At 61.7% G+C, this 48,932-nt stretch carries 41 protein-coding genes, 2 tRNA genes, 4 rRNA genes and 1 riboswitch (1 of these 48 running past the window's edge); of the genes, 8 read left to right on the forward strand and 39 right to left on the reverse strand.

All coding sequences use genetic code 11. The annotated features are described in order from the left end of the window. The 3 genes in view from AC097A_RS05680 to AC097A_RS05690 are tightly spaced (at most 18 nt apart) and all read right to left on the reverse strand, a layout consistent with a single transcriptional unit that may run on beyond the window. Window positions 1–1,132, reverse strand: the 5' portion of a protein-coding gene (locus AC097A_RS05680) for an acetyl/propionyl/methylcrotonyl-CoA carboxylase subunit alpha (protein ID WP_479620079.1). Its footprint begins 893 nt before the window's first position; 1,132 of the gene's 2,025 nt are visible here — the first part of the coding sequence; its start codon is at window positions 1,130–1,132; its stop codon lies beyond the left edge, outside the window. An 18-nt stretch (window positions 1,133–1,150) separates the two neighbouring features. Continuing rightward, window positions 1,151–1,930 (reverse strand): enoyl-CoA hydratase/isomerase family protein, encoded by a 780-nt coding sequence (locus AC097A_RS05685; RefSeq protein WP_479620080.1) that lies wholly within the window; start codon window positions 1,928–1,930, stop codon window positions 1,151–1,153. A 10-nt stretch (window positions 1,931–1,940) separates the two neighbouring features. Then, complete coding sequence (locus AC097A_RS05690; protein WP_479620081.1) at window positions 1,941–3,548, reverse strand: carboxyl transferase domain-containing protein; 1,608 nt, start codon at window positions 3,546–3,548, stop codon at window positions 1,941–1,943. A gap of 122 nt (window positions 3,549–3,670) precedes the next feature. Here AC097A_RS05690 and AC097A_RS05695 point away from each other — a divergent pair, with 122 nt between their 5' ends. The 3 genes from AC097A_RS05695 to AC097A_RS05705 are packed head-to-tail and all read left to right on the forward strand — an operon-like array spanning window position 3,671 to window position 7,057. Next, window positions 3,671–4,702, forward strand: coding sequence for an AraC family transcriptional regulator (locus tag AC097A_RS05695; RefSeq protein WP_479620082.1), 1,032 nt, complete (start codon window positions 3,671–3,673; stop codon window positions 4,700–4,702). A gap of 52 nt (window positions 4,703–4,754) precedes the next feature. Next, entirely contained in the window at window positions 4,755–6,377 is a 1,623-nt protein-coding gene (locus AC097A_RS05700) for an AMP-binding protein (RefSeq protein ID WP_479620083.1), read from the forward strand. Window positions 6,378–6,388: 11 nt separating this feature from the next. Continuing rightward, on the forward strand, window positions 6,389–7,057 hold the full coding sequence (locus AC097A_RS05705; RefSeq protein WP_479620084.1) for a glutathione S-transferase family protein: 669 nt from the start codon (window positions 6,389–6,391) through the stop codon (window positions 7,055–7,057). Here AC097A_RS05705 and AC097A_RS05710 read toward each other — a convergent pair. From AC097A_RS05710 to AC097A_RS05740, 7 genes are all read right to left on the reverse strand, one after another. Further along, the gene (locus tag AC097A_RS05710) at window positions 7,054–7,728 is read right to left on the reverse strand and encodes an HAD family hydrolase (protein ID WP_479620085.1); all 675 of its coding nucleotides are present in this window, start codon (window positions 7,726–7,728) and stop codon (window positions 7,054–7,056) included. The two genes, AC097A_RS05705 and AC097A_RS05710, sit on opposite strands and share 4 nt — an antisense overlap. Then, window positions 7,725–8,141: a YchJ family protein gene (locus AC097A_RS05715; protein ID WP_479620203.1), complete on the reverse strand. Its 417-nt coding sequence runs from the start codon at window positions 8,139–8,141 to the stop codon at window positions 7,725–7,727. Before AC097A_RS05715 ends, AC097A_RS05710 begins: the two co-directional genes overlap by 4 nt. Next, window positions 8,141–8,563: a rhodanese-like domain-containing protein gene (locus AC097A_RS05720; protein WP_479620086.1), complete on the reverse strand. Its 423-nt coding sequence runs from the start codon at window positions 8,561–8,563 to the stop codon at window positions 8,141–8,143. Before AC097A_RS05720 ends, AC097A_RS05715 begins: the two co-directional genes overlap by 1 nt. A 16-nt stretch (window positions 8,564–8,579) precedes the next feature. Further along, window positions 8,580–9,497, reverse strand: coding sequence for an MBL fold metallo-hydrolase (locus AC097A_RS05725; RefSeq protein ID WP_479620087.1), 918 nt, complete (start codon window positions 9,495–9,497; stop codon window positions 8,580–8,582). 7 nt (window positions 9,498–9,504) lie between these two features. After that, window positions 9,505–10,635, reverse strand: a complete 1,131-nt coding sequence (locus AC097A_RS05730; RefSeq protein ID WP_479620088.1) for an acyl-CoA dehydrogenase family protein — start codon at window positions 10,633–10,635, stop codon at window positions 9,505–9,507. A 38-nt stretch (window positions 10,636–10,673) separates the two neighbouring features. Continuing rightward, window positions 10,674–11,363, reverse strand: a complete 690-nt coding sequence (locus AC097A_RS05735; RefSeq protein WP_479620089.1) for an SDR family oxidoreductase — start codon at window positions 11,361–11,363, stop codon at window positions 10,674–10,676. Between the two features lie 85 nt (window positions 11,364–11,448). After that, window positions 11,449–12,630, reverse strand: coding sequence for an acetyl-CoA C-acyltransferase (locus AC097A_RS05740; RefSeq protein ID WP_479620090.1), 1,182 nt, complete (start codon window positions 12,628–12,630; stop codon window positions 11,449–11,451). Between the two features lie 130 nt (window positions 12,631–12,760). On the opposite strand from AC097A_RS05740, the gene AC097A_RS05745 reads away from it, so the two are divergent. After that, the gene (locus tag AC097A_RS05745) at window positions 12,761–14,242 is read left to right on the forward strand and encodes a Do family serine endopeptidase (protein WP_479620091.1); all 1,482 of its coding nucleotides are present in this window, start codon (window positions 12,761–12,763) and stop codon (window positions 14,240–14,242) included. Window positions 14,243–14,264: 22 nt separating this feature from the next. Here the strand turns inward: AC097A_RS05745 and AC097A_RS05750 are convergent, their stop codons facing one another. The 13 genes from AC097A_RS05750 to AC097A_RS05810 all read right to left on the reverse strand — a co-directional run bounded on the left by AC097A_RS05750 (window position 14,265) and on the right by AC097A_RS05810 (window position 28,043). After that, window positions 14,265–14,816 (reverse strand): hypothetical protein, encoded by a 552-nt coding sequence (locus AC097A_RS05750; protein ID WP_479620092.1) that lies wholly within the window; start codon window positions 14,814–14,816, stop codon window positions 14,265–14,267. Beyond that, complete coding sequence (locus AC097A_RS05755) at window positions 14,813–15,265, reverse strand: zinc-ribbon domain containing protein (RefSeq protein WP_479620093.1); 453 nt, start codon at window positions 15,263–15,265, stop codon at window positions 14,813–14,815. The genes AC097A_RS05750 and AC097A_RS05755 overlap by 4 nt, the downstream gene beginning before the upstream one ends. A 34-nt stretch (window positions 15,266–15,299) precedes the next feature. After that, the gene (thiD, locus tag AC097A_RS05760; RefSeq protein ID WP_479620094.1) at window positions 15,300–16,763 is read right to left on the reverse strand and encodes a bifunctional hydroxymethylpyrimidine kinase/phosphomethylpyrimidine kinase; all 1,464 of its coding nucleotides are present in this window, start codon (window positions 16,761–16,763) and stop codon (window positions 15,300–15,302) included. A 67-nt stretch (window positions 16,764–16,830) separates the two neighbouring features. Continuing rightward, on the reverse strand, window positions 16,831–17,727 hold the full coding sequence (locus tag AC097A_RS05765) for a thiazole synthase (protein WP_479620095.1): 897 nt from the start codon (window positions 17,725–17,727) through the stop codon (window positions 16,831–16,833). A gap of 4 nt (window positions 17,728–17,731) precedes the next feature. Continuing rightward, complete coding sequence (gene thiS / locus AC097A_RS05770) at window positions 17,732–17,959, reverse strand: sulfur carrier protein ThiS (protein ID WP_479620096.1); 228 nt, start codon at window positions 17,957–17,959, stop codon at window positions 17,732–17,734. Next, window positions 17,956–19,014, reverse strand: coding sequence for an FAD-dependent oxidoreductase (locus AC097A_RS05775; protein WP_479620097.1), 1,059 nt, complete (start codon window positions 19,012–19,014; stop codon window positions 17,956–17,958). The genes thiS and AC097A_RS05775 overlap by 4 nt, the downstream gene beginning before the upstream one ends. Window positions 19,015–19,016: 2 nt before the next feature. Continuing rightward, on the reverse strand, window positions 19,017–20,906 hold the full coding sequence (gene thiC / locus AC097A_RS05780) for a phosphomethylpyrimidine synthase ThiC (protein WP_479620098.1): 1,890 nt from the start codon (window positions 20,904–20,906) through the stop codon (window positions 19,017–19,019). 86 nt (window positions 20,907–20,992) lie between these two features. Then, window positions 20,993–21,093: riboswitch (TPP riboswitch) on the reverse strand. 39 nt (window positions 21,094–21,132) lie between these two features. After that, a complete protein-coding gene (locus AC097A_RS05785; protein WP_479620099.1) occupies window positions 21,133–21,786 on the reverse strand; it encodes a tetratricopeptide repeat protein in 654 nt (217 codons plus the stop codon). A gap of 13 nt (window positions 21,787–21,799) precedes the next feature. Then, window positions 21,800–23,632 (reverse strand): bifunctional isocitrate dehydrogenase kinase/phosphatase, encoded by a 1,833-nt coding sequence (gene aceK, locus AC097A_RS05790; protein ID WP_479620100.1) that lies wholly within the window; start codon window positions 23,630–23,632, stop codon window positions 21,800–21,802. A 66-nt stretch (window positions 23,633–23,698) separates the two neighbouring features. Further along, on the reverse strand, window positions 23,699–24,364 hold the full coding sequence (gene can / locus AC097A_RS05795) for a carbonate dehydratase (RefSeq protein WP_479620101.1): 666 nt from the start codon (window positions 24,362–24,364) through the stop codon (window positions 23,699–23,701). An 8-nt stretch (window positions 24,365–24,372) separates the two neighbouring features. After that, window positions 24,373–26,388 (reverse strand): LTA synthase family protein, encoded by a 2,016-nt coding sequence (locus AC097A_RS05800; RefSeq protein ID WP_479620102.1) that lies wholly within the window; start codon window positions 26,386–26,388, stop codon window positions 24,373–24,375. 5 nt (window positions 26,389–26,393) lie between these two features. After that, on the reverse strand, window positions 26,394–27,575 hold the full coding sequence (locus tag AC097A_RS05805) for an isovaleryl-CoA dehydrogenase (RefSeq protein ID WP_479620103.1): 1,182 nt from the start codon (window positions 27,573–27,575) through the stop codon (window positions 26,394–26,396). A gap of 12 nt (window positions 27,576–27,587) precedes the next feature. Then, entirely contained in the window at window positions 27,588–28,043 is a 456-nt protein-coding gene (locus AC097A_RS05810) for a MerR family transcriptional regulator (RefSeq protein ID WP_479620104.1), read from the reverse strand. Window positions 28,044–28,148: 105 nt separating this feature from the next. Between AC097A_RS05810 and AC097A_RS05815 the strand changes: the two genes are divergently transcribed. Together AC097A_RS05815 and AC097A_RS05820 are read left to right on the forward strand one after the other, a co-directional pair. After that, window positions 28,149–29,315, forward strand: a complete 1,167-nt coding sequence (locus AC097A_RS05815; RefSeq protein WP_479620105.1) for an MBL fold metallo-hydrolase — start codon at window positions 28,149–28,151, stop codon at window positions 29,313–29,315. Between the two features lie 41 nt (window positions 29,316–29,356). Next, on the forward strand, window positions 29,357–30,052 hold the full coding sequence (locus AC097A_RS05820) for a glutathione binding-like protein (RefSeq protein WP_479620106.1): 696 nt from the start codon (window positions 29,357–29,359) through the stop codon (window positions 30,050–30,052). A gap of 63 nt (window positions 30,053–30,115) precedes the next feature. On the opposite strand, the gene AC097A_RS05825 is transcribed toward AC097A_RS05820, so the two are convergent. The 10 genes from AC097A_RS05825 to AC097A_RS05870 form a co-directional block, all read right to left on the reverse strand. Then, window positions 30,116–30,697, reverse strand: a complete 582-nt coding sequence (locus AC097A_RS05825) for a PEP-CTERM sorting domain-containing protein (RefSeq protein WP_479620107.1) — start codon at window positions 30,695–30,697, stop codon at window positions 30,116–30,118. Between the two features lie 132 nt (window positions 30,698–30,829). Then, window positions 30,830–31,549, reverse strand: coding sequence for a hypothetical protein (locus AC097A_RS05830; RefSeq protein WP_479620108.1), 720 nt, complete (start codon window positions 31,547–31,549; stop codon window positions 30,830–30,832). Window positions 31,550–31,656: 107 nt separating this feature from the next. Next, on the reverse strand, window positions 31,657–32,571 hold the full coding sequence (locus AC097A_RS05835; protein ID WP_479620109.1) for a M48 family metallopeptidase: 915 nt from the start codon (window positions 32,569–32,571) through the stop codon (window positions 31,657–31,659). Between the two features lie 24 nt (window positions 32,572–32,595). Beyond that, window positions 32,596–33,339 carry a lysophospholipid acyltransferase family protein gene (locus AC097A_RS05840; protein ID WP_479620204.1) on the reverse strand — a complete coding sequence of 248 codons (744 nt, stop codon included), beginning with the start codon at window positions 33,337–33,339 and terminating at the stop codon, window positions 32,596–32,598. Between the two features lie 53 nt (window positions 33,340–33,392). Next, the gene (gene gmhB / locus AC097A_RS05845; RefSeq protein ID WP_479620110.1) at window positions 33,393–33,941 is read right to left on the reverse strand and encodes a D-glycero-beta-D-manno-heptose 1,7-bisphosphate 7-phosphatase; all 549 of its coding nucleotides are present in this window, start codon (window positions 33,939–33,941) and stop codon (window positions 33,393–33,395) included. Between the two features lie 103 nt (window positions 33,942–34,044). Then, window positions 34,045–36,201 (reverse strand): glycine--tRNA ligase subunit beta, encoded by a 2,157-nt coding sequence (gene glyS / locus AC097A_RS05850; protein WP_479620111.1) that lies wholly within the window; start codon window positions 36,199–36,201, stop codon window positions 34,045–34,047. 11 nt (window positions 36,202–36,212) lie between these two features. Continuing rightward, window positions 36,213–37,127 carry a glycine--tRNA ligase subunit alpha gene (gene glyQ / locus AC097A_RS05855; protein ID WP_296470560.1) on the reverse strand — a complete coding sequence of 305 codons (915 nt, stop codon included), beginning with the start codon at window positions 37,125–37,127 and terminating at the stop codon, window positions 36,213–36,215. Window positions 37,128–37,210: 83 nt separating this feature from the next. After that, the gene (gene lnt / locus AC097A_RS05860; protein WP_479620112.1) at window positions 37,211–38,779 is read right to left on the reverse strand and encodes an apolipoprotein N-acyltransferase; all 1,569 of its coding nucleotides are present in this window, start codon (window positions 38,777–38,779) and stop codon (window positions 37,211–37,213) included. Beyond that, entirely contained in the window at window positions 38,776–39,648 is an 873-nt protein-coding gene (locus tag AC097A_RS05865) for an HlyC/CorC family transporter (protein WP_479620113.1), read from the reverse strand. Before AC097A_RS05865 ends, lnt begins: the two co-directional genes overlap by 4 nt. 57 nt (window positions 39,649–39,705) lie before the next feature. Beyond that, window positions 39,706–40,434 carry a GNAT family N-acetyltransferase gene (locus AC097A_RS05870; RefSeq protein WP_315496089.1) on the reverse strand — a complete coding sequence of 243 codons (729 nt, stop codon included), beginning with the start codon at window positions 40,432–40,434 and terminating at the stop codon, window positions 39,706–39,708. Between the two features lie 119 nt (window positions 40,435–40,553). Between AC097A_RS05870 and AC097A_RS05875 the strand changes: the two genes are divergently transcribed. Further along, on the forward strand, window positions 40,554–41,303 hold the full coding sequence (locus AC097A_RS05875) for an FFLEELY motif protein (protein ID WP_479620114.1): 750 nt from the start codon (window positions 40,554–40,556) through the stop codon (window positions 41,301–41,303). A 45-nt stretch (window positions 41,304–41,348) separates the two neighbouring features. Then, window positions 41,349–43,034, forward strand: coding sequence for an AMP-binding protein (locus tag AC097A_RS05880; RefSeq protein WP_479620115.1), 1,686 nt, complete (start codon window positions 41,349–41,351; stop codon window positions 43,032–43,034). Between the two features lie 121 nt (window positions 43,035–43,155). On the opposite strand, the gene rrf (AC097A_RS05885) is transcribed toward AC097A_RS05880, so the two are convergent. From rrf (AC097A_RS05885) to rrf (AC097A_RS05910), 6 genes are all read right to left on the reverse strand, one after another. Continuing rightward, window positions 43,156–43,268: ribosomal RNA gene (gene rrf, locus AC097A_RS05885) — 5S ribosomal RNA — on the reverse strand. A 160-nt stretch (window positions 43,269–43,428) separates the two neighbouring features. Further along, window positions 43,429–46,306: ribosomal RNA gene (locus tag AC097A_RS05890) — 23S ribosomal RNA — on the reverse strand. Window positions 46,307–46,668: 362 nt separating this feature from the next. Further along, window positions 46,669–46,744: transfer RNA gene (locus AC097A_RS05895), tRNA-Ala, on the reverse strand. Window positions 46,745–46,768: 24 nt separating this feature from the next. Next, window positions 46,769–46,845: transfer RNA gene (locus AC097A_RS05900), tRNA-Ile, on the reverse strand. A gap of 96 nt (window positions 46,846–46,941) precedes the next feature. Beyond that, window positions 46,942–48,476 (reverse strand): 16S ribosomal RNA (locus tag AC097A_RS05905). A gap of 350 nt (window positions 48,477–48,826) precedes the next feature. Continuing rightward, window positions 48,827–48,932, reverse strand: a 5S ribosomal RNA gene (gene rrf / locus AC097A_RS05910). Together the 16S, 23S and 5S rRNA genes with 2 tRNA genes alongside form the textbook arrangement of a ribosomal RNA operon.

Genomic DNA, 48,932 nt, shown 5'->3' on the forward strand with positions numbered 1-48,932 from the left:
GTGTGCCATGGCTGGCGCGCTCAAACGTCACATGCGCGGGCAGGCCGTAGACCTGCAGCGTGCCGGTGGCAGGCAGGAAGTTGTTGTCGGGGTTCTCGGCACAGATGCGCGCCTCAATCGCGTGGCCCTGGATCTTGAGCTCGTGCTGTTGCAGCGGCAGCAGCTCGCCCGATGCCACGCGCAGTTGCCACTCCACCAGGTCTTGCCCGGTGATGGCTTCGGTCACCGGGTGCTCCACCTGCAGGCGCGTGTTCATCTCCATGAAGAAGAAGGTCATGCTGCCATCGGGCTTTTGCTCGACGATGAATTCGACAGTACCGGCGCCCACGTAATTCACCGCACGGGCTGCAGCCACCGCCGCCTCGCCCATCTGCTGGCGGAAGGCTTCGGTCATGCCGGGCGCGGGCGCCTCTTCCAGCACTTTCTGGTGGCGGCGCTGCACCGAGCAGTCGCGCTCGAACAGGTACACGTAGTTGCCCAACGTGTCGCCAAACACCTGGATCTCGATATGGCGCGGGCGCTGCACATACTTCTCGATCAGCACCGCATCATCGCCAAAGCTATTGATGGCCTCGCGCTTGCAAGACGCCAGCGCGGCCGCAAAGTCCTCAGCCTTGTCTACCGCGCGCATGCCCTTGCCGCCACCGCCGGCGCTGGCCTTGATCAGCACGGGGTAGCCAATGCGGTCCGCCTCGCGCTGCAGCAGCGCGGGGTCTTGGTCCTTGCCGTGGTAGCCAGGCACCAGCGGCACGCCCGCTTTTTCCATGAGCTGCTTGGACTCGGCCTTCAGCCCCATGGCCAGAATGGCCGATGCGGGCGGGCCGATGAACACCAGCCCCGCCTGGGCGCATGCCTGGGCGAACTCTTCGTTCTCGCTCAGGAAACCGTAACCGGGGTGGATGGCCTGCGCACCGGTGGCCTGCGCCGCGGCAATGATTTTTTCCCAGCGCAGGTAGCTGTCCTTGGGCGCGCTGCCGCCAATGTGCACGGCTTCGTCACAGGCGGCCACGTGTTTGGCAGAGGCATCCGCATCGGAATACACGGCGACGGTTTTGATGGCCATACGCGCTGCGGTGGCCGCAACTCTGCAGGCAATTTCTCCACGATTGGCGATCAGAATTTTGGTGAACATATTGATTTCCTCGGGAACTCAGACCAGCCAGTTCGGCTTGCGTTTTTGCAGGAAGGACTGCACACCCTCCTTGCCTTCGCTGCTGCTGCGGATATCGGCAATGCCTTCCACCGTGTGGGCCATCAGCGCGCCATCAATCTCGCGCGCCGCCACGGTCTGCACCAGCTCCTTGCAGCTGCGCACGGCATTCGGGCTGGCGTTGACCAGGGCCTTGACCAGCTCGGCCACCTTGGCGTCCAGCTGCTCGGCCGGCACCACCTCGTGCACAAAGCCGATGCGGTGCGCCTCCTGCGCGCTGAAGCGCTCCGCCGTCAAAAAGTAGCGGTGCGCGGCACGCGCGCCCATGGCGCGAATCACATAGGGACTGATGGTGGCGGGGATCAAGCCCAGCTTCACCTCGCTCAGGCAAAAGCCTGCCGTGTCCACGGCCACCGCCATGTCGCAAGCCGCTACCAGGCCCATGCCACCGGCCACCACATCGCCCTGGATGCGCGCGATGGTGGGCTTGGGGCAGGCGTACATCACGCGCAGCATCTCGGCCAGCTTGGCGGCATCCGCCAGGTTCTCGGCACGCGTGTAGTCGGCCATGCGGCGCATCCAGTTCAGGTCGGCACCCGCGCAGAAGGCCGGCCCCTCGGCCGCCAGCACCACGGCGCGCGTCTCGGCACTCGCTGCGGCGGTCTGGAAGGCCTGGGTTAGCTCGGTTATTACCTCGTCGTTGAAGGCGTTGCGCACCTCGGGGCGGTTCAGCGTGATGGTGAGCAGCGCGCCGGTGTGGGTCAGGGTCAAAGCAGTCATGGCCAGCCCCTCACATGCGGAAGACACCGAACTTGGTGTCTTCAATAGGAGCGTTCAATGCCGCACTCAGGCCCAGGGCCAGCACGCGGCGCGTGTCGGCAGGGTCAATCACGCCGTCGTCCCACAGGCGGGCGCTGGCGTAGTAGGGGTGGCCTTGTTCGTCGTACTGGCGGCGGATCGGCGCCTTGAAGGCTTCTTCCTCGTCCGCACTCCAGGCGCCGCCCTTGCCCTCGATGCCATCGCGCTTGACGGTGGCCAGCACGCTGGCCGCCTGCTCGCCGCCCATGACGCTGATGCGCGCGTTGGGCCACATCCACAAAAAGCGCGGGCTGTAGGCGCGGCCGCACATGCCGTAGTTGCCGGCGCCAAAGCTGCCGCCGATGATGATGGTGAACTTGGGCACCGCAGCGGTGGCCACGGCCGTCACCATCTTGGCGCCGTTGCGCGCAATGCCTTCGTTCTCGTACTTGCGGCCCACCATGAAGCCGGTGATGTTCTGAAGGAAGACCAGCGGAATCTTGCGCTGGCAGCACAGCTCGATGAAGTGCGCGCCCTTGAGGGCCGATTCGCTGAACAGGATGCCGTTGTTGGCGATGATGCCCACGGCCATGCCTTCGATGTGCGCAAAGCCGGTCACCAGCGTGGCGCCGTAACGCGGCTTGAACTCGTGGAACTCGCTGCCATCCACGATGCGGGCGATGATTTCGCGCACGTCAAACGGCTTGCGCGTGTCGGTGGGGATCACGCCGTACAACTCTTCCGCTACATATTTAGGAGCTGCTAGCGCAAGCGTGGCGAGGGCTGGAGGCTTCTTTTTATTCAAATGTGCGACCGCCTGGCGGGCCAGGGCAATCGCGTGCAGGTCATTCTGCGCCAGGTGGTCGGCCACGCCGGAGAGGCGCGTGTGCACATCGCCACCACCCAGGTCTTCCGCCGTCACCACCTCGCCCGTGGCCGCCTTCACCAGCGGCGGGCCGCCCAGGAAGATGGTGCCCTGGTTCTTCACGATGATGGTCTCGTCGCTCATGGCCGGCACATAGGCGCCACCGGCGGTGCAGCTGCCCATGACCACGGCAATCTGCGCAATGCCCTGGGCGCTCATGTTGGCCTGGTTGAAGAAGATGCGGCCAAAGTGGTCACGGTCGGGAAACACCTCGTCCTGGTTGGGCAAGTTGGCGCCGCCGCTGTCCACCAGGTAGATGCAGGTCAGGTTGTTTTGCGCTGCGATCTCCTGTGCGCGCAAATGCTTTTTGACCGACAACGGGTAGTAGGTGCCGCCCTTCACGGTGGCGTCGTTGCAGACGATCATGCAGTCCACCCCGCTGACACGGCCAATGCCCGCCACGATGCCGGCGCCGGGCGCGGCGTTGTCGTACACATTGAGCGCGGCCAGGGGCGCCAGCTCCAGAAACGGGGTGCCGGGGTCCAGCAGCATGGCCACGCGGTCGCGCGGGAGCAGCTTGCCGCGGGCCACATGTTTGGCACGGGCCGCCTCGCCTCCGCCTTCTGCAATGCGGGCCACCTGGGCCTGCAGGTCGTCCACCAGGGCGCGCATGGCGCTGGCGTTGGCGGCAAAGTCGGCCGAGCGGGGGTTGAGCTGGGATTCCAGAATCGTCATGGGCGCATCCGGTCAGGGGTTGGACAGTCAGCAGGCATTGTGCGTCCACCACCTGCCGGGCGGGACGCCACCGAGGTTGCAAATCCTGCCACAGCTGGCGCATTTTTTGGCACACTGGGGGAATGCCGCACCCCAGCCCCATTGCCGCCACGCCCATGGCCTTTGTCCAAGCTATCGTGGCCGCCTACGCGCGCTATGGGCAGGACCCATCCAGCGCCCTGGCGCAGGCACAGATTGCGCCAGAGCAGGTACTGCAGGACCAGGCCCGCATCACCGCCTGGCAGATGGAGCGCATCTCGGACCTGGCCATGCGCGAGCTGGACGACGAGGCACTGGGCTGGTTCAGCCGCCGCCTGCCCTGGGGCAGCTACGGCATGCTGGCCCGCGCCTCCATCAGCGCGCCCACGCTGGCGCTGGCCGTGACACGCTGGTGCCGCCACCACGGTCTGATCACCGACGACATCACCCTCACGCTGCAAACCAGCGGCAGCACGGCCAGCATCAGCATTGCCGAGCACCGGGAGTTGGGCGAGCGGGGCGCGCTGCGCGAGTTCTGCCTGGTCTCGGTGCTGCGCAACATCCATGGCCTGGCCTGCTGGCTGGTGGACTCTCGCATTCCGCTCTTGCAGGCGCAGTTTCCGTTTGCGGCGCCGGCGCACGCCGAGGCCTACCAGGTACTGTTTTCGGGCCCCACCCGCTTCGGGCAAGCGCAGGCTGCTATTACTTTTGATGCGCAGTACCTGCAGCTGCCGCTGCGGCGCGACGAAAAAGCGTTGCAGCAAATGCTGCAGCACGCCCTGCCCTTGACGGTGCTGCAGTACCGGCGCGACCGCCTGCTGGTGCAGCGCGTACGCCAGCTGCTGGGCGCCCAGCCACAGGACACGCACGGCGCCGAGGCACTGGCTGCGCTGCTGCACGTGTCGCCACGCACCCTGCACCGCCAGCTCAAAGAGGAAGGTGCCACGCTGCAGGCCCTGAAAGACGAGGTGCGCCAAAGCCGCGCCACCGAGCTGCTGCTGCGCACCCAGCGCCCCGTCAAGCAGGTAGCCGAGGCGGCGGGCTTTCAGAACGAGAAGAGTTTTATCCGCGCCTTCAAGGGCTGGACCGGCCGGTCCCCGGCCGAGTTCCGCCGCAGCGCCACGCCGCTGGCGTGATTTGTGGCCTTGTTGGCGCACGCTGCGCCCGCGCCCTTCATAGACTAGGCCCATGATCACCATTGACGACGCCACCACCATAGGCCAAGCCTTTTTTGCGGCCTGCACGCGCTACGCCCCCCACAGCCTGCTGGCCGTGCCTGCCAACCCGGTACGTGCCTACGACCCCGAGGGCCGCGAGATCACGTATGCCGAGGCCGCCGACACGGTGCGTGGCTTGATGGTGCAGTATCGCGCCGCTGGCTACGGCCTGGGCCACCGCGTGGGCCTGTTTCTGGAGAGCCGGCCGGAACACATGCTGCACAAGCTGGCCCTCAACAGCCTGGGTGTGTGCTGCGTGCCCATCAACCCCGACTACCGCCCGCGCGAGCTGGCCTACCTGATCGACCATGCGCGTGTGGACTCGGTCGTGGTGTTAGCCAGCCGCCTGGAGACCGTGCAGGCGGCACTCGCCCTGACCCAGCACCAGCCCCCAGTGCGCACGCTGGAGGCGCTGCCACACGAAGCCTTGCCAGCCCCTGCAACACCCGCGCAGGCCGGAGAACCGGTGGGCGACACGCCAGCCAGCATCCTCTACACCTCGGGCACCACGGGCCAACCCAAGGGCTGCGTGCTGTCCCACACCTACGAGCTGGCCGCCGGCCACTGGTACGCCCACCAAGGCGGGCTGGGCGCAGTGCGTGAAGGGCAAGAGCGCCTCTACAACCCGCTGCCGCTGTTCCATGTGAACGCGTCCATCTTGTCCTTCTATTGCATGCTGCTCAGCGGTGGCTGCCAGGTGCAGACCGACCGCTTCCAGCCCAGCCGCTGGTGGGCCGAGGTGGTGCAAAGCCGCGCCACCATCGTGCACTATCTGGGCGTGGTGGTGCCCATGCTGCTGAACCAGCCCCAGAGCCCACTGGAGCGCGCCCACTGCGTGCGCTTTGGCTATGGCGCCGGCGTGGAGCCGCAACTGCATGCCGTGTTTGAGGCCCGCTACGGTTTCCCGCTGCTGGAGCTATGGGGCATGACCGAGATGGTGCGCCCGCTGTGCGACTGCCAGGCGCCTCGCCAAGTGGGCACCCGCGCCTTTGGCCGCGCCCGCCCCGGGCTGGACGCCTGCGTGATGGACGAGGCGGGCCAGGTGCTGACAGATGGCACGCCCGGCGAGCTCGTCATCCGCCACAGCGCGGCCACCCCACGGCGCCATTTTTTCAGCGGCTACCTGGACAACCCCGAGGCCACGGCGGATGCCTGGCGCGGCGGCTGGTTCCACACCGGTGACGTGGTGGTGCGCGGGGCCGACGGCATGTTCCATTTCATGGACCGGCGCAAGAACATCATCCGCCGCTCCGGCGAAAACATTGCTGCGGCCGAGGTGGAGGCCCTGCTGCTGACGCACCCGCTGGTGGCTAATGCGGCCGTGATGGCGCTGCCGGACGATGTGCGTGAAGAAGAGGTACTGGCCTGCGTGGTGCTCAAGCAAGGCGCAGAGAGCGCTGACACGGCACGCGCGCTGTTCGACTTTTGCCACCAGCAACTGGCCTATTACAAGGCGCCGGGCTGGCTCTGGTTTGCGCCCGAAATTCCCACCACCGGCACGCAGAAGATCCAGAAGCACCGCATCTTCCCCGAAGGCAGCGACCCGCGCACCCTGCCCGGCATGCACGACCTGCGCGCGTTCAAGAAACGTTGAGGAATACCGCGATGATTGTTTTGCACCACTGCGTCAGTGCACGCTCCCTGCGGCCCCTGTGGCTGCTGGAGGAGCTGGGCCTGCCCTACGACCTGCGCATGCTGCCGTTTCCGCCCCGCGCGCTGGCGCGTGACTACCTGCAGGAGAACCCGCTGGGCACAGTGCCACTGCTGGTGGACGGCCCCACGCGTATGACCGAGTCCGCCGCCATGTGCCAGTACCTGGCGGCACGCCACAGCGCTGGCCAACTGGATGTGCCGGTAGACGACACGGCCTATGGGGTCTACCTGAACTGGCTGCACATGAGCGACGCCACGCTCACCTTCCCGCAAACCCTGGTGCTGCGCTACACCCACTTCGAACCACCGGAGCGCCTGCAGCCGCAGGTAGCCGCGGACTACGCGCGCTGGTTTCTGGCGCGCCTGCGCGCGGTGGATGGCGCGCTGCAGAACGCAAAGTATCTGTGTGCAGATCGATTTACCGCAGCCGATGTGGCCGTGGGTTATGCGCTGCTGCTGGCGCAGCACCTGGGCCTGTCGGCGCAGTTTCCACCCGCCGTGGCTGCCTACTGGCAACACCTGCAGGCGCGCCCGGCCTACCAGCGCGCGCTGCGGGTACAGCAGCAAGCGGCACTGGACCAGGGCGTGCCGACCACGCCCTCGCCCGACATCCGGCCCTAGGCGGGCTGGCGCAGGTCCGCGCCCAGCAGGCAGGCGTGCAGGGCGTCCATGTGCGTGAACACCTGGTGGGCACCGGCTTGGATGAGCGCATCGCCTTGACCCGCTGGCGCATAGGCAAACACCGTGGCGCCTGCGGCTACGCCGGCGGTAATGCCTGTCACCGTGTCCTCCACCACGGCACAGCGGCTGGCGGGCACACCCAAGGCCTGCGCCGCAGCGAGGTAGACATCGGGATGCGGTTTGGAGCGAGGCATCTCGTGCCCGCTGAACACGCGCCCGTCAAAGTAGGTCCACAGGCCCACCTTCTGCAGCTGCATTTCCACCTTGGCCCGGTCGGCCCCCGAGGCGCAGGCAATGCGCCCCTGCACACTGGCATGCACGGCCGCCACCGCGGCTACCGCACCGTCAATGGCAGCCACCTCAGCATCCAGCGCCACGTTGCGGCGCAGGCGGAATTCGGCCATCCATTCGGGTGTGAGCGGCTTGCCGGTCTCCGCCTCGATGCGGGCGCGCTCGTCGATCACCGCCTTGCCCACAAAAATGTCCATGCACTCTTGCACGCTCAGCCGCCAGCCCTGCTCGGCCAGCATGTCGCGCAGCACGCCATTGGTAATCGGCTCGCTGTCCACCAGCACACCATCGCAGTCAAACAACACGGCATCAAATTTCACAGAGCATCTCCATCGACATACAGCCAGTGGCCGTTCTCCAAGACAAAGCGGCTGCGTTCGTGCAGGCGCACGGCGGGGCCCGCCAGCGGCTTTTGGCGTGCCACAAACTCGACTTCGGCATGGGAGGCATCGGTCACCGTGTGGCGGCGCACCTCCAGCCCCAGCCATTTCACGCCGGGCTCAAACTCCATGCTGGGCGGGCGGTGGCTGGCGTGCCAGGTGCGCAGCAGGTAGGACTCGCGCTCCAACGCAAACGCACTGTAGCGGCTTCGCATCAGGCTTTCGGCGTCGGGCGCGGGGGTGTCGGTCTCCAGCCAGCGACCGCAGCAAGCGCCGTAAGCGAGGGGTTTCTTCTGGTGCAGCCTGCCGCAGGGGCAGGCGGAATTTATCTCACAACGTTTCATGCCCACCATCATGCCTTGGCGGCGCGGCGGGCTTTCTGCTGGTCCAGCGTTTCGGTCGGGCCGCCGGCCTGCACCCAACCCTCCCAGCCACCGTCCATATGGGCCACATTGGTCATGCCCATGTCCTGCAGCGCCTTGGCGGCCAGTGCGCTGCGCCAGCCCAGGCCACAAAACAGGATGAACTCCTTGTGCTCGTCGGCAAACAGCTTCTTGTGGTACGGCGAGTCGGGATCCACCCAGAATTCGAGCATGCCGCGTGGCGCATGGAAGGCACCCAGCGCCGTGCCCGCATCCAGCTCGCGGATATCGCGGATGTCCACCAGCTGCACCCGCGGACTCTGCAACTTGGCCAGCACTTCGGCCACGCTGTAGGTGGTGACCTGCGCCATGGCAGTGTCCACCAGGGCACGGAATCCTTTGGTAATGGGCATGAAAATCTCCTTCAGTTCAGGCGTTGAGCACCAGCGAACCCTGCACCGTGGCGGCGCCGGAGCGCACCAGGTCCTGCACCAACTGGCCGGCCGCCGCTTCAAAGCTCTGCCCTGCAAAGTGCGTGGCCAGCATGGCCGCAAAGTAAGGGGTGCCACGGGCCCAGCCCAGCAGCGCGGCCATCTCCAGGCGCTGGGCTTCCAGCAGCTTGAACTTGAGCAGCACCTTGGCCGCGTACTGCAGGTGCTTGGCAGGGTTCTGCACAAAGCCGTTGAGCCGCTGGCGCGCAAACGCGATGGCTGCGGGCGCGTCGGCAAACGCAGCGCCGTGGCCGGGAATGACAGTGGCGGGGTTCAGCCACTCGATCAAATCCAGCGTGGCCGCCACTTCGTCAAACGCGCCCTCGCCATCCAGCTCCGGGAACACCACACCAAAACCGCGCTCCCACAGCGCGTCGGCCGACACCAGCGTGCGGCTCGCGGGTTCAAACAGGATGACCGAGTGCGGGTCGTGCCCCGGCGCGGCGTGCACCTGCCACATCACATCGCCCAGACGCATTTCGGTGCCCGGTTGCAGAGTCGCATTGAACCCAAAACGCGGACACTGCTGTCCCGTGGGCGTGTAACTCAACGCATGCGCATCCCACACGCGCACGTACTCGGCATGGCCGGGCGGAATATGGGTCTGCAGCGCCGGGTAGCGGGCCTGCAGCCCCGCATTGCCACCGCAGTGGTCGCTGTGCAAATGGGTGTTGAGCAGCAGGTCCAGCGGCCGGCCTTGCAGGGCAGAGTCCAGCAGCGCCAGGGTCTGGTCCGCATGGGTGCAGTAGCCGCTGTCGATCAGCGCACTGCCGCCCTCGCCCTGGATCAGGATGTTGTTGCTGGAAAGCCAGCCGCGCTCGAAAACGGTGACACCGGGAGGCAAGGTGACAGCCATGGATGCCTCAGCCCAGCGCGCGCTGGATGATGATCTTCTGCACGTCGCTCGTGCCTTCGTAAATCTGGCACACGCGCACATCGCGGTAGATGCGCTCCACCGGGAAGTCGCTCACATAGCCGTAGCCACCCAGAGTCTGGATGGCGGCGCTGCACACACGCTCCGCCATCTCGCTGGCAAACAGCTTGGCCATGGCGGCTTCTTTCAAACACGGGCGACCTGCATCGCGTAGCGCTGCGGCGTGCCAGATGAGCTGGCGCGCCGCCTCGATCTGTGTGGCGCAGTCGGCCAACCGGAAGCCCACGGCCTGGTGGTTGAAGATGGGTTGGCCAAAACTCTGGCGGTCCTTGGCGTAAGCCACGGCTACCTCAAACGCGCTGCGCGCCATGCCCACGCTTTGTGCGGCAATGCCGATGCGCCCGCCCTCCAGCCCGCCAAGGGCGATGCCATAGCCCTCGCCCTCTTTGCCGATGAGGTTTTCGGCCGGAATGCGGCAGTTGTCAAAGTTGATCTGGGCGGTGTCGCTGCTGTGCTGGCCCAGCTTGTCCTCCAGCCGCGCGACCACATAGCCGGGTGCGTTGGTGGGTACCAGAAAGGCGCTCATGCCCTTCTTGCCCGCGCCTTTGTCGGTCACGGCGATGACGATGGCCACATCGCCATGCTTGCCGCTGGTGATGAATTGCTTGACGCCGTTGATGACGTAGCTGTCGCCATCCTTCACGGCCGTGGTGCGGAGTGACGATGCATCGCTGCCCACATGCGGCTCGGTCAGGCAGAAGGCGCCCAGCAGTTGGCCCTGCGCCAGCGGCTCCAGCCATTGCGTGTACTGCTGCGCGTTTCCGTATTTCATGAGGATGGCGTTCACCGGGCAGTTGGTCACGCTGATGACCGTGCTGGTGCCGCCGTCGCCCGCGGCAATTTCTTCCAGCACCAGCGCCAGCGTCACATAGTCCAGCCCCGCGCCGCCCTGGTGCTCAGGCACGCAGATCCCATAGGCACCCAGCGCGGCCAGCCCCTGGTGGGCGGCCTTGGGAAAGGTGTGGTCCTTGTCCCACTGGGCGGCATTCGGCCAGAGTTCGGCCTGCGCAAAGGCGCGTACGGCGTCGCGCACCATTTCCTGGTCTTGGGTCAGCAGCATGGGGTTTGTCTCTCTCGGGTCGTTATGGTTTGTGGGACTTACCAGCTAGAGAAAGGCGTACCGTCCCAGCGCAGGTAGGGCACGTCGTCACAGGCCAAGCGGGCCTTGCCGGTCTTGCGCGCCGCCACGGTGGTGCGAATGGCGGCCACGCTTTCCTCGGGCAGCAAAGGCGCATCGGGGGTGCCCATGTCGGTGCGCACCCAGCCGGGGTGGATCAGCAGAAACTGGGCCTTGGGGTAGTCGGGCTGCGCGGCCACCACTGCCATGTTGAGCGCGGCCTTGCTCACGTGGTAGACCCAGGCACGGCTGCTTTGCACGGCGCCAATCTGCGCAAAGTCGCTGGTCAAAAATACGAACTGCCCGTGCGCCTCTTCCACCCAAGGCGCCACCTGCGGCAGGGCCTGCATGGCGCCCAGCACGTTGGCGTGCATCATGGAGTCAAAGGCCTGTTGCGTGGGCGGGGACTTGGCGTCTTCGGTGCTGAACACCCCGGCCACGTAATAGGCCACATCAATCTTCTCGCCGTCCAGCTGCCAGCTCAGGCCGCTGACGCTGGCAGGGTTGCTCACATCCAGCTTCATGGCCTGCGCGCCCAGGTCGCGCAGGCGCGCCAGCCCCGCCTCGTCGCGCGCAGTGGCAATCACGCGCTCACCGGCATCCAGGTACTGGCGCACCAGCTCCAGGCCAATGCCGCGCGATGCGCCTATGACAAACACTGTCTTGCTCATGTGTCCCCTTCAACGCAGGCCGCGCCCGTATTTGGAAGAAATAGCACTCTAGCCAATGCGAAATATGCGCGAGCAGCTCCTGAATTTATAGCAACTCCAGCGCCAGCGCGGTGGCTTCACCGCCGCCAATGCACAAGGTGGCTACGCCCTTCTTGAGGCCGCGCGCTTGCAGCGCATGGATCAAGGTCACCATGATGCGCGCACCGGAGGCGCCGATGGGGTGGCCCAGCGCGCAGGCGCCGCCGTTCACGTTCACCTTGTCATGCGGAATGTTCAGCTCTTTCATCAGCGCCATGGGCACCACGGCAAAGGCTTCGTTGATTTCCCACAGGTCCACGTCTTCCACCTTCCATCCGGCCTTGGCCAGCAGTTTTTGGGTGGCGCCCACGGGGGCGGTGGCAAACCAGTTGGGCTCTTGCGCGTGGGTGGTGTGCGCCACGATGCGGGCCAGCGGCTTGCAGCCCAGCTCGGCGGCGGTGCCTGCGCGCATCATCACCATGGCGGCCGCGCCGTCGTTGATGGAGCTGCTGCTGGCGGCGGTGATGGTGCCGTCTTTCTTGAACGCAGCCTTGAGCGTGGGGATCTTGTCGAGCTTGATCTTGCCGGGACCTTCGTCCACGCTGATCTGCACATCGCCCGCGCGCGTCTTCACGGTCACGGGGGTGATTTCCGCTTCAAACGCGCCACTTTTAATCGCTGCTTGCGCACGCTGCACGCTGGCGGTGGCGAAGTTGTCTTGTTGTTCGCGGGTGAAGCTGTACTTGGCGGCGCAGTCTTCGCCGAAGGTGCCCATGGAGCGGCCAGCTTCGTAGGCGTCTTCCAGGCCGTCGAGCATCATGTGGTCCATCACGCGGTCGTGGCCGATGCGGATGCCACTGCGGCCCTTGAGCAGCAGGTGTGGCGCGTTGGTCATGCTTTCCATGCCGCCAGCCACCAGCACGTCGTGGCTGCCCGCCAGCAGCATGTCGTGCGCAAACATGGCCGCGCGCATGCCGGAGCCACACATCTTGCTCAAGGTGACCGCGCCCGCGCTCTTGGGCAGGCCACCCTTGAACGCCGCCTGGCGCGCAGGTGCCTGGCCCTGACCCGCCATCAGGCAGTTGCCAAACAGCACTTCGGTCACCAGCTCCGGGCTGATGCCCGCGCGCTGCACGGCGGCCTGGATGGCGGCACCGCCCAGGTCATGGGCGGCAAGGCTGGAGAAATCGCCCTGAAAAGCCCCCATGGGGGTGCGGGCGGCGCTGACGATCACGATGGAGTCTGGCATGGTGTTCCTCGGTTGGCAGGGGTTGAACGCAATTGACGTTTACGTAAACGTCAATTGTGGCAGAAAAAACTTTACCGCGGCTTCACCTGCGGCACACACGTCTTCATGCGGGCCCGGCACCATGGGCCACATGAAAGCCTTTGCCCCTTCCATGCCGCGCCTGGCGCGCACCGCCCTCCTCGCCCTGGCCAGCGCCAGCCTCTTGGTCCCCGGCTATGCGCAAACCGCCAGCCCCAGCAGTGCGTCGCCACCGGCCATTCGCACGCTGGGCACGCCCGACTTCACACAGATCGTGCAGCGCTACGGCCCAGCCGTGGTCAACATCAGTGTCAGCGGCACGCGGCTCATTACGGCCGACAGCAAGGACAGCGGCACCAACGCCAAGGGCGCCGACAGCGAAGACCCCACCCAACTGTTCCTGCGCAAGTTCCAGGAGCAGTTTGGTGCCACCGGTGCCAGCATGCAGATCCCTGTGAGTGCGCGTGCCTCCGGCTTCATCGTCAGCGCGGATGGCTTGGTGCTCACCAATGCGCACGTGATTGCCCACGCCAGCGAAGTTACCGTCAAGCTCACCGACCGGCGTGAGTTCAAGGCCAAGGTGCTGGGCAGCGACGCCAAGACCGATGTGGCCGTGCTCAAGATTGAGGCGAGCGACCTGCCCACCGTCACCATAGGCAAACCGGCCGACCTGAGCGTGGGTGAATGGGTACTGGCCATTGGCTCCCCGTTTGGACTTGACAACACGGTGACCACCGGCGTGGTCAGTGCCAAGAGCCGTACCCTACCGGATGACTACACCGTGCCCTTCATCCAGACCGATGCGGCCATCAACCCCGGCAACTCGGGCGGCCCGTTGTTCAACGCGCGTGGCGAGGTGGTGGGCATCAACTCGCAGATCTACACCCGCAGCGGCGGCTACCAGGGCCTGAGCTTTGCCATACCGATTGACCTGGCGCAATCGGTGCAGCGCCAGATTGTGGCCACGGGCCATGCGTCGCACGGCGTACTCGGAGTTTCGGCGCAAGAGGTGACACAGGCGCTGGCCGACGCCTTCAAGCTGCCCAAGCCCATGGGCGCGCTGATCGCGGACGTGCGCGCCGACAGTGCGGCGGCCAAAGCCGGCTTGCAGTTAGGCGATGTGATTGTGGGCATTGACGGCCACACCATTGAAGCGGCCAACGACCTGCCCCTGTGGGTGGCCATGGCCGTGCCCGGCCAGCAGGTGCTGGTGGACGTGCTGCGCAACGGCAAACCCGTGCAGACCCGCGCCACCATGGACGACCCCGCATTGAGCAAACCCGTGACCAACGCGACACCCAACGTCCCCGTGCTTGCGCCCGTCGGCCTGGCTGTGCGCCCCCTGCTACCGGTGGAACAACGCGCCGCCGACGCGCGCTACGGCCTGATGATCGAAGGCGTCCAAGAAGCCGCCGACAAGGCCGGCATCGCCCCCGGTGACATTCTGCTGGCCATCAACCATGTGCCCGTTACGTCCGTGGAGCAGGCCCGCGCCCTGCTAGTGCAGGCCAAGGGGGCGGTGGCGCTGCTGATGCAGCATGGAGGAGACAAGAATTTTGTGGCGATGGCGGCCACAACAGGAAAGGCTCCCTGAGCGTCAGGCGAAACGCCCGCACTCAGCATCCCTCCAATGCTTTTTGATGCTGAGTGGCCTTTTCAGGCAACTGCATGCGCAACACCTTCGCCTTGGCCCAAGCCGCATCGCATTCAACGCCAACTGAAAATTCCTCCAGCTGAAACCGTCCAGTTGCGCGCACAAAGCCTGTTTTCTTTTCGATGAATCTCTGAATCGCATTACGACCAATCGCGAAACGCAAAGCTTCCTCGCCATTTTTAATTTCGATTGACTTCACTTTGTAGCTATTTAAGTGCGGCGGATCGTTGATGACAAAGTGAGGGAGCTTTGCCCTCGACCCCGCATTTGGCACAAGCGTGTACTCAGGCGTAGTCTCAGCCAATCGGTCACTGCCCTCTGCCCATACGCCAAACAGAGTTCCCTCAACCCAAAGCCTCCCCGAGAATTCCGCAAGCAATTCTTGTGAACTTTTGAGTTGAACGAGTTTGAGAGACGATTTACTTGGTTGAACAAGCCGCGAAGTGGCGTCCTCGGCTTGCGCTGCAAAACATGCCAGAAGAAATGCACAAAACAATAGAAGCAGTTTCATCACGGAGTTGCTTCATTATTGGGATTTGTCTGCCCTGAAGACCGCAACATTTTTTGAATCATATTTTTCTTTGCAGTGTCAGGCTTGTATGGAGAAAATTCCTCCAAATGGACCAGCAGAGCCATCCAGTGCTTCAAAAACTCCAGGTCCTTTTGTAACTTCGCCTTCGAATCAAGCCACCGTGCGTCGAAATCGGCTATCTGAGCTCGAATTCGATGTGCCTCTGACCAGCACGCCCCACAAAGACTGCGCCGCTGATCAATACTCGCTTTCTTTGTCTCAAAGGTGTACTTCTGATCTTGAGCGGTGAAGACACTGTCAGCCCTGCACTTACTGCATACATAGCGGATATCCAAGTAATCACGTATGTAGTGATACGAGTAAGACTGCTTGCTCTTGTCTGACCAGAGCTCCGGGTCTGCAGCGGCGGTCGTTGGGCGATGAACCTCCATAAGCACGGCTCCATATTTGATGGCCGCACTATAACTACTGAATTTCAAATCTCTCGATCAAAGCCCTACACGCTCCCTCGGGATACTCTGCCTTGGTAACAGCGGAAATCACCGCGGCACTGGCCGCACCCGTGGCCGCAACCTCCGCCACATTGCTGGCATCAATGCCCGCAATGCCCACCACGGGCAGTGGCAGCACGTTTGCCCAGTAGCGCAGGTTATCCAATCCCTGGGGGATCCAGGGCATGTCTTTGCTCTGCGTGGCGAAGATGGGGCCGCAAGCGATGTAGCTGGGGCGCAGGGCCCAGGCACAGGCGACTTCCCAGTAGCTGTGGGTGCTTAGGCCCAGGCGCACGCCGGCTGCTCTCAGGGCGTCCAGGTCCACGGTGTCCAGGTCTTCCTGGCCCAGGTGCACGCCATAGGCGCCATGCTGCAGGGCGAGTTGCCAGTGGTCGTTGATGAAGAGTTGCGCACCGGGTATGGCGCGCGCCGCGGCAATGGACTCCTGAATCTGCGCAGCCAGTGAGGGCTCAGCCGGGTCCTTGATGCGCAGCTGGACGGTGCGGATACCCGCGGCCAGCACGCGACGCACCCAGGCGGCACTGTCGACCACCGCATAGACACCCAGGGCCGGGTTGCTCAAATTCGAGAAGGCGCTTTGTGCGCCGGGCTGGGCCTGCAGCCAAGGCAGGTTGTCGGCGTGCTGCGCGAAGTCCAGCAGCGCCTGCACAGGACCTGCGCCCTGCCCTGCAGCATAGGCATGGCGCAGTGCGTGGGTGGTGGCCATTTTGGCGAGCACCACCGCGTCGGCCACGCAGTAGCCACTGGCCAGCGCAGCCGCGGCGGTGGACGCGAAGGTGCAGCCGGTGCCGTGGTGGTGGATGGTGTCCACACGCGGCAGGCTGAGCCAGCCACTGGCCTCGGGGCTGCTGAACCAGTCACTGGCCAATCCGTTGGCCCTCGCGTCGTCGCCACCGGTGATGACCACCGAGGGCTGCCCCACTTCATACGCTTGCCCCGCACGCAGGCCCAAGCGCTCCGCTTCCACGCGGTTAGGCGTAATCAGCGTGGCGCGTGGCAGCAGCTCCTGCACATAGGCTTGCACCATAGCGTCGCCTGCAAAGCTGGCGCCCGTGGTGGAGCCCAGCACCGGGTCCACCACCAGCGCCACGGGCAGCCCCTGCGCGCGCAAACGATCCACCCACTGGCGAACGACGCGCACGTTGTCCACACTGCCCAGCAGGCCGGTCTTGATGGCCTGGGGCGGCATATCCTGCGCCAGCGCCGCCAGTTGTGCGTCCAGCAGCTCGGCGCTGACGGGCTCCACGCGGGTAACGGCCACCGAGTTCTGCGCGGTGATGGCGGCCACGGCGGTGCAGCCATGCACGCCAAAGGCTTGCAGGGCTTTGAGGTCGGCCTGCAGACCTGCGCCGGCGCCGGAGTCGGAGCCGGCAATGCTCCAGACCACGGGGCGCGTGTCAGCCGCTACCGAACGCACTTCAGTGTCAAAAGTGCTTCTAGCCCTCGTGGGTAGTGCGCGAGCAGCTTCTTTTTTCATAGCAACCTTAGAGCAAGATGGGGTGACCAACCACCGGCGTGGAGGCCACGGCCATGTCCTGGCGGGCCATGACGCCGGCCTCGAACGCCAAGCGGCCGGATTCGATGCCCAGCTTGAACGCACGCGCCATGCGCACCGGGTCCATCGCGTGGGCCACAGCGCTGTTGAGCAGCACGGCGTCCAGCCCCAGTTCCATGGCCTGCACCGCGTCGGCCGGCGAGCCTATGCCCGCGTCCACGATGAGAGGCACACCAGGCAGGCGCGCGCGCAAGGTGCGCAGCGCGCCGGGGTTGACCAGCCCCTGGCCCGAGCCGATGGGTGCGCCCCAGGGCATGAGGAGGTTGCAGCCCACGTCCAGCAGGCGCTTGCAGCTCACCAGGTCGTCCATGCAGTAGGGGAAGACTTCAAAGCCATCTTTGACGAGTTGCGTGGCGGCTGTAAGCAGCTCAAACGGGTCGGGCTGCAGGGTGTGGGCGTCACCCACCACTTCGAGTTTGATCCAGGTGGTGTCAAACAGCTCGCGTGCCATGTGGGCCAGGGTGATGGCTTCGCGGGCGGTGTAACAGCCAGCGGTGTTGGGCAGCAGGTGGGCTCCCGTGGCTTGGATGAGGGCAAAGAAGTCGCCGACCTCTGCGCCATGGGCCAGTTGGCGGCGCAGGCCCATGGTGACGACTTGCGCACCGGAGGCCGTGATGGCGTCTTGCAGGACCTGGGGGGACGGATAGCTGGCGGTGCCCAGGAAGAAACGGCTGGTGAGGGTGCGGCCGCCTATGTGCCATTGGCTCTGCTCGGGGGGGAGCCTGGAAGTCAGCGCGTTCTGCTCCGTGTCCCCCGCCCGCTGTGCGGGCTCCTCCTTTACCTGCGCAGAGCGCTCTGCCTCCCAGTCTCTTGGTGTGACTCGCATATTCTTAACCTCCTTCAATCGGTTGGAAGGTCAGAATGAAGTCGCCCTCGACCAGCGGCTGCTGCGGGCGCAGGCTGCGCGGTACGAAATTGCCGTTGACTGCGGTGGCCAGGCCTGCGGGCAAGACGCCGCGCGCTTCTACCCAGGCTTGCAGGGTGCGGGCGGTGGTGCTTTCCGGGTTGCCGTTCACCACCACGGTGATGGTGGGCAGTGCAGTGTCTGTTGTACTCATAGCGATAACTCGTGCAGGGCCTGCTCCACCAGGGCGGGGGCGATGAGCCAGCCGTGGCGGAAGAGGCCGTTGATTTCTGTTGTGCCTGCGCGGTGGCGCACCACGGGCAGGTTGTCGGGCAGCGCGGGGCGCAGATTGGTCTCGGTGTGCAGCACGCGCGCTTCGGCCAGTGCGGGGATGGCGCTGTGCGCGGCGCTCAGCAGTTCCAACGTGCTGCGCAGCGACACGGGCGAGCGGTCTTCGCTCTCGATCTCGCTAGCGCCGACTACGATCACATCGCCGGGCCGCGGCACCAGGTAGACCGAATGGCGCGGGTGCAGCAGGCGCACGGGGCGGTGCAACTGCACGCCGGGCGCGTGCAGCAAGAACACTTCGCCACGCACGCCACGCACGGGTAGCGCGGGCTTGGCGCCTACACCGCGCACGTCGAACACATGGTCGAAGCGGTGCTGTGCATCGCCCACGCGCAAAACACTCGCCTCCACCGCACTCACCGTCGTGCCCCAATGCCATTGCACACCCTGCGCCGTGGCCTGCGCCGCCAGGGCCTGCAGCGCCTGGATCGGATGGATTTGACCTTCACACGGCAGCAGCCAGGCCAGTGCCGGGCCGCTGATACTGGGCTCTAGTTCGCGCAACTGCGCCGGTGTCAACGGTTGCGGCTGGTAGGGCGCATCGGCCTTGGCCTGCAGCAGACCCACGACGCGTTGGGCGGCGCCCGCATCGCTACGGTGCGCGAGCAGCAGGCTGCCCTGCATACGCAGCTCCACGGGTTGATCCAAACCTTGCACGATCTGCGGCCACAGCGCGCAGGAGCGCAGGCCCAGCGCAAACACTTCAGCACCTGCACGCTCCAACTCGGCCACGGGGCTCAGCATGCCGGCAGCCGTCCAGCCTGCGGCCAGCGAGCCCGAGTCCGCGCGTGGATCGGGGCCTAACCCGGGACCGGACGCGGGGTCGAACACCTGCACGGCGTGGCCCGCGCGGCTGAGCGTGAATGCCAGCAGCCGCCCGAGCACCCCCGCGCCGGCAATGCCGATGCGCTTCGCTGCCACGGTCAGGCCTTGATGTCTTCGGCTCTAGCGATGGGGATATAAATTTCCCCGCCCACCTTCTTGAACTCATCGGACATGACGTCCATGCCCGACTGCAGCGCCTGCTCGTCGCTCACGCCCAGGTTCTTGGCGTACTCGCGGACTTCTTGCGTGATCTTCATGGAGCAGAACTTGGGGCCGCACATGGAGCAGAAATGAGCCACCTTAGCGCCCTCGGCAGGCAGGGTTTCATCGTGAAACTGCTTGGCGGTTTCCGGGTCCAGCGAGAGGTTGAACTGGTCCATCCAGCGGAACTCGAAGCGCGCCTTGGACAACGCGTCATCCCGCGCCCGCACGCCGGGGTGGCCCTTGGCCACATCGGCCACGTGGGCGGCAATCTTGTAGGTGATGATGCCGACCTTCACGTCTTCACGGTCCGGCAGGCCCAGATGTTCCTTGGGTGTGACGTAGCAGAGCATGGCGGTGCCGAACCAGCCGATCATGGCCGCGCCAATGCCGCTGGTGATGTGGTCGTAGCCCGGCGCAATGTCCGTGGTCAGTGGGCCCAGGGTGTAGAACGGGGCCTCACCACAGTGCTTGAGCTGCTCGGTCATATTGGCCTGCACCATGTGCATGGGCACGTGGCCAGGGCCTTCGATCATCACCTGCACATCCTGCTGCCAGGCCTTGTGCGTGAGCTCGCCCAGCGTACGCAGCTCGGCAAACTGCGCCTCGTCGTTCGCATCGGCACCGCTGCCGGGGCGCAGGCCATCACCCAGCGAGTAGCTCACGTCATACGCCTTCATGATCTCCGTCATCTCATCGAAGTGTGTGTAGATGAAGTTCTCTTTATGGTGCGCAATGCACCACTTGGCCATGATGGAGCCGCCGCGCGAGACAATGCCGGTCACGCGGTTGGCCGTCAGGTGGATGAAGGGCAGGCGTACGCCAGCGTGCACCGTGAAGTAGTCCACGCCCTGCTCGGCCTGTTCGATCAGCGTGTCGCGGAAGATCTCCCAGGTCAGGTCTTCGGCAATGCCACCCACCTTCTCCAGCGCCTGGTAGATCGGCACGGTGCCGATGGGAACGGGGCTGTTGCGCACGATCCAGTCGCGCGTGGTGTGGATGTTTTTGCCGGTGGACAGATCCATCACGGTGTCTGCGCCCCAGCGGATGGACCAGACCAGCTTTTCCACTTCTTCCTCGATGCTAGAGGTGATGGCCGAGTTGCCAATGTTGGCGTTGATCTTGACCAGGAAGTTGCGGCCAATGGCCATGGGCTCCAGCTCGGTGTGGTTGATGTTAGCGGGGATGATGGCGCGGCCGCGCGCGACCTCATCGCGCACAAACTCGGGCGTTACCACCTTGGGGATGCTGGCGCCAAAGCTGTTGCCGGCCAGGCGTGCTTCGCGCTCGGCATTGCCCAGGTACTGCGCCTGCCATTCCAGATTCTGGTTCTCGCGCAGGGCCACGTACTCCATCTCGGGGGTGACGATGCCTTTGCGGGCGTAGTGCATCTGCGTCACGTTAGCGCCGCTGCGTGCCCGGCGCGGCTGGCGCTGCAGGCCGGCGGCCTGGGCGCGCAAGGCGGCCAGCGCATCGGTCTCGCCGTTCTTCAGGCCATCGTCCAAGGCAAAGGGCTTGCGGCCTGCGTAGAGTTCGGTGTCACCGCGGCCATCCACCCAGCCCTGGCGCACCAACGGCAGGCCCTGGCGCACATCGATGTCGGCACGCGGGTCGGTGTAGGGGCCGGAGGTGTCGTACACCGTGATCGCTTCGCCATTGCTCTGCAAAATCTCGCGCAGCGGCACCTGGATGTCAGGGCGGCTGCCTTGCAGGTAGCGTTTGGTGGAGGCGGGAAGTGGTTCGCGCGTGAGGCGAATGAACTGGGCGAGTTTGTCGGGTGCGTTCACGGGAGTTCTCCGGTTAAGACCCGAAGACAGAAAAGACACCTGCCCCGCAAACTGATGAGAAAAGACGCCGCCCGGACGGCATTCTGCCGTCGGCTGCGCTGCACTTCTTACGCTGGTATGAACCAGATCAAGTTCGCGGGTTCGGAATCCATCTCAGCGCAACCATTGCGCACCCCGGGCAGGGCGGAGTGTACGACAAGTCACTCTGCCCTGCCCGGGCCACAACTCAAGGTCGCGGCATTTTCTCGTTCAGCGCCTTGATGAAGTTAGGATCCAACTCGCGTGCGCGCGGCGTCTTTTCGGCTAGCAGAATCTTGCCCCATGCTTCTTGGTAACGTTCAACCAAAAAGTAGCTGATTGCCCAGTTCTGCAAGTTCAATGTGTGATCGGGCGCCTTGGTATGGATGCGTGCAAACTCCGGCCAGATTTCCTTCAACTCTGCTTCACTGTCTGCCAGTTGGGCCTTGGTACGCACATAGTCCACCTGGAAATCGATATCTTGGGACATCGTTTTTGCAGCCTCCTCAAACAGCGCATGCCCCGAGGCCATGCGCTGCCTACCCATCTCGATCACGGCCATGCCCCACAGGGCAGAACCGTCCTCCGGATTGAGCAACCACGCCTGATTGAAGCGACGCATGGCGTCATCCAGTTTGCCTCCGCGGAGTAGCGTCCACCCTCTCGTAGCGACCTCATTGGCAGCCTTAATGCGGTCATTGCCAAACGCCTTATCCGCCGCCGCAAGAAGGTCAGCATCCGCCGCTAGTTGTGCAGGATTTTTCGTCTGCCCCCCGTATTTGGGTTGCAGATTGATTTGCGCATACGACCACAAACTGACCACACACAGCAGCGCGCACACCAGTATATTTTTGTATTTCATCCCCCTATCCCCTTCACACTTTGTTGATAAACCGCTTCTCTCGCTCATACGGAAACACATCATGCACATAGCCCGCCACAATGCGCTCCTTTTGCGTCTGCCAGAAGGCCGGGGCCAGCAGGTTGGCGTGGTACTGCATGAAGACCTCGCGCACCAGCGGGTTGCCCAATAAGAATGGCGCGAAGGTTTCGGGGAATACGTCGTGCGGGCCGACGCGGTACCAGATCTCGCCGGACATTTCTTCCTCTTCGTTACGCGGCTCGGGCACTTTACGGAAGTTGCAGTCGGTCAGGTATTCGATCTCGTCGTAGTCGTAAAACACGACCTGGCTGTTGCGCGTGATGCCGAAGTTCTTCCACAACATGTCACCCGGGAAGATGTTGGCGGCCACCATGTCCTTGATGGCGTAGCCGTAGTCGATGACGGCACGGGTGATCTGCTCACGTGCGCGCAGCGCGGCCGGGCTGGTGTTGGCGGGGTCGGCACCACCAGCGTCAAACGCCTCCTGCAGGTAGATGTTGAGCGGGATCATGCGCCGCTCGATGTAGAGGTGTTTGATGATGACCTCGGTCTGGCCGTCGCCATCACGATCGCTAATCTCCAGCTGGCTAGGCGCAAACTGCTGCAGCTCGGCCATCAGCGCGTCACTAAAACGCTCGCGTGGGAAGGCCACGTCGCCATAGTCCAGCGTGTCGGCCATGCGGCCCACGCGGTCGTGCTGCTTCACCAGCTGGTACTTGGCCTTCACCTGCTCGCGCGTGGTTTCTTTCTGGTGCGGGAAGTAGTCCTTGATGACCTTGAACACATAGGGGTAGCTGGGTAAATCAAACACCAGCATCACCATGCCCTTGATGCCCGCAGCGATGCGAAACTGGTCCGTGCTGTGCTGCAGGTGGTGCAAAAAGTCGCGGTAGAACAGCGTCTTGCCCTGCTTGGCCAGCCCCAACGCGTTGTAGAGCTCGTTGCGCGGCTTGCGCGGCATCATGCCGCGCAAGAACTGCACGTAGGCGCTGGGTATCTCCATGTCCACCATGAAGTAGGCCCGGGCAAAACTGAACAGGCGCAGCAAGTCGTCCTCGCCAAACAACGCGGCGTCGATGCGCAGCTTGCCGTTCGGGCCATGCAGCACGGGCAGCGCAAAGCCGTGTTCCACAAACCCGTTGATGAGCTTGCCGATGATGTAACAACCCTTGTTGCGAAAAAACAGGTTGGACAGCACCTGCACCTGGAAGTTGGCGCGCAGCGTCACGTCGCCCAGCTGGGTGCGCATCACCTCGCTCACACGTGCCGCATCGCGCGCCAGGTCGTCAAAGGGCACACGCAGGTCGAAGTCTTGCACCATGCGCAGCAGCTGGGCCTGCACCTCCTCCTGCGCGGGGTAGTAGCTGCGGTAGGTGGGGCGATGGCTGGGGCGGCCGGCGGAGACCAGGTTTTCGATGTACTCGGTACTGACTGCCGGGCGCACAAAGATGAAATCGTTCTGGAAATAGCTGCGGTGCAGGATCTTGGTGGTGACCGAGTTGAAGAAGGTCTCGGCCAGTTCGGGCTGGTGGTGGTCCACCAGCAGGCCGATGTAATGCAGCTTGATCTGCTGCCACTCGTCCATGCCCTGCTCACCGGCCTTGAACTCACGCTCCAGCCGCTTGGAGCACTCTTTCACCCGCAGGTCGTAAAACTCGATGCGCTCGCGCTGCGCCCGCTGCTGGCCATGCCAGTCGGCCACCTCAAAACGGTGTTGGGCGCGTGCGCTTTCGGCGCGGAACAGCTGGTAGTGGCGGTTAAAACCATCCAGCATCGCGCGGGCGATGTCGTAAGCGACCGAGGAATCGAGGCGGGTGGGGAACATGGCGAGCAGCAGTCACTATGTTTTTAATAGCTGCTCGCGCATATTCCACGGGGGCCAAAGGCCTATTTACCTTAAATTTCGAGGCAAAAGGCGCACGCCGGAGATGGCCTCGCGGTACAACAATTCGAGGTCATCCTCGCGCCCCACCGTCATGTGCAGATCCTGCACCAGGCCGTCGTGCACGCCATAGACCCAGCCATGCAAGGTTACGTCCTGGTTGGCCGCCCAGGCGTCTTGCAGCACCGTGCTCTGGGCCACATTAACCACCTGCTCGATCGCATTGAGTTCGCACAGGGCCGCAGCCTTGCCGTGTTCAGGGATGACGTCGAGGATGTCGCGGTGGCGATCACGCACGTCCTGGATATGGCGCAGCCAGTTGTCGGCCAGGCCAATGCGCGCGCCTTCCAGCGCAGCCTGCACGCCCGAGCAGCCGTAGTGGCCCACCACCATGATGTGTTTGACTTTGAGCCGCTCCACGGCGAACTGGATGGTGGACAAGGCGTTCAGATCCGAATGCACCACCACGTTGGCCACGTTGCGGTGGACGAAAATTTCACCCGGCGCCAGGCCGATGATTTCGTTGGCGGGCACGCGGCTGTCGGAGCAGCCGATCCACATGTACTTGGGCTTTTGCTGGTTGGCCAGCCCGGTGAAGAAGCCGGGACGGCTGCGCTCCATCTCGGCGGCCCATTCGCGGTTGCGGGAAAAGAGGTCGTTGAGTTTGTCAGTCATAGCCGTGATTATTTCCTAAGTGAGACGCGAACATGCCAGTCCAGAAGTCCGTACCGGGCACGTTCCTGTTGGTCGTCCAGCGCATTGAACTCGCACTGCCCCGCCGGCGGCCTGGCCCCGGTGCAGACAAACGAGTTGGGGTTGCCCAGTTGCCACATGCCCTGGGCGTTGCGCGCATCCCCAGTAAAAAACATGGCGCGCGGCGCATTCATCGGGTCGGGCTGCGCGGGCAGCGGCTTGAGCAGGTTGCGCCCGGCGTTGATGTACGGCACATCAATACCCGCCAGCGGCAGCAGGGTGTTGAACATGTCGCGGTGGCTGGCGGGTTGGTCCAGCTGGTTGCCGCACTGGAGCTTGTTGTCCCAGATGACAAACGGCACCTGGCGCACCAGGTAGCGGCGGCTGGCTTCGGCGTAGACGCCAAAGGAGCGCACATTGTGGTCCCCGGTGCCGGCAATCAGCGTGCTGTCCTTGAGCGGGCCGTTTTGAATTTCCTGCACAAAACCGCCCAGCAAGTCTGCCGCGTAGTGGTAGCTGTCCAGGTTGGGAATCAGCGTCTCCGAGCTGGTTTCGCCCTTCCACAGGTCCATGTCGCGCGGCACGCGCTGGTAGTCCGCGGGCAGGTCATACGGCGGGTGGTTGGTGCTGGTAAGCACAAACACAAACAAGGGTTTGTCGGTAGGCTGCGCCGCCATGCGTTTGCTGAGGTACTGGAAGACATAACTGTCCCACACGCCCCAGATGCCCAGCGTGGCCTCGGGGTAGGCTTCTTTCAGGGTGTTGGCGTCCACCACTTCGTCAAAGCCCTGGACCTTGAGCACCCGGTTCAGATCGCGCCAGCCCGAGCGGGCCGAGGTGACAAACAGCGTTTGGTAACCCGCGTCCTTGACCACCTTGGCCAGCGCCCAGGGGATGGGTTTGCGCCCCACGTCGCCCAGCGTCAGCGGGGTGATGGGGGTAGAAAACAAAATGGCTTCCAGCGAGGGGTGGGTGCCCGCGTGGGCCGAGTCAAAGTTGCGAAAGTGGCAGGCTTTGCTCGGGTCGGTCAACGTGGGTGCCAGGCGGCCCAGCACGTCGAACTTCGGGCTCTGGTAAAGCATGGGCTCGGCGCTCCACGACTCCATGAGGAAGAACACCAGGTTCTTTTTGGCAGTGCCCATGGGCAGCGGGTCGTGCTGGTACAGCGCGGCCTTGACTTCATCGTCCGACCCCACGGGCAAACCGAGCACCTGGGCTGCGGCCTGCGGCGACTCAAACCCCATGGCCTGGAGGCCCACCAGCGGGTCCGACAGGTTTTGCGACTGGCCCCGGCTGTCCCACGCGTACTTGAGGGCAATAACCCCGTTGGGCACCATGTCGTTGAGGAACTGCGAGGTGGTCGCCGTCAAATGCTGGCGCTGCAACGCCATCTGCCGCAAGGTGCCCTTGCCCGCAAACAACATGGCAAACAACACCAGCACGACCACCAACAGTTTGGTAAGGGCATGGCGGGTCTGCAGCAGGGTGTCGGGCTGCAGGCGCCGCACCAGCCCGCGGTGCAGGGCGATGGCGGCCCAGGTCAGTGCAACCGCCAGCAGCAGGGTCCAGATGACCGGAAAATCGCGCCAGATGGTTTCCAGCACGGCGGCGGTGTCGTCCTCCACCAGCCCGAACACCAGAGAGTCAATCGGTGTTTTGTAAAAACCAAAGTAGTGCAGGTTAACCAGCGAGGCCATCACAAACACAAAGGCCACCCCACCGGCAATACGGGCCTGCACCTTGCCGGATACCCAAGGCAGCACCAGCAGCAGCAAAAAGCCGGCAATGGCGCTGACCTTCAGGTCAAAACGCAGGCCTTGGACCACCACTGCGGTCAGGTCACCGCTGGAAGCCTGGTAACCACTGGGCCAAAAGTACGCCAGTTGGCCCAGCCGAATCAGGCTGAGCGCCAGCACCAGTGGCACCACCAGCACCCAGGCGCGCAGCAGACCGCGCAGGGTGCCATGGAGGAGTGTGTTCAGTGTGCGGATAATTGTGGACTTCATCAGCCCTACATTGTCTCCGCGAACAGCTCCCGGCCGATCAGCATGCGGCGAATCTCACTGGTGCCAGCCCCGATTTCGTACAACTTGGCGTCGCGCCACAGGCGGCCCAGCGGGTATTCGTTGATGTAACCATTGCCACCAAAAATCTGCACGCCCTCGCCCGCCATCCAGGTGGCCTTCTCGGCCGTCCACAGGATGACGGATGCGCAGTCCTTGCGCACCTGGCGCACATGCTCGGTGCCCAGCAGGTCCAGGTTCTTGGCCACGGTGTAGGCGAACGAGCGGCCCGCCTGCAGCACGGTGTACATGTCGGCCACCTTGCCCTGGATCAGCTGAAACTCGCCAATGCTCTGGCCGAACTGCTTGCGGTCGTGGATATAGGGGATGACGTTGTCCATGACGGACTGCATGATGCCCAGCGGGCCGCCGGTCAGCACCGCGCGCTCGTAGTCCAGCCCGCTCATCAGCACCTTGGCGCCGTTGTTGACGCCGCCCAGCACGTTGGCCAGCGGCACCTCCACGTTATTGAACACCAGCTCACCGGTGTGGCTGCCGCGCATGCCCAGTTTGTCGAGCTTTTGGGCGATGCTGAAACCCGGCATGTCTTTTTCGATCAGAAACGCCGTAACGCCGCGTGCGCCGAGTTCGGGTTCGCTCTTGGCGTAGACGACCAGTGTGTCGGCGTCGGGGCCATTGGTGATCCACATCTTGCTGCCGTTGAGCAGGTAGTAGCCGCCCTTGTCTTCGGCCTTGAGCTTCATGCTCAAGACGTCGGAGCCAGCCCCGGGCTCGCTCATCGCCAGCGCGCCCACGTGTTCGCCACTGATGAGCTTGGGCAGGTACTTGGCGCGCTGCGCGTCCGTGCCATTGCGCTTGATCTGGTTCACGCACAGGTTGCTGTGCGCGCCGTAGGACAGGCCCACTGAGGCGGAAGCGCGGGAGATTTCTTCCATCGCAATCATGTGCGCCAGGTAACCCATGTTGGCGCCACCGTACTCCTCACCCACGGTGATGCCCAGCACGCCCAGGTCCCCCATCTTGCGCCACAGGTCCATGGGGAACTGGTCGGTCTTGTCGATCTCGGCCGCGCGGGGCGCGATTTCGGCCTGCGCAAATTCGCGCACGGCGTCACGCAGTGCGTCAATGTCTTCGCCGAGTTGGAAGTTCAGGCCGGGCAAGTTGTTCATGGTTTCTCCTCGTTATGGTCTTGTGCTTGCCGCTAAGGCGGCTTTCTTGGTAGCAGCCTTGGCGACAGGTTTGCCGGCCTTGGCTTCGCTGGCGGCCAGCAGGGCGCGGGCCTCGCGCTGGTGCACCTTGATCTCGTCCAGGTTGGCCTGCAGTTCGGCCATCTGCTCTTCCACCTGTTTGCGGTGGGCGGCCAACACGTCCAGAAACTTCTGCAGTTGGGCACCCGTGTCGCGCGGGCTGTCGTACATCTCAATGATGTCGCGCGCCTCGGTCAGGGAGAGGCCCAGCCGTTTGGCGCGCAGCGTCAGCTTGAGCCGGGTACGGTCGCGGCCGCTGTACACGCGGTTGCGTCCACCCGGGCCGGTGCGCTCGGGTTGCAACAGGCCCAGATCCTCGTAAAACCGGATGGCACGGGTGGTCAGGTCAAACTCACGGGCCAGATCGCTGATGCTGTAAGTGGTGCTCATGGTGCGGTAAAAGTGGCGACAGCGCGGCAGGCGGTGCCTGTCTACAATGCCGTCAAGGTTGACGTTTACGTAAACGTCAATTATGAAGCAAAACGATTGGGGCTTATGAACGACCTGGAACAGCGCCTGCACTACCCCCTGGGCGACGCCCTGCCCGAGAGCGGCCGTTGCATAGCGGTGGCACCGGGCATCAAGTGGATTCGCATGGCACTGCCATTTGCGCTGAACCACATCAACCTCTGGCTGCTGCGCGACGAGATCGACGGCGAGAACGGGAAGATTCAGGGCTGGAGCGTGGTGGACACCTGCATCCACCGCGACGAAGCCAAGGCCCAGTGGGAAGATATCTTCGCCCACGAGCTGGAAGGCCTGCCCATCCTGCGCGTCATCGTCACCCACATGCACCCCGACCACATTGGACTGGCGCACTGGTTGTGCGAGCGGTGGAGTGGTCGCAGCGCCGGGCCGCCCCAAGCGGCGACCAGCCCCCATGGGGGGAAGCGCAGCGGCGAAGACGCAAGCGTGGGGGCTCATGAATGCCGCTTGTGGATCAGCGGCCTAGACTACCAGGTGGCTCGCCTGGCTTGCTTGGCGCCGACCAGCTTTGGCGGCGCGCGCACGGCGGCCTTCTTCGCACAGCATGGGCTCAACGATGCAGAAACCCAGTCCAAATTGCTGAACCGGCGCGACTACTTCACCACCCTGGTGCCCTCGGTACCTGACGACTACCACCGCCTGCTGGATGGCCAGCCCCTGCGCATTGGCGCCCACACCTGGCGCTGCATCAGCGGCTACGGCCACGCGCCCGAGCACATGGCGCTGTACTGCGAAAGCCTGAACGTGCTGATAGGCGGCGACATGATGCTGCCGCGTATTTCGACCAACGTCAGCGTCTACGAATCCGAGTCTGAGGCCGATGCGCTGGCCCTGTTCCTGGGTTCCATCGACAAGTTCCGTCCCCTGCCCGAATCCACGCTGGTGTTACCGGCGCACGGCAAACCCTTTACCGGCCTGCACGAACGCATCCAGCAGTTGCACGACCACCACCGTGCCCACCTGGACAAGGTGCTGGACGCATGCAGCCAGCAGCCCTGCAGCGCGGCCGACATCATTCCCGTACTGTTCACCCGCGCCATGGACTTCCACCAGACCACCTTTGCGCTGGGCGAATCTGTGGCCCACCTGCATGCGCTCTGGTACGCGGGGCAGCTGCAGCGCACCCGCAGCCCCGATGGGGTGTTGCGGTTTTCCGTGGCGAGCAGGGTTTCCTGAATTCCGCTAAGGTGCCAGCTCTTCACAGAGGAGCGCCTTGCATGATTGACCTGTACTACTGGACCACGCCCAACGGCCACAAGATCACGATGTTTCTGGAAGAGGCGGGCCTGCCCTACCAGCTGCACACCATCAACATCGGCCGCGGCGAGCAGTTCCAGCCCGAGTTTCTCGCCATCGCGCCCAACAACCGCATTCCCGCCATCGTGGACCAGTCACCCGCCGACGGCGGCGCACCGATCCCGATGTTCGAATCCGGCGCGATCCTGCTCTACCTGGCCGACAAGATCAGCCGCTTTGTGCCGCAGGATCTGCGGGGGCGCAACGTGGCGCTGCAGTGGTTGTTCTGGCAGATGGGTGGCCTGGGCCCCATGGCCGGGCAGAACCACCACTTCAACCAGTACGCGCCCGAAAAGCTGCCCTACGCCATGGAGCGCTACACCAAAGAAACCTCACGCCTGTACGGCGTGCTGAACAAGCAACTGAGCGATGGCCGCGACTACATTGCGGGCGAGTACAGCATTGCCGACATGGCCAGCTACCCCTGGATCGTCCCCTACGAGCGCCAGGGCCAGAAGCTGGAAGACTTCCCCCACCTGGCCGCCTGGTTTGCCCGCGTGGCGGCGCGCCCTGCCACCGCCCGCGCCTACGCGATTGCCGAGGGCATCCGCAACCCGGGCATGGACGAAGCGGCGAAGAAGATTTTGTTTGGACAGGATGCGAGCACGGTGCGCTGACAACGCAGTGTGCAGACACAAAAAAAGCACCCGTGGGTGCTTTTTTTGTGAAGCGTGGTCCGCTTACTTGGCTTTGGCCTTGCGGCGGCGGGCCACGCCAATCGCACACAAGCCGCTCAACAGCATGGCGTAGGTTTCTGGCTCGGGTACCGCTGCGGCAAACAACAAGTTGTCTACGTCATGGGTTTCTGCAATACCGCCGTCAGACCCCGCCTTCACGGAGAAGGAGGTAAAGGCATTGGTGGAGACAAAACCGAAAAACTGCCCAGTGTAGGAATTGGCGATCTGAGGCGTGATGGCCTCAGATCCGGCAAACAGCTGCAAGCCTTGGCCGGCGCCACCAGGAGTCAGATCCCAGTTCGCGCCCACGGCATACACAGCGTTCGCAAAGGTATACGTGGTGAAAGAGTCATCGCGCACTACACGATCGTGGTACACGCCACCGCTGATACCACTGGAATGGCCGCTACCGATCTCAGTAATGGACAGACCCGGCGTGCTGGCGGAATCGAAGGTGAGCTCATTGAACGAGCCATTGACGGCCGCGATCCATGCATTGCGATCGGTGAACGTAAGCACCGACGCGTTGACAATGGAGGCTGCGCCAAGGCAAATGACTGCGACCAGCTGTTTGATATTTTTCATATGTCTTGCTCCCAAAAATGTTGGCCCTAGACGAGGGCTGCACGATTCTAGGAGCCAAAGTGCATGAAACAAGACCATGGCAGCGGTGATAGTCCGATCGGATCATTCCACCACCGCCAACGGAACGCCCATTTATTCGGTCGTTACCGACAAGGTCTGCATATCGGGCACTCCGCTGAACGCATCCTGTGGCCGGGAAAACGCAATCGCTTTGTTCACCCCGTCTTGCAGCAGTTTGGCCCAGACCACCAGCTTATCCACGGCCTGCTGCTTTTTGGAGTCGCCGGCTATCGCACTTGAGCTCCAGTCCGCCACCTTGGTCGCAAGGAATCCGAGTTTGTCCGGATTGACCAAAATACTCAGGTCATACAAACGCGCACTGGACTGCGAATTTCTAATCTTGATGAAGAGCAAGGTCGCCTCACCCGTTTGCATCTTGACCACATGGGGGTCGATGAACATGCAATTGTCATTCTTGCCTGCAGATTTGTTTTGCATGTACAAATGCGACTTGCCGAGACTGCACAGATCCGCTGTGAAATACCCATCTCCCGTGGCTCCACTCGAAGACGCAGTGACGTACATGTCTGCAAAAAAATCGCCATCCTTGAGACTGCGCATGGATGCACTCAATATCCGTACATCCAGATTGGTGTCAGCGGTTTCATGGCCCAACAAATACCACGTGAGTCCCCCGGTATACAACGGGTAACCGCCTATGGTGGTCCCTGCTGGCAACGCAGAAAACTGGGCAACCTTGCGCGCAGTCCCACTGGGAAACAAGTCTTCAGCGCCAACCCCATTGCTACCAAGCGCCAGAAAAATCACGGCCGCACATATCCAGTACTTCATTTTTTCCTCCCTGTATTGTGTGAATAGAAGCGCTCGTGAATTTAGCAGACGAATCGACTGCTTTCAGGCGCCTTAGGCACTGACGCACACGGTGTGGCGCACCGGCCTCACCACTTCGGAATCGCCGGGTCCTTGAGGCTGCCGCGCAACTCCGCATAATCCGGCACCACAGAACGCACGGTGTCCCAGAAGCGGGGGCTGTGGTCCATCACGCGCAGGTGGCTCAACTCGTGGGCCACAACGTAGTCGATCACGGCTTGGCGGAAGTGGATCAGGCGCCAGTTCAGGCGGATGGAACCATCGCTCTTGGCACTGCCCCAGCGGGTACCGGCATTGCTCAGGCTCAACTTGGCCCAGCGCACCTGCAACTGGGGCGCATAGTGGTCCAGCCGCTCTACAAAATTGGCCTTGGCCTGGCGCATAAGCCAGGCCTGCACGGCATCGCGGATCTGCGCCTCGGTGGCGGTATGCGGCAGGGCGATGCGCAGCGTAGTGACACCATCGTTCTGTGCCGCTTCGTCCAGTTGTGCGCCCTTGGCGGCAAAACCATGGCCGCCGTCCAGCACGATGCGGATGGAACTGCCAAGGTAAGGAATCACCGCGCCCTCTTGCCACAGCACCTGCGCATGCTCCTGGCGGGTCTGGCGCTCGCGCGTCTCGTCCAGTTTGCGCAGAATCCAGCCTGATTTTTCCTGTAGCGCGGCATCCACCTCACCCAGCGGTGTCCAGCGTGGCGCGCGCACGCTCAGGCCGTCGGGCCCCACCACAAACCCGATGGTGCGGCGCTTGCCGCGCGCAAAGGCGTAGGCCACCACGGCACCGTCCAGCCGCACCTCGCGGTTGGCCTTGGGGTGCGCGTAGTTGACCGGGGCAATGGCGTTGTGCAGCGGTTGGCCGGCCACAAAGGGCTGATTGGGTAGCGGATTTGCTACTTTTTTAGGAGCTTCTTGCGCAGTATCTACGGGGGCTACAGCTCCAAAAGGCTCAAAAAGATCGCGCGTATAGCGTAGCAGCGGATGCATGGCGCTGGGTAGGCCGGGCAGGCGCTAACGCTGCGGCGCGTAGGCCTCGGGGTCCAGGCGGCGCATCTCGGCTTCGATCCAGGCCTGCACCTCTTCCATCAGCTCTTTGGGCTCGCGCCCCTCGCTGGGAATGGGTTTGCCAATCGACACCTCGACCACACCGGGCGTCTTGATAAAAGCCTTGCGCGGCCAGCACTTAGCGCTGGTCACCGCCACCGGAATGACGGGCGCGCCGGTGGCCACGGCCAGGCGGGTGCCGCCCAGTTTGTAGGTGCCGGTCTGGCCACGTGGAATGCGCGTGCCCTCGGGAAACATGATGACCCAAATGCCCTGCGCCAGCAGGCGCTTGCCCTGTGCCACCACCTTGGCAAACGATTCGTTGCGCTGGCTGCGGTCGATGTGGATCATGTCCAGCCGGCCCATGGCCCAGCCGAAAAAGGGCACGTAGAGCAGCTCTTTTTTGAACACGTAGGCCAGCGGGTGTGGCATCAGCGTGGGCATCAAAAAGGTCTCGAAGGTGGACTGGTGCTTGACCAACAGAATGGCCGGCGCCGTATCGCCCGTGGGCAGGTTCTCCCAGCCAATCACGTGGGTGCGGATGCCCAGCAGCACGCGCGCGCCGCCAATGGCCCAGCCCAGCCAGCGCACCGCCATCCACCACAGCGGCTTGCCGCGCACGCGGAGGGACGCCACCAGCATGATGATGCCCCAGGGCATGACCGTGACCAGCATCCACAGCATGTGCAAGCAGGAGCGCAGCACCGCCATCAGCCAGTTGGGGCGGGACGGTTGCCCCAGGTTTGGCACAGGCGGCATGCCACTCATGCCTGTGCCACCAGGTGGTCCGCGAACGCAGCCAGGTCGTCGTGCACGATGGTGCCTGCGGGAAAACTCTCGGGCAGCTCGCGCCCCTTGTAGGCCGCGGCCTTGCCGGTCAACACCAGGTGCGGCACACAGCCCACGGCGGCGCCGGCAATCAGGTCGCGCGCCGAGTCGCCCACGGCGGGCATCCCTTTGAGGTCCACCCCAAAACGTTCGCCAATCTGTTCAAACAGCCCCGACTCGGGCTTGCGGCAGTGGCAGTTGTCGTCGGGCGCATGCGGGCAGTAAAAGATCGCGTCCACCTTGCCACCCACGGCCGCCAGCATGGTGTGCATCTTGGCGTGCATGGCGTTGAGCGCCACCACGTCAAACAGGCCACGCCCCAGACCACTCTGGTTGGTCGCCACCACCACATGCCAGCCCGCGTGGTTGAGCTTGGCAATGGCTTCCAGCGCACCCGGCAAGGGCCGCCACTCATGGGGCGATTTGACGAACTCCGCGCTGTCGATGTTGATGGTGCCGTCGCGGTCGAGGACGCAGAGTTTCATAGAGACCTTTTCAACGAGAAACAGCCAGCCGCCGGGCCGCCCCAAGGCTGGCTAGCCCCCCTGGGGGGCAGCGACCCGTGCAACGGTGGAGCGTGGGGGCGCATCAGGCAGCCAGCTTGGAGAGGTCGGCCACACGGTTCATCGCGGCATGCAAAGTCGCCAACAGGCCCAGGCGGTTGGCCTTGAGCGCGGGGTCTTCGGCATTCACCATCACGCCATCGAAGAACGCATCCACCGGCGCCTTCAGGGCAGCTAGGGCTTGTAAGTTGGCAGCGTAATTGCCTGCAACCCAGGCTGCGTCTGCGGCAGGCGCTACGATTTTTAGAGCGTCAGCCAGGGCTTTCTCGGCGGGTTCGACCAGCAAGGCAGGATTGATACCGGTTGGTACTTCGCCTTCGACCTTCTTGAGGATGTTGCCTACGCGTTTGTTGGCGGCAGCCAGTGCAGGGGCTTCGGGCAAGGCCGCGAAGGCCCGCACGGCGGCGAGGCGCTTGGCCACATCGCCCAGGCGCTGGGGGCGCAAGGCCAGCACGGCATCCACTTCTTGCGCGCTATAGCCCTGCTCGCGCAGTGAGCCGGCGAGGCGGTCGAAGATGAATGAAGCGAGCTCCACCATGTTGTATCCAAATTTGACTTCAGCATCGCCCCCCTGAGTCGCCAACCAATTGGCGAAAGCTTTAGAAGCCATCGACAGCAAATGGTCCAAATTCAGAGGCAGCGCTTGCTCTACCAACATGCGAATCACGCCCAACGCATGGCGGCGCAGCGCGAACGGATCTTTGTCACCCGTCGGCAAGTTGCCAATGCCAAACATGCCCACCAGGGTTTCCAGCTTGTCGGCCAGCGCGACCACCACGCCCACGTCGTTACGCGGCAAAGCGTCGCCTGCGAAACGGGGTTTGTAGTGGTCTTCAATGGCATGGGCCACCGCGGCAGGCAGGCCGTCGTTGAGCGCGTAGTAGCCGCCCATGATGCCTTGCAACTCTGGGAACTCGCCCACCATGTCGGTCACCAAGTCCGTCTTGGCCAGTTGCGCGGCCTGGTCGGCTTGCGCCACCAGCGTGGCATCGCCGAGTTGGGCCGCTATCGCCTTGGCAATCGCACGCACACGCTCCACACGTTCGCCCTGCGTGCCCAGCTTGTTGTGGTACACCACCTTGCCCAGACCTTCGACACGCGACGCCAGCGTCTTCTTGCGGTCTTGGTCAAAGAAGAACTTGGCATCGGCCAGACGCGGGCGCACCACGCGCTCGTTGCCACCGATCACGAAGCTCGTGTCTTCGGGGTTGATGTTGCTCACCACCAAAAACTTGTTGGTGAGTTTGTTGTTCGCGTCCAGCAACGGAAAGTACTTCTGGTTGGCCTTCATGGTGAGGATCAGGCACTCTTGCGGCACGTCCAAAAACTGGGTTTCAAACTCGCAGATCAGTACATTGGGACGCTCAACCAAGGCGGTCACTTCGTCCAGCAGCGCGTCGTCGTCGATGGGCTTGCAACCACCGCCCACTTTGGCTGCCGCAGCGGCCAGTTGGCGCACGATCTCAGCGCGGCGGTCGGCGAAGCTGGCAATCACGGCACCATCCATGGCCAGCACGGCGGCATAGGCATCAGCATCCGCAATCACCACGGGCGACACGGCCGCCTCAAAGCGGTGGCCTTGGGTGCTGTTGCCAGAATGCAGCCCCAGGGCTTGCACCGGCACCACGTCGGCGCCGTGTAAGGCCATCAGGCTGTGCGCGGGGCGCACAAAACTCACACTACTCCAGCCCGGCAGCTCACAGCCGCTTTCCAACTGGTAGGTCATGACCTTGGGAATGGGCAGCTTGGCAATCGCGTCGAGCAGCGCCTTTTGCAGGCCTTCGGCCAGCGTGGCGCCTTTGACCGTACTGTCATAAAACAGCGCCTCGGCTTTGCCATCGGGCGCGCGCTTCAGACCGCTCACCGCAGATGCGTCGGCACCCAAGGCTTGCAGCTTCTTCAGCAATGCGGGGGTTGCGTTTCCAGCCGCATCCAGACCCACAGCAACCGGCATCAGCTTTTGCGACACGGCTTTGTCTGCAGCGTGCGCAGCCACGGCAGTGACATGCACAGCCAGACGGCGGGGCGATGCAAAGTGGGTCACCGCCGCATCGGCAGCGGCCAGGCCTTGGGCTTTCAGCGAATCCGCCAACACCGAGGAAAACGCCTCGCCCAGCTTTTTCAACGCCTTGGGAGGCAGCTCTTCCACAAACAGCTCAACGAGAAGGTTTTTGCTAGTCATACTCATGTCTCTCACGCGGCCTTCTTGGTCAACTGGGTCATCTGTTCCACCCACTCACGCGGCGCCATGGGGAAACCCAGGCGCTCACGGCTCTCGTAATAACTTTGCGCCACGCTGCGCGCCAGGTTGCGGATGCGGCCGATGTAGGCCGCGCGCTCGGTCACGCTGATGGCGCCACGTGCATCCAGCAGGTTGAAGCTGTGCGCGGCCTTGAGCACCTGCTCGTAGGCGGGCAGGGCCAGTTGCGCTTCGATCAAATGCTTGGCCTGTTTTTCGTGCGCGTTAAACGCGGTGAACAGAAAATCGGCGTCGCTGTGTTCGAAGTTGTAGGTGGACTGTTCCACCTCATTTTGTTTGTAGACGTCGCCATAGCTCAGGCCCTCGGTCCAGGTCAGGTTGTAGACGTTGTCCACGCCCTGCAGGTACATGGCCAAGCGTTCCAGCCCGTAGGTGATCTCGCCCGTGGCGGGTTTGCAGTCGATGCCGCCCACCTGCTGGAAGTAGGTAAACTGCGTCACTTCCATACCGTTGAGCCAGACTTCCCAGCCTAGGCCCCAGGCACCCAGCGTGGGGTTTTCCCAGTCGTCTTCGACAAAACGGATGTCATTTTTCTTCAGGTCAAAGCCCAGCGCTTCAAGCGAACCCAGGTACAGCTCCAGGATGTTGCTGGGCGCGGGCTTGAGCACCACCTGGTACTGGTAGTAGTGCTGCAGGCGGTTGGGGTTCTCGCCGTAGCGGCCATCCTTGGGGCGGCGGCTAGGCTGCACATAGGCGGCCTTCCAAGGCTCAGGACCAATGGCGCGCAAAAAGGTTGCGGTGTGCGAGGTGCCGGCGCCCACTTCCATGTCATAGGGTTGCAACAGGGCGCAGCCCTGGTCAGCCCAATAGGACTGCAGTTTCAAAATGATTTGCTGAAAAGTAAGCATGGTGCGTGGGCGGGTGCGCGGCAGGGTGCCGTGGCAAGAACGTTCGTTCGAGTAAACCCCGCATTTTACGGGGCTGCAGGCCCTCAACGCGTGTGTCGGCCCAAGCGCCAGGCCGCGGTGGCCAACAGCAGGCAGACCACCCACAGTGGCCACAGACCAAAGCGCGCCGCCCACCAGGCAAACGGTGTCACCCCGGTGCGGCCCTGCACCTCGCCCACCAGCACACCGCGGGTGCGCGCGGGCAGGGCTTTTTGCACCACGGCCTGGTGGTCCAGGATTGCGGTGGCGCCGGTGTTGGTGGCCCGCACAAAGGAGCGCTGAAACTCCAGCGCCCGGGCGCGCGAGATATTGAGGTGCTGGTCCAGTGCAATCGAGTCGTTGAACCAGCCCAGGTTGCTCACGTTGGCAAACACGGTGGGCGCCAGCGCGGCATCCGCAAAGCGGCTAGCCAGCTCCTCGCCATACAAGTCTTCGTAACAAATATTGGCCGCCACACGCTCACCCGCCACCGACAGGGACGGCTGGCCCAGCGGCCCGCGATTGAAGTCACCCAGCGGGATGTTCATCATGCGCGTGAACCACTTGAACAGCGGCGGGATGAACTCGCCAAACGGCACCAGGTGGTGTTTGTCGTAGCGCCAAGGTGCCGTCTGTCCGGGTGCCAGACCCAGCACCGAGTTGGTGTAACCCTGCGCATAACTACCCAGCGGAATACCCACCAACGCCGCGGACTTGCCGCTGGCAAAACGCTGTTGCAAGGTGGCCCAGTAACCGTCTGGCAACTGCTGCGGCAGCAGGGGCACGGCGGTTTCTGGTGCCACCACCAGGTCGGTCTGGCTGGCCAGCAGTTGTTCGGCATACCAGCGCAGCGCCAGGGGCACACCGCTGCCAGACTCGAACTTCTCGTCCTGCGGAATATTGCCCTGCAGCAGCGTCACGCTCAGGCTACCGCTGGCCTGGGTCCACTGGTTCCAAACAGGCGGCACCACGAGTGGCAGCGCCAGCAGGCCCGCCAGCAGCACGGCGTTGGCAACCCCTCTGCGCCACAGCAGCGCCAGCGTGGCCGCACCAAACGCCGCCAGCCAGCCCACGCCATAACTGCCCAGCCAGGGCAGATACCAAGCCAAGGGGCCATCGAGGTGTGCGTAACCCACCGCGCCCCAGCCAAAGCCGGTGAGCCAAGTGCCACGGGCCAATTCGGCCATGGTCCACAAAGCGGCAAAACCCAGGGCCAGCATGGCGGGAGGCGCATGGCGCCAGCGCCAGAACAACCAGCCCGCAATGGCGTAATACAGCCCGAGCGCCGCCGCCAGCGCAACGATGGCGAAACCAGCCAGCACAGCGGGTAGCCCGCCGTAGGTATGCAAGGCGATGAACAGCCACCAGAAGGTGGTGCTGAGCCACACGGTGGCAAAACCCCAGGCCAAGCCCGCCGCCGCACGCGCAGTGGGGGCACGCAACAGCGCCACCACAAAGGCAGCTTGGGCCAGCAGCTGCAGCCACCAAAGCGTAGCGCCGCGGCTAAAAACAGCATCAAAAGGCCATGCAGCCCCCGTGGATTGTGCGCAAGCAGCTATGAATACAATAGCAAACCAGATCCGAGATGCGGGTGCGGCAGGCGCCCCAGCGAAGCGCAAGGCCCCTGCGGTCACGCCGCTGCGGTGTCGGTGGCAGGCGACACCTTGAACCACTTGACCGCACCACCCTTGGTGTGCAGCACCAGAAAGTTCAGCCCACCCAGGGTGTGGCGTTCGCCGCGTTTGGGCACGTGACCCATCTCGTGGGCAATCAGGCCGCCAATGGTGTCAAAGTGGTCTTCCGGGTCAGAGCCCGCGAGGGAGACCGAAAAAGCGTCGTTCACACGCTCCAGCGGCGTGTCGCCGCTGACGCGGTAGGTGCGATCGGCCAGGGCGAAGATGTCGCCCTCGTCTTCGGGAATGTCGAATTCGTCCTCAATCTCGCCAACGATTTGCTCCAACACGTCCTCAATGGTGATGAGTCCGGCCACGCGGCCAAACTCATCAATCACGATTGCCAGGTGGTTGCGGTTGCCGCGAAATTCACGCAGCAAGTCGTTCAAACCTTTGGACTCTGGAACAAAGGCCGCCGGGCGCAGCAAGGCCCGGATGTTGAGCTCGGGTGCCCGCTGCAGCTTGAGCAGGTCTTTGGCCATCAGGATGCCAATGATGTTTTCACGCTCGCCCTCGAACACCGGAAAACGCGAGTGCGCAGTGTCGATCACGGTGTGCAACAGGCTGTCCAGGGGTTCCAGGATGTTGAGCAGGTCCATGCGCGTGGCGGGCACCATCACGTCGCCGGCGGTCATATCGGCCATGCGGATCACGCCTTCGAGCATGACCCGGGATTCCGCCCCAATGATGTTGTTGTCCTCCGCCTCCGCCAGCGTTTCGATCAGCTCGGCGGTGGAATCCGGTCCAGGGTGGATGAATTCGGCCAGTTTTTGGAGGAAGGTGCGCTTGTCTTCTTTTTCAGACAGGCGCGCAGGATGGGGGTCGGACACTCGATGGGGGCAGAAACTGCCGTGGTTGCGGAGCGCTAAGGATAGCGGATTTGGAAGTCAGGGAGAACTGCGCTGGTTGGCGTCAATGACATCACGGCGGATTTCCTGCAGGTCGGCCAGAAAGCTCCAGAAGCTTTTGGCTTGCGATTTGAGCCGGTAGTCGGTCTGTGCTATCTGCTCTTCAATCATTTCGGTGACCCGCGAGTCCAGCGACGCAGGGGGCAGTCGCAGGTAGGCTTCGGATTCCGAGCCATCGCGCTCGACCCTGGCACCGGCGTTGCGGGCAATCTTGAGCATGGCCGCGTTCTCACTCAGCGCATGGATGAACATCAAACTGACGCCATCGTTGGTCGCATGCATGGCGGCGCGGTCAAACAGGCGCGCGCCGTAACCGCGTCCCCGCGCACTGGTCAGCACAGAGACACCAAACTCGGCACAACTGTCGTGCTGTTGGTCTTTGGCATAGGCCAAGTGGGCCACCGCAATCAATTCCAGCTTACGGTTGTAGATACCAAAAATCTCGTCGCGCTCAAAGTCCAGGGACGCCACATACCGTTGGATTTGTTCGTCCTGGGTCCAGTGGCCAAAGCGCAGGTAACGGTCATGCGGCGCTAAGGCCAAGAGGTGTTGGGCAATGCGCTCCCGGTGGTTTTCGCCTAGCGACCGAATAGGCACCAGCGCCGGCGCCGGTCGGGTCTCTGTCGCATGCTCCCGCTCGGCAGGCGGCCGCAAAAACTCCCGTCCAGCCTCGAACGAAGCTCTGATCAGCGTTTTTGTATCAACCATGGCATGACTATAAGGGTTTTCCCTAGGTTTCTCACCTCAATTTCACTAGGTTTCTCAACCCGCCCGACCAGCGGCTGCGTGTATGGTGGATGCTCCGCACTTTGCACCACGCCCCTTCCATGGACGCCGCCCACTCGATTCGCCAGTCTTTGTCCTGCGTTGCGACCTTGCGTGCACAGGTAGCAGAATCTGCCCCACTGCAGCGGACGTTGCTAGCAACCAAGCGGTTTCAGGCCCGGCGGTTTGCGGGTACCTACCAAGATCTTCTGCAATCCAGCACTTTTGCGGCGCCGACCCGTTTTTTCCTCGACGAGTTGTACGGGGAGCGCGACTTTTCGGACCGGGACGCGCAGTTTGCGCGCATCGCAGGTGCCTTGCAAACCTTTTTTCCCAGCCAAGTCGTGGCCACGGCGGTTGCGTTGGCCCAGTTGCACGCCTTGACGGAGTCTCTGGATGTGGAGATGGCGCAGTCTCTGCTGCTGGATGGTGGGCCTGCGGGCCCGACGCTGGACAGCACACGCTACCTGCGCAGCTGGCGCGCAGTCGCTACACCCGCCGTCCGGCTGGGGCAACTGCAATCCGTGCTGAACATTGGTCACGAACTGGGCCGGCTCACCCGCACCAAAGGGCTGCGCCTGACGTTGCGCATGATGCGCGGCCCCGCCAAAGCTGCGGGCCTGCATTCCTTGCAGTCGTTTCTGGAAACGGGTTTTGATACGTTTGCCAGCATGGGCGGCAAGGGGCGCGACGCCCAGGCATTTCTAGACACGATCCGCGAGCGCGAGACCACCTGGATCGACGCCCTGTTTCACGCGCCCCGTGTCGCGTGTGAGACCGATTTGGAGACCTGCCTAGGAAAAGCCCTGTGAGCCCAGTCAAAACCTTTGCGCACAATCACACGCAGAGGAGAGACCATGGACAAATTTTGGCTGAAGAGTTATCCCGAGGGTGTTCCCCATACAGTGAACCCTGAAACATTCCGTTCGCTCAACCATCTGCTGGAGGACGCATTCAAAGCGAACGCCAAACGCCCCTTTTCGGTGTGTATGGATCGCTGGATGAGTTATGGGGAGTTGGATGAACTGTCCACAACCCTGGGCGCCTGGTTGCAAAACAAGGGGCTAGCACCCGGCGCACGGGTTGCCTTGATGATGCCCAACGTGCCCCAGTTTGCCGTCAGCATGGCCGCGATCCTGCGTGCGGGCTACACCTGCGTCAACGTCAACCCGCTGTACACCGCGCGCGAACTGGAACACCAGCTCAAAGACTCGGGTTCTGAAGCCATCATCATTCTGGAAAACTTTGCACACACGCTGGAAGAGGTGATTGACCGCACCCAGGTCCAACACGTGGTGGTTGCATCCATGGGCGATTTGCTGGGTTTTTGGTACGGGTCTTGGCTGACCTTTGCCGTACGGCATTTGGCCAAGATGGTGCCGGCCTACCAAATCGCACTTACACCGGGGCGAACCATCACAGCCTTCAACCGCTGCCTCGCAGAGGGCACAAAAATGGCGTTGAAACCTGCGTCCGTCGGGTTGGACTCGATCGCCTTTTTGCAGTACACTGGAGGAACCACCGGCCTGTCCAAGGGCGCCGTGCTCACCCACCGCAACATCGTCGCGGCCATCTTGCAGTCTGAGGCGTGGTTCAGCCCCGCGCTACAGCGCATTGGTGATGCCAGCAAACTGAACCTCATTGCGGCGCTCCCGCTGTATCACATCTTCGCGCTGAATCTGTGCATGCTCACCATCCGGCTGGGTGCGCACATGACCTTGGTACCCAATCCGCGTGACTTCTCCAAGTTCGTGGATGTTCTGAAAAAACGCCCATTCCATATGCTGCCCGCGGTCAACACGTTGTTCAACGCATTGCTGCAGCACCCGCAATTCAAGACAATCGATTTCGGAAGTCTCTGCGTTTCCCAGGCTGGCGGCATGGCGGCATCGGAGGGCACCGCCAAACACTGGCTGGAAACCACGGGGTGCCCGATGGTGGAAGGTTGGGGCATGAGCGAAACCTGCGCCATGGGTACCAACAACCCGGTCGACACCCCCACTTTCTCGGGCACCATTGGCCTGCCACTGCCCAGTATCGACATTGCCATCAAAGATGAAGCGGGCAACTCCTTGCCTCCGGGCGCGTCCGGCGAGATCTGCATTCGGGGCCCGAATGTGATGCCAGGCTACTACCAACAGCCCGACGAAAACGCCAAGGCCTTTACGGCAGATGGCTTTCTGCGCACAGGCGACGTTGGCATCATGGACGAGCGCGGCTACACACGTATCGTCGACCGTATCAAGGACATGATTCTGGTCAGCGGCTTCAACGTATTCCCCTCTGAACTGGAGAACGTCATTTCCCTGTGCGACGGTGTGCTGGAATGTGCGGCGATTGGTATTCCTGACGCCAAGCAGGGAGAGGCCATTAAGGTCTTCATCGTCCGCAGTGCCTCGACACTGTCCGAATCTGATGTGTTGCGCTACTGTAAAAGTAACCTCACTGGGTACAAACGTCCCAAGTACATCGAATTCAGGGATGAACTGCCCAAATCCAATGTGGGCAAGATCCTCCGGCGCCAATTGCGCACGGAAAAGTAAACAAGCATGGGTATATCTGGCGGCTGTGAGAGAACAGCCTCACATACGCCGGATGCCGATCTCAAAATGCAAAACAAAAAAAAGCCCCACCTAGTTAGGTGGGGCTTTTCTCACTGTAATAGCCTGACGATGACCTACTTTCACACGGGAATCCGCACTATCATCGGCGCTGACTCGTTTCACTGTCCTGTTCGGGATGGGAAGGAGTGGTACCAAGTCGCTATGGTCGTCAGGCATAACTTTTTGTCGCACAGACCTAGGGTCTGCACAACCAATTTATAGAGCTAATCAGCTTTTGTCTTTTACGACACCTACCGGTGTTGCACACGGGTAGGATTTTGAATGCGTCAACTTGGCATAACTTCCTTGAGACACTTTCGTGAATCAAAGTTATAGGGTCAAGCCGCACGAGCAATTAGTATCAGTTAGCTTAACGCATTACTGCGCTTCCACACCTGACCTATCAACGTCCTGGTCTTGAACGACTCTTTAGGGGGCTCAAGGCCCCGGCAGATCTCATCTTGAAACGAGTTTCCCGCTTAGATGCTTTCAGCGGTTATCTCTTCCACACTTAGCTACTCGGCAATGCCACTGGCGTGACAACCGATACACCAGAGGTGTGTCCACTCCGGTCCTCTCGTACTAGGAGCAGGCTTCCTCAAATCTGCAGCGCCCACGGAAGATAGGGACCAAACTGTCTCACGACGTTTTAAACCCAGCTCACGTACCTCTTTAAATGGCGAACAGCCATACCCTTGGGACCGGCTACAGCCCCAGGATGAGATGAGCCGACATCGAGGTGCCAAACACCGCCGTCGATATGAACTCTTGGGCGGTATCAGCCTGTTATCCCCAGAGTACCTTTTATCCGTTGAGCGATGGCCCTTCCATACAGAACCACCGGATCACTATGTCCTGCTTTCGCATCTGCTCGACTTGTCAGTCTCGCAGTTAAGCACGCTTATGCCATTGCACTATCGTCACGATGTCCGACCGTAACTAGCGTACCTTCGAACTCCTCCGTTACGCTTTGGGAGGAGACCGCCCCAGTCAAACTGCCTACCATGCACTGTCCCCGATCCAGATAATGGACCTAGGTTAGAACCTCAAACACACCAGGGTGGTATTTCAACGTTGGCTCCACGATACCTAGCGGCACCGCTTCAAAGCCTCCCACCTATCCTACACAGATCTGTTCAAAGTCCAATACAAAGCTACAGTAAAGGTTCATGGGGTCTTTCCGTCTTTCCGCGGGGAGATTGCATCATCACAAACATTTCAACTTCGCTGAGTCTCGGGAGGAGACAGTGTGGCCATCGTTACGCCATTCGTGCAGGTCGGAACTTACCCGACAAGGAATTTCGCTACCTTAGGACCGTTATAGTTACGGCCGCCGTTTACTGGGACTTCAATCAAGAGCTTGCACCCCATCATTTAATCTTCCAGCACCGGGCAGGCGTCACACCCTATACGTCCACTTTCGTGTTTGCAGAGTGCTGTGTTTTTAATAAACAGTCGCAGCCACCGATTTTTTGCAACCTCATTGGGCTCCATCCGCAAGGGACTTCACCTACTAAAGGCACACCTTCTTCCGAAGTTACGGTGTCAATTTGCCGAGTTCCTTCTCCCGAGTTCTCTCAAGCGCCTTAGAATACTCATCTCGCGCACCAGTGTCGGTTTGCGGTACGGTCGTGTATAGCTGAAGCTTAGTGGCTTTTCCTGGAAGCAGGGTATCACTCACTTCGTCTGCAAGCAGACTCGTTATCACTCCTCATCTAAGCCCGGCGGATTTGCCTACCAGGCACGACTACAAGCTTGAACCAACATGTCCAACAGTTGGCTGAGTTAACCTTCTCCGTCCCCACATCGCACTATACATCGGTACAGGAATATTGACCTGTTTCCCATCAGCTACGCATCTCTGCCTCGCCTTAGGGGCCGACTCACTCTACGCCGATGAACGTTGCGTAGAAAACCTTGCGCTTACGGCGAGGGGGCTTTTCACCCCCTTTAACGCTACTCATGTCAGCATTCGCACTTCTGATACCTCCAGCACGCTTTACAACGCACCTTCACAGGCTTACAGAACGCTCTCCTACCACTTGCAATAAATTGCAAATCCGCAGCTTCGGTAACTGGCTTAGCCCCGTTACATCTTCCGCGCAGGACGACTCGATCAGTGAGCTATTACGCTTTCTTTAAATGATGGCTGCTTCTAAGCCAACATCCTGACTGTTTTAGCCTTCCCACTTCGTTTCCCACTTAGCCAATTTTAGGGACCTTAGCTGGCGGTCTGGGTTGTTTCCCTCTTGAGTCCGGACGTTAGCACCCGGTGCTCTGTCTCCCAAGCTGTACTCTGCGGTATTCGGAGTTTGCATTGGTTTGGTAAGTCGCCATGACCCCCTAGCCAAAACAGTGCTCTACCCCCGCAGGTAATACTTGAGGCACTACCTAAATAGTTTTCGGAGAGAACCAGCTATTTCCAAGTTTGTTTAGCCTTTCACCCCTATCCACAGCTCATCCGCTAGTTTTGCAACACTAGTCGGTTCGGACCTCCAGTACCTGTTACGGCACCTTCATCCTGGCCATGGATAGATCACTTGGTTTCGGGTCTACACCCAGCGACTAGACGCCCTATTCGGACTCGATTTCTCTACGGCTTCCCTATTCGGTTAACCTTGCCACTGAATGTAAGTCGCTGACCCATTATACAAAAGGTACGCAGTCACCCTTGCGGGCTCCTACTTTTTGTAAGCACACGGTTTCAGGATCTATTTCACTCCCCTCCCGGGGTTCTTTTCGCCTTTCCCTCACGGTACTAGTTCACTATCGGTCAATGATGAGTATTTAGCCTTGGAGGATGGTCCCCCCATATTCAGACAGGATTTCTCGTGTCCCGCCCTACTTGTCGCAAGCTCAGTACCACACAGGTCATTTCACGTACGGGGCTATCACCCGCTATGGCCAGCATTTCCAGGCTGTTCCGTTATGTCTTGTGCTATCACTTGCAGGCTTCTCCGATTTCGCTCGCCACTACTTTCGGAATCTCGGTTGATGTCTTTTCCTCGAGCTACTGAGATGTTTCAGTTCACCCGGTTCGCCTCGCATACCTATGTATTCAGTATGCGATACCCCAAAGGGTGGGTTTCCCCATTCGGAAATCTCCGGATCAAAGCTAATTTGCCAGCTCCCCGAAGCTTATCGCAGGCTATCACGTCCTTCGTCGCCTATCATTGCCAAGGCATCCACCATGTGCTCTTATTCACTTGACCCTATAACTTTGACGTTTCTTTCGAAACCAAAATTATCTACAAGGAATATTGTCAGGTCTTTCACCTGACGCGTTATGCCGTATTCAATTAACTTGAATAACTCGAATTCAAACGTGAAGTTTGATATTCATTTTGACGCAATCAAAATTATGTTGCTAACCACTACACAAGGCACGGTCTGCACTAAACCTTTACGAATGTGCAGTTTCCTTGCGCAGCTTATATGCTAGCAACGCTGATTAAACTCTATAAATTGTTAAAGAACAGCCGATTGATCAAGAGATCTTGATCAACAACAAAGCAGCCTTTACCCCCTAAGGGTTCAAAGCAACTTTGGTGTTGACTTAATAAGTATCGTTGAATGGTGGAGGATGACGGGATCGAACCGACGACCCCCTGCTTGCAAAGCAGGTGCTCTCCCAGCTGAGCTAATCCCCCATGGTCATAGACTATTGGACGGGATGGTGGGTCTGGTTGGTCTCGAACCAACGACCCCCGCCTTATCAAGACGGTGCTCTAACCAACTGAGCTACAGACCCAAGCCGGTCACTTTGGACCAAGCAAGCTTGATCGTTAGCGACAACCTTCCAACAACCGATAAGTGTGAGCGTTCAAATTAAATTGCAGTTTTCCAGAAAGGAGGTGATCCAGCCGCACCTTCCGATACGGCTACCTTGTTACGACTTCACCCCAGTCACGAACCCTGCCGTGGTAATCGCCCTCCTTGCGGTTAGGCTAACTACTTCTGGCAGAACCCGCTCCCATGGTGTGACGGGCGGTGTGTACAAGACCCGGGAACGTATTCACCGTGACATTCTGATCCACGATTACTAGCGATTCCGACTTCACGCAGTCGAGTTGCAGACTGCGATCCGGACTACGACTGGCTTTATGGGATTAGCTCCCCCTCGCGGGTTGGCAACCCTTTGTACCAGCCATTGTATGACGTGTGTAGCCCCACCTATAAGGGCCATGAGGACTTGACGTCATCCCCACCTTCCTCCGGTTTGTCACCGGCAGTCTCATTAGAGTGCCCAACTAAATGTAGCAACTAATGACAAGGGTTGCGCTCGTTGCGGGACTTAACCCAACATCTCACGACACGAGCTGACGACAGCCATGCAGCACCTGTGTTACGGTTCTCTTTCGAGCACTAAGCCATCTCTGGCGAATTCCGTACATGTCAAAGGTGGGTAAGGTTTTTCGCGTTGCATCGAATTAAACCACATCATCCACCGCTTGTGCGGGTCCCCGTCAATTCCTTTGAGTTTCAACCTTGCGGCCGTACTCCCCAGGCGGTCAACTTCACGCGTTAGCTTCGTTACTGAGTCAGTGAAGACCCAACAACCAGTTGACATCGTTTAGGGCGTGGACTACCAGGGTATCTAATCCTGTTTGCTCCCCACGCTTTCGTGCATGAGCGTCAGTACAGGTCCAGGGGATTGCCTTCGCCATCGGTGTTCCTCCGCATATCTACGCATTTCACTGCTACACGCGGAATTCCATCCCCCTCTACCGTACTCTAGCTATACAGTCACAAATGCAGGTCCCAGGTTGAGCCCGGGGATTTCACATCTGTCTTATATAACCGCCTGCGCACGCTTTACGCCCAGTAATTCCGATTAACGCTCGCACCCTACGTATTACCGCGGCTGCTGGCACGTAGTTAGCCGGTGCTTATTCTTACGGTACCGTCATTAGCAAACTTTATTAGAGCTCGCCGTTTCGTTCCGTACAAAAGCAGTTTACAACCCGAAGGCCTTCATCCTGCACGCGGCATTGCTGGATCAGGCTTGCGCCCATTGTCCAAAATTCCCCACTGCTGCCTCCCGTAGGAGTCTGGACCGTGTCTCAGTTCCAGTGTGGCTGGTCGTCCTCTCAGACCAGCTACAGATCGTCGCCTTGGTGGGCCTTTACCCCACCAACTAGCTAATCTGATATCGGCCGCTCCAATCGCGCGAGGTCTTGCGATCCCCCGCTTTCATCCATAGATCGTATGCGGTATTAGCACAGCTTTCGCTGCGTTATCCCCCACGACTGGGCACGTTCCGATATATTACTCACCCGTTCGCCACTCGCCACCAGGATTGCTCCCGTGCTGCCGTTCGACTTGCATGTGTAAGGCATGCCGCCAGCGTTCAATCTGAGCCAGGATCAAACTCTATAGTTCGATCTTGAATTTTTCGCTCTCTCGAGCAACTCATAAATTGGAATCGACGTGAATATCATCTCTGACTTTCACATCTTTTTTACTTCATGAGCGTTTAAAGTCTTGCGACTTAGTTCCAAAGAACTTGGCAATTACCTTCAAACGCCCACGCTTATCGGCTGTAAATTTTTAATGATCTGAAGCACTTTTTACTTTACTTCGTTTGCTTTGCTGTGATCAGCGAAGCCTTGAATTATGACACACTTTTTGAAGCATTGTCAAATCAAGCAAAAGATTTTTGCTTTTTTTAGAACTGCAAGCAGCGCTAAAAAAAACACCCCGCCGAATGACGGGGTGTCTTCACTGTAATAGCCTGACGATGACCTACTTTCACACGGGAATCCGCACTATCATCGGCGCTGACTCGTTTCACTGTCCTGTTCGGGATGGGAAGGAGTGGTACCAAGTCGCTATGGT

This window comes from Rhodoferax sp. XS2R6 (assembly GCF_056521365.1).

Coding starts and splice junctions, on each gene's coding strand:
- AC097A_RS05685 (WP_479620080.1), bottom strand. CDS start 1,930: ATGACTGCTTTGACCCTGACCCACACCGGCGCGCTGCTCACCATCACG.
- AC097A_RS05690 (WP_479620081.1), bottom strand. CDS start 3,548: ATGACGATTCTGGAATCCCAGCTCAACCCCCGCTCGGCCGACTTTGCC.
- AC097A_RS05695 (WP_479620082.1), top strand. CDS start 3,671: ATGCCGCACCCCAGCCCCATTGCCGCCACGCCCATGGCCTTTGTCCAA.
- AC097A_RS05700 (WP_479620083.1), top strand. CDS start 4,755: ATGATCACCATTGACGACGCCACCACCATAGGCCAAGCCTTTTTTGCG.
- AC097A_RS05705 (WP_479620084.1), top strand. CDS start 6,389: ATGATTGTTTTGCACCACTGCGTCAGTGCACGCTCCCTGCGGCCCCTG.
- AC097A_RS05715 (WP_479620203.1), bottom strand. CDS start 8,141: ATGGTGGGCATGAAACGTTGTGAGATAAATTCCGCCTGCCCCTGCGGC.
- AC097A_RS05720 (WP_479620086.1), bottom strand. CDS start 8,563: ATGCCCATTACCAAAGGATTCCGTGCCCTGGTGGACACTGCCATGGCG.
- AC097A_RS05725 (WP_479620087.1), bottom strand. CDS start 9,497: ATGGCTGTCACCTTGCCTCCCGGTGTCACCGTTTTCGAGCGCGGCTGG.
- AC097A_RS05730 (WP_479620088.1), bottom strand. CDS start 10,635: ATGCTGCTGACCCAAGACCAGGAAATGGTGCGCGACGCCGTACGCGCC.
- AC097A_RS05735 (WP_479620089.1), bottom strand. CDS start 11,363: ATGAGCAAGACAGTGTTTGTCATAGGCGCATCGCGCGGCATTGGCCTG.
- AC097A_RS05740 (WP_479620090.1), bottom strand. CDS start 12,630: ATGCCAGACTCCATCGTGATCGTCAGCGCCGCCCGCACCCCCATGGGG.
- AC097A_RS05745 (WP_479620091.1), top strand. CDS start 12,761: ATGAAAGCCTTTGCCCCTTCCATGCCGCGCCTGGCGCGCACCGCCCTC.
- AC097A_RS05755 (WP_479620093.1), bottom strand. CDS start 15,265: ATGGAGGTTCATCGCCCAACGACCGCCGCTGCAGACCCGGAGCTCTGG.
- AC097A_RS05765 (WP_479620095.1), bottom strand. CDS start 17,727: ATGCGAGTCACACCAAGAGACTGGGAGGCAGAGCGCTCTGCGCAGGTA.
- thiS (WP_479620096.1), bottom strand. CDS start 17,959: ATGAGTACAACAGACACTGCACTGCCCACCATCACCGTGGTGGTGAAC.
- AC097A_RS05785 (WP_479620099.1), bottom strand. CDS start 21,786: ATGAAATACAAAAATATACTGGTGTGCGCGCTGCTGTGTGTGGTCAGT.
- aceK (WP_479620100.1), bottom strand. CDS start 23,632: ATGTTCCCCACCCGCCTCGATTCCTCGGTCGCTTACGACATCGCCCGC.
- can (WP_479620101.1), bottom strand. CDS start 24,364: ATGACTGACAAACTCAACGACCTCTTTTCCCGCAACCGCGAATGGGCC.
- AC097A_RS05800 (WP_479620102.1), bottom strand. CDS start 26,388: ATGAAGTCCACAATTATCCGCACACTGAACACACTCCTCCATGGCACC.
- AC097A_RS05805 (WP_479620103.1), bottom strand. CDS start 27,575: ATGAACAACTTGCCCGGCCTGAACTTCCAACTCGGCGAAGACATTGAC.
- AC097A_RS05810 (WP_479620104.1), bottom strand. CDS start 28,043: ATGAGCACCACTTACAGCATCAGCGATCTGGCCCGTGAGTTTGACCTG.
- AC097A_RS05815 (WP_479620105.1), top strand. CDS start 28,149: ATGAACGACCTGGAACAGCGCCTGCACTACCCCCTGGGCGACGCCCTG.
- AC097A_RS05820 (WP_479620106.1), top strand. CDS start 29,357: ATGATTGACCTGTACTACTGGACCACGCCCAACGGCCACAAGATCACG.
- AC097A_RS05825 (WP_479620107.1), bottom strand. CDS start 30,697: ATGAAAAATATCAAACAGCTGGTCGCAGTCATTTGCCTTGGCGCAGCC.
- AC097A_RS05830 (WP_479620108.1), bottom strand. CDS start 31,549: ATGAAGTACTGGATATGTGCGGCCGTGATTTTTCTGGCGCTTGGTAGC.
- AC097A_RS05835 (WP_479620109.1), bottom strand. CDS start 32,571: ATGCATCCGCTGCTACGCTATACGCGCGATCTTTTTGAGCCTTTTGGA.
- AC097A_RS05840 (WP_479620204.1), bottom strand. CDS start 33,339: ATGGCGGTGCTGCGCTCCTGCTTGCACATGCTGTGGATGCTGGTCACG.
- gmhB (WP_479620110.1), bottom strand. CDS start 33,941: ATGAAACTCTGCGTCCTCGACCGCGACGGCACCATCAACATCGACAGC.
- glyS (WP_479620111.1), bottom strand. CDS start 36,201: ATGACTAGCAAAAACCTTCTCGTTGAGCTGTTTGTGGAAGAGCTGCCT.
- glyQ (WP_296470560.1), bottom strand. CDS start 37,127: ATGCTTACTTTTCAGCAAATCATTTTGAAACTGCAGTCCTATTGGGCT.
- AC097A_RS05870 (WP_315496089.1), bottom strand. CDS start 40,434: ATGGTTGATACAAAAACGCTGATCAGAGCTTCGTTCGAGGCTGGACGG.
- AC097A_RS05875 (WP_479620114.1), top strand. CDS start 40,554: ATGGACGCCGCCCACTCGATTCGCCAGTCTTTGTCCTGCGTTGCGACC.
- AC097A_RS05880 (WP_479620115.1), top strand. CDS start 41,349: ATGGACAAATTTTGGCTGAAGAGTTATCCCGAGGGTGTTCCCCATACA.